This is a genomic window from Guyparkeria sp., from assembly GCF_046540515.1.
Taxonomy (GTDB): domain Bacteria; phylum Pseudomonadota; class Gammaproteobacteria; order Halothiobacillales; family Halothiobacillaceae; genus Guyparkeria.
The window spans coordinates 1-51192 of the sequence record NZ_JBKHFB010000006.1 but is presented as its reverse complement, the minus strand read 5'-3'; the positions used below and the strand labels follow the sequence as shown (position 1 = coordinate 51192).

Genomic DNA, 51192 nt, shown 5'->3' with positions numbered 1-51192 from the left:
TGGGCATCTACCGCCAGCAGGTGATCGGCCGCAACCGGGTGATCATGCGCTGGCTGGCCCACCGCGGCGGGGCGCTGGACTTCGCCCACTGGCAACAGACCCATCCGGGCCAGCCGTTTCCCATCGCCGTCACGCTGGGGGCCGACCCGGCCACGATCCTCGGCGCGGTCACCCCGGTACCCGACACGCTCTCCGAGTACGCCTTCGCGGGCCTGTTGCGCGGCGAGCGCACCCGGCTGGTCGAGTGCCTGTCGCACGATCTGCTGGTGCCGGCGAACGCGGAGATCGTCCTCGAAGGGTTCATCCACCCGGAGGACACGGCCGTCGAAGGTCCCTACGGGGATCACACCGGCTACTACAACGAGACCGAGACCTTCCCGGTGATGACCATCGAGCGCATCACCCATCGCAAGAACCCGATCTACCACAGCACGCACACCGGCCGCCCGCCGGACGAGCCAGCCATCCTCGGCGTGGCGCTCAACGAGGTGTTCGTGCCGCTTATCCAGAAGCCGTTTCCGGAGATCGTCGACTTCTACCTGCCGCCGGAGGGATGTTCCTACCGGATGGCGGTGGTATCGATGAAAAAGCAGTATCCGGGCCACGCCAAGCGCGTGATGATGGGCGTGTGGAGCTTCCTGCGCCAGTTCATGTACACCAAGTTCGTCATCGTGGTCGACGACGACGTCGACCCGCGTTCCTGGGAGGACGTGATCTGGGCGATGACCACGCGCATGGACCCGGTGCGTGACACGCATCTCGTCGAGAACACCCCGATCGACTATCTCGACTTCGCCTCGCCCGTCTCCGGGCTGGGCGGCAAGATGGGGCTGGATGCCACCTCGAAATGGCCCGGCGAGACCGACCGGGAGTGGGGCCGGCCGATCCGGCCGGATCCGCAGGCCGAGCAGGCGATGGCAGCGGTGTTCGAGGCGGTGATGGCCCGGGCCGAGGCCGCAGGGAACGATTGAACCGCCGGTCTGCCGCGATCCCGGGGTGAGGCGTCAGTCGACCCTGTCGGCCGAGAGCACACAACGATTGCGACCCTGTTCCTTGGCCTGGTAGAGCGCATCGTCGGCACGCGTGAAGACCGTTTCCATCTCCTCGCCCGGGGCGAACTCGGCCAGCCCGCAGGAGGCGGTGACCCCGATCTCCTGACCGCGGTAGCGCAGCTTGGTGCGCGCGAGCTTTTCCCGGATGCGTTCGACCACTTTCATTGCCTCCTCGCCGTTTGCCCCGGGCAGCAGCATGACGAACTCCTCGCCGCCGAAACGCGCGATCATGTCGACGTCGCGGATCAGATCCATGAAGGTCTTGCCGACGATGATCAGGGTCTTGTCTCCGGCCTGGTGGCCGAGCTGGTCGTTGATCCTTTTGAAGTGGTCCAGGTCCCAGATGGCGAGCGTCAGCGGCGAGTTGTCACGGCGCATGCGTGCGGTTTCCAGCCGCACGCGGTGATCGAAGGCCAGCCGGTTGGGTAGCCCGGTGAGATTGTCGCGGAACAGTTTCGCCTCGCTCTGCTTGAGCTGTTCCTCGAGCATGCGGGTCTGGTCTTCCAGGCGCGCGAGCTTCGCCCGTAGCTGCTCGTTGTCCGCCTCGACGTCTTCCTGCCGGCGTTCCTCGGCTTGCTGGAAGGCCTGCACCTGCTGACGGATCCGGTCAATGCGTTCGCGCACGACCTGCCGGAGACCGTCCAGGTCATCGGCCGACTCGACCTGCTTGGTGATGTGGTCGACATGCTCGCGCAGCGAATCGTCCAGCTTGAGACGGGCGTCGCGTTGCACCGCGAGGTCGTCGGTCTGGGCCTGGCTGAACTGGTCGATGTCCGCCAGCGCCTCGGTGACCTGCTCGAGAAAGCGGGCCAGCTCACCCTTCTCCTTCTCGATGGCCTGGCGCATGTCATTGATCAGCGTGGCGACCCGGTCGATCAGGATGCTGGGCAGGGTGGTGTCGTTGGGGTCATCGATGGTATTGATGAGCCGCGCCCGTCTGCCCTCGAGCGAGTCGACGAAGGCGATGCGGTCGAGCAGCAGCGGCAGTACCTCGCGCACCTGCGCGGCCGAGCCGGCATGGGTGTCGTGGCTGGGTGGCGCAGCTTTTGGTGGTGCGTCGTCGGGCTGGCTGGCCTCGAGCTCGCGGATCCGCCGGGCGAGGTCCTCGATATCGCCCTTGAGGCGGCCGACCTCGAAGCCGTGCTCGTCCTGCTTGCGCGCCTTTTCGCGAATCCGGGCGGCGTCGTCGGCCAGCTCCGGGTAGGCCTTGTCGACGGCGAACAGGACCCGCGAGAGGGTGAGCTTGAGCAACCCGCCCAGCTCCTGATCATGGTCCTCCAGTCGGCCGACTTCGCCCAGCAGCTGTTCGTAACGCTGCCGGTAGTCGTCCGGTGCCGTCGACTCGGTGGGTGCCTCGGCCATCGTGGTGATCTCTCCCTCGCTCGTTTTTCAGGGTCGTCTGCCGGCGGTGTGGCGCGTCAAGCCTAGCCGGCTTTCCGCGGCGATGGTAGCGCGATGCTCATCGCGAGGGGGACGTGATCGGAGCCGCCGATCGGGCGTGCCTCGGTGCCGCGGATATCCAGCGACTGGCTCACGGCGATGTGGTCGATCGCACGCTGTGGACGCCAGCGCGGGTAGGTCAGCGGCGACCGGATGGGCAGCTTCAGGCCGTTATCGATGCACCACTGCTGCATGCCCGGGTCGTCCGGTTCGCAGTTGAAGTCCGCCATCACCACGACATAGCCGGGTACGTCGGCCAGCTCGCCCAGCTGGTCGAACTGCATCTGGCGGGCCCGACGACTCAGGGCAAGGTGGGTGTCGATCACCCGTAACGGGTGTCCATCCCAGCGGAAGTCCGCCACCAGCGCCCCGCGCCCGGGCATGCGCCCCGGCAGCGGGCATTGATCGATCGCCAGCGGCTGGATGCGGCTGATCAGACCCAGGGCGTGCTTGCCGAACTGGCCCAGATCGCGGTTGACCCGCACGGCCCAGTGCGGCAGCTCGGCCAGCTCGGCGAGGTGCTCGGCCTGGTTGAGAAAGCGACTGCGGATCGAGCCGGCGTCCGCCTCTTGCAGGCCGATGATGTCGAAGTGCGACAAGGTCGGCCCGATCGCCTCCAGGCTGCGGGTGCGGTCGGCACTCGGCAGCAGGTGCTTCCAGCCGCCGGTGAGGTAGTCGCGGTAGCGATGGGTGGCGATGCCGACCTGGATGTTGTGAGAGAGCAGGCGCAGCGGCTGATGGCCGCGCACGTCGATGAAGTCGTCGGGCCCGCCGCTGGCCGGGCTGCAACTCAGGCAGCGTCGGCTGGCCGCCCGGCCGATCATCCGCCCACCAGGGTCTCGCCGAGCCGCCGGGTGAGCTGCTCGTTCTCGCGGTAGTCGACCGGCACGTCGATGACGCAGACCGCCTCGCTGGCCATCGCGTCCTTGAGGATCGGCAACAGCCCGTCGCCGGATTCGACCCGGTAGCCCTTCGCGCCGAAGCTCTCGGCGAGCTGGACGAAATCCGGGTTGCCGAAGTGCACGCCGGTGGACCGGCCGAAACCGCGGCGCTGCTTCATGTCGATCAGCCCGTAGCCGCCGTCGTTCCAGATCAGGACGATGATCGGGGTCTTGCAGCGTACCGCGGTCTCGAGTTCCTGGACGTTCATCAGGAACCCGGCGTCACCGGTCGCGGCGACGATGTGCCGCTCCGGGTAGAGCAGCTTGGCGGCGATCGCGCCGGGCAGCGCAATGCCCATGCTGGCAAAGCCGTTGGAGATGATGCAGCTGTTGGGCCGCTCGGAGCGGTACATGCGCGCCAGCCACATCTTGTGGGCGCCGACGTCGGAGATGACGATGTCCCGGCTGGAGAGGGCCGTGCGCAGGTCCCAGATCAGCTTCTGCGGCTTGATCGGCAGGCAGTCGTCGTCCGCGTGCCGGTTCATGTCCTCGATCAGCGCCTCGCGCAGATCGCGGAAGGCCGGGCCCTCGTGCGGCGTGGTGAGCTCGCCCAGGCGTTGCATGGCGGTGTTGATGTCGCCGACGATGCTGGTGGCGACCGGATAGTGCGCGTCGACCTCGGCCGCTTCGGTGTCGACGTGGATGATCTGCCGGTCGCGGGTGGGATGCCACAGTTGGGGGTGGTACTCGACCAGGTCATAGCCGATGCAGACGATCACGTCGGCCTGGTCGAAGCCCACGTTGACGTAGTCCTTCGACTGCAGGCCCACCGAACCCAGTGCCATCGGGTGGCGGAACGGGATCACGCCCTTGGCCATGAAGGTGTTGGCCACCGGGATGTTGAGCCGTTCGGCGAGCGCCGCCAGGGCCTCGCTCGCCCCGGCCCGCACCACACCGTGCCCGGCGAGGATGATGGGGTGTCGCGCGCCGCTCAATGCCTCGGCGGCCTGCTCGAGGCAGGACTCGCGTGGCTGACTCGCGCCGTTGGAGGTCACCGGCAGGGGCGAGGCGTAGTCCGACTCCACCGGCATGGCGGCGACGTCCTCGGGCAACTCGATGAAGCTCGCGCCGCCCTTGCCGGCCTCGGCGAACTTGGCCGCCCGACGGACGGTTTCCGGGATCGCCGCGGGCGTGATCACCCGTGAGGCGTAGCGGGTGATCGGCTCGAACATCCGCACGAGATCCAGGACCTGGTGGGACTCCTTGTGCAGCCGGTCGATCCCGGCCTGGCCGGCAATGGCGATCAGAGGGGCGTGGTCCATGTTGGCATCCGCCACGCCGGTGACGAGATTCGTCGCCCCGGGCCCGAGGGTGGAGAAGCACACGCCCGGCTTGCCGGTCAGCCGGCCGACGATATCGGCCATGAACGCCGCACCCTGCTCGTGGCGGGTGACGACCAGCTCGATCGACGACTCGTTGAGGGCATCGACGAAGTCGAGGTTCTCCTCGCCGGGGATGCCGAAGACATAACGGACACCCTCGTTCTCCAGGCAGCGCAGCAGCAGCTGGGCTCCGGTTCTCACGGGGCGATCAGTCCCGCTCGTCACGGATCTGTTCGATCAGCGAATCGACTACATCGAGCATCTCGGCGTTGCCGCCGGCCAGCCGCCCGGTAACCAGGTAACGGCCATCGACCAGCAGCGCCGGCACGCCGCGCACCTGGGCGGCCTGGGCGATCTGGTTGGTCTTCCGGATGGCGTTCTGGGTGCCGAAGCCCTCGTAGGCGTCGAGGAATGCGTCGCGGTCGACGCCCTGCTCGGCGTAGAAGTCGGCGATCGCCTCGGCGTCCGTCAGGCGGGTGCCTTCCTCGTGGATGGCGTGAAAGACCTCGGCGTGCGTGTCGTCGACGGCATCGAGCTGCTCGGCGGCGTAGAACGCGCGGGTCAGCGGCAGCCAGTGTTCGCCCAGTGCCAGTGCGCGACGCTCGAAGATCACGTCCTCGTCGAGCCCTTCAAGCCAGGGCTCGAGTTCGGCCTCGAGGTAGTGGCAGTGCGGGCAGCCGTACCAGAAGAACTCCTGGACCAGCACCTTGCCCTCCGGCGAGCTGACGTCGGTCTTCACCTCCCGGTAGCCTTCCCCGTCGGTTGCCATGGCGGGCGCGGTCAGGATCAGGGCGACGGTCGTAAGCAGTGTGGCGGCCAGGCCCTTGAGACAGGTAGTGAATCGTGTGACGGGCATCGAGCGTCTCCGTGTGTCGGTCAGGACGGTGTGTTCGGTAGCGGCGGGGCAGTGGCCGTGCCGCCACCCCGGAACGAAGTATGGGGCAGGCCCGCTGCGATTGCAGCCGACTGCCCCATTGTCTGTACGGGCCCTGTCGGGATCAGAGTTCGCCGTAGGAATGCAGCCCCGAGAGGAACATGTTCACCCCGAGGAAGGCGAAGCTGGTGATGAACAGGCCGCCGATGCTCCACCAGGCCATGACCGGACCGCGCCAGCCCTTGGTCAGGCGCATGTGCAGCCAGGCGGCGTAGTTCAGCCAGACGATCAGGGCCCAGGTCTCCTTCGGATCCCAGCTCCAGTAGCCGCCCCAGGCCTCGGCCGCCCACATGGCGCCGAGGATGGTGGCGATGGTGAAGAAGGCGAAGCCCAGCGCGATGGCCTTGTACTGGATGTCGTCCATCACGGCCAGCGACGGCAGGCGGTCGTTGGGGCCGTCGCCGCCCATCTTGTACTTGATCAGGTAGGCGATGCCGACCATCGCGGCGATGGCGAAGGTGCCGTAGCCGACGAAGTTCGCCGGCACGTGGATCTTCATCCACCAGCTGTTGAGCGCAGGGACCAGCGGCTCGATGATGTGGGCCTGACGGTCGAACTGGTACCAGAGCAGGAACGCCAACGAGACGCCGACGATCAGCATGGCGAAGCCGCCCAGGCTGCGGTTGTTGTAACGCTTTTCGTAGTAGAGATACAGCAGGGCAGTGAACACGGCGAAGACGATGAACACCTCGTAGAGGTTGCTCACCGGGATGTGGCCGTAATCGAGGTTGATCAGGTAACCCTCGCGCCAGCGGGAGAAGAAGGCGACGAAGCCCATCACCGACCCGGTCCATACCAGTGCCGAGCCGACCTTCAGGCCGTACTCGGAGCGCGCCATCGTGGCGATGAAGTAGGTCGGGATCGACAGGATGTAGAGCGCGACCATCCACATCGTCGCCGAGGTGCTGGAGAGGAAATACTTGAACAGGAAGTTGGATTCCTGGAAGTCGGCCAGTCCGCCACGGCCCACCGGCCCGTCGGCGCCGAGGATGTTGTACTGCCAGACGGCGTAGGTGGAGATGATCGCCACGATACCTACCAGCCAGCGGGTCGCCGGCCAGACCCAGCCGAGAAAGCCCAGGCCGAGCGCGGTGCCGAACAGGGTGCTGGTGGTGTAGACGTCGAGCGACTCGCTGTACTGGGCGTAGCCGATGCCGGCAATCACCAGCATCGCCACCGCCCAGAGCACGTCGATCAGGCCAATGTGCCGTGGCGACGGCAGGTTGGACGTGGGTTGATAGCCGTTGACCATCTGTTCGTTCGGGACAGACATCGTGGTTTCTCCTGCGCGGATTGTCCGGCGCCTCTAGCCCTTGCCGGGCGTCGTGGACGCGTCGTTCTGGTCGTTGGACCCGGTCTGACGCATGAGTTCATCGCTGAACTGGGCGAAGGCCTGGTCGAAGTCGATGTTCTTGCGGGCATCCGTGCCGGCGACCACCACCCGGTGGTGCGTCGGCCGGTCATCATCGGTCAAGCCGGCCGGTTTGATCAACACCCACAGTCGACGATAGTGGATGTAGAACAGCATGAAGATGCCGAGGGTCAGCATCAGCGAACCCAGGTACACCCAGAACATGCCCGGCGCCCGCGTGACCTCGAGGCCGGTCGACTGGATGTGATTGAAGCCGGTGGGCGCGACGAAGATGGGCGAGCCGTAGTTCGGAATGACGGTCACCACATCGAGAGCCTTCTCGAAGAATTCCTCGTCGCGGTCGCCGAAGTCCTCGACGCCCTGTTCCTGAAGGGTCTCCATGTAGGCGCGCATCAGGACCGACTGGACCACGCGGAAGGACGATTCACGTGCCTGCTCGGCCATCTCCGGCGGCATGTCGCGTTCGGCCAGCTGCTGCTCGACCTGTTCGCCCAGCCTGGAGAAGCCCTGCTCGACGAAGGTCTCGACCATATCGGCGATCGAGCGGGCCGCGGAACTCTGTGCCGCGCCACCCTGGTTGCCCTGCGGGGTCTGCGCGACCAGCTCGGCCGCGATCCGGGTGATCTCGTCGCGATCCTTGAGCGTCGCGTAGAACGCCATGAACGTCTCGAGCGAGTCGTTGCGGTCGGCCGGGATGAACAGGAACTGCTGCTGGGCGCCAACCTCGGGGGTCACGCCGCTGAGGAAATACTTGGTGCCGTCGAAGTCGACCGGCTGGAAGTAGTTCTCGTACTCGATGGCCTGACCGGAGCCGTCGCGCAGGCGGAACGTCACCGACGGACCGAAGTTGGTGTTCTCGGTGTTGCCGTCCGGACCTTCGGTGGGGTTGACGTTGAACAGCGAGAAATCGCGGAACTCGAGGGTGTACTTCTCGTCCTCGAACTCGAAGGTCCGCTCCTTGTTGACCGTGCCCTCCAGTTCCTGCTTGGTGCCGGCCTTGCCGAACAGCTGCCAGGCGTCGAACTCGAGCTCCGTGCCGCCGTCGCCGAAGCTCGACTGGAAGATGTTGTAGCCCTTGTACTTGAGCGGGTGGTTGACCCGGATGGTTTCCTCGATCACCTCGCCGGTTTCCTTGTCGGTGAGCTTGAGGTCCGAGTTGAAGGACTTGGGCATGCCGGTGTCGTAGTGTTCGATGTGGAAGTCCTCCACCTCGATCTTGAACGGCAGGTTCTGCACCACGTAGCCGTCCTTCAGGCCGATGAAGGCCACGTCGCCCCACTTGCCCTCGGGAATGTTCACCGAACCGCGAAAGCCGGCCAGCGCACCCGGCGGCAGGTGGGATTCCTCGGGCACCTGACTGACCGGCAGATCACGGGTCTCGACCTCGACCACGCCCAGCATGTTGAGCGTCTTGAGGTACATCTTGCTGTCGATCAGCCCGCCGACCAGGATCACCACCATGCCAAGGTGGGTGAGCACGTAACCGATGCGGTTCATGCCGCCCTTGCGTGCCGCCACCAGGATTTCGCCGTCACGTTCCTTGACTCGCGCCTTGTAGCCCAGCTGGCCGAACAGTGCCTGGGTGCGCTCGACGATGGTCGCTGCCGGCAGGTCGCTCTGGTATTGCCGGGAATGGGCGAAGGCGCGCAGCGACTTGTCCTGTGCGTTGAGGCGGAAGCTCCGGATGTCACGCATGAAGCCCGGGGCGTTGCGGATCAGGCAGGCGCTGGTCGAGGCGAGCAGGAACAGCAGGATGGCCACGAACCAGCCCACCGAGTAGACATCGTAGAGCCCCAGGGTGTTGAACACCTCGAACCAGAACGGGCCGAACTCGATCAGGTAGTCGTTGAACGGCTGGTTCTGCTGCAGCACGGTGCCGATCACCGAGGCGATCGCCAGGATCGAGAGCAGCGCGATGGCCAGGTTCATCGACGTGAGCCAGGTGTACAGGCGCGAGCCAAGGCTGCGGCGGCGTTTGCGGGCGGTTTGGGCCTGGGAGGTCATCGGCTAGCCTTCGCGGGATCGGGTCGGTGTTTGGGGCGGCGGTCGGCATCGGGATGCGTTCGCCAGCCTACTCAGACGCCGGGAGGTGCCCCGGGTTCCCCGCTGGGGAGGAATCGCGGCGCGTCCCGGCCGGGGCGCGCTCAGTCGAGGCTGGCGATGTGCGCGGCCAGCGCGTCGATCTCTTCGTCGGACAGATCGGCGGCCAGCGGGATCATAATCTCCGCTTGGCCGTGGTCGCGGTCGCCGCTACGGTAGCCCTTGAGTGACTGGGCGACGTAGTCGGCCGACAGTCCGCGCAGTGCGGGGAAGCCGGCGGGCTGGTTGCCGTGGCCTTCGCTGTGGTGGCAGGCCGCGCAGGCGGCGACCTCATCGCGTCCCTGGTGGTACAGATCGGCGCCGAGTTCCGAGCCTTCGCCGGCCGGGCTGGCCACCTTGCGCTCCTGGGCGGCGTAGTAGGCGGCGATGTCCTCGATCTGCTGGTCGCTGAGACCGGAGGCCTGACCGCTCATGATGGCGTTCTCGCGCTCGCCGTCCCGATAGGCCGTCAGTTGCGCGGCCACGTACTTGGCCGGCTGGCCTGCCAGTGACGGAAAGGCGGGATTGTTGCTGTTTCCCTTGTCGCCGTGGCAGGAGGCGCAGGATTGGGCGGCCTCGCGCCCGGCCTTGATCGAGCCATCGTCACTGGCCTGTGCGGCGCCGGCGAAAAAGGAAAGCCCCAGGAGCATGCCGGCGGTGAAACGGCCGCGCCGCGGCATCGGGTGAACTGCTGTCATCATCGCTAACGATCTCGTTGTGGTTTCGCGTTCGGCCGGCCCTGGCCGTTGAAGTGGTTTGCAAGGCGCCCCAAAAATACAGGTGCCTGGCCTAGTGTTTCACTGCGTTATTCCCAGAATGAATTTCCGGGCATCGTCAAAACGACCCGTAATCAAACCGCATAAGTCACTCGCTTGCAACCTCGCGGCGTGGCAGGATGCCAGCATCCGGATGTGGGCCCGTTTGCGCCCCTTCTCCTTCAAAGCCTGGTTGAACCGCATGACCGACGACTCCACTCGACACCAGCGCCGCCTGTTCGACGCCGCTTCCTTCATCAAGAGCGCCCCACGCCTGACCGACATCGGCGAGGACGTCGGCGCCGAGGTCGCCTTCGCCGGGCGCTCGAACGCCGGCAAGTCGACCGCCCTCAACGCCCTGGTCGGGCAGAAGGCCCTGGCGCGGACCTCGCGCACACCGGGTCGCACCCAGATGATCAACCTGTTCGGGCTCGGCGGCGAGACCGAGGGTGCCCGACGCCGACTGGTCGACCTGCCCGGCTACGGTTTTGCCAAGGTGCCCGAGCGGGTACGCCGTGCCTGGGGCGAGGCGATGGCGCAGTACTTCGCCGAACGACAGTCGCTGGTGGGCGTGGTGGTGATCATGGACATCCGCCACCCGCTCAAGGCGCTCGACCAGCAGATGATCGAGTACGCGATGGCGCGCGGGCTGCCGGTGCTGGCCCTGCTGACCAAGGCCGACAAGCTCGGCTTCGGCCAGGTCAAGCAGACGGTGGCGAAGCTGGCGCGCGAGCACCCGTTGCCCAACGGGCAGTGGATGGCCTTCTCGGGCACCAAGGGCACTCACGTGCGCGAGGTCCGTGACGTGATCAGCGCGTGGCTGGATCGCGCCCCGGACTGACGAGCGCTTCAGCGTGCCTCGATGGTGAGGTCGGCGACCAGCGGCAGGTGATCGGAGATACGCGGCACGATCGGGTCGCGGACCGCCTTGAGGGCCTGGGCGCGCAGTGGGCCGCGCATCCAGATCTGGTCGAGCGGCAGCAGCGGGCGCCCCGCCGGAAAGGTGCGTCGTGTCGGCAGTCGGGTCAGGTAGGGGTGCAGTGCGCCGAGGCTGCGGGCGCGCGGCAACCACTCGTTGAAGTCGCCGGCGAGCAACAGCGGCTCGTCGTCCGGCAGGTCGGCCAGCGCCGCGGCCAGTCGTCGCCCCTGCTCGCGTCGCTCGGCCAGGCCCAGACCGAGGTGGACCGCCCAGCAGTGCAGTTCGCCTTCCGGCAGGTCGAGTCGTGCCCGCAACGCCTGGCGTGGCTCGCGGCCGACGTGCGAAAGCTCGAGCGGATCTTCGGGGTGGATCGGCCAGCGCGACATGATCAGGTTGCCAAACCCGGTCACCTCGCCCGGGCGCTGCAGGCAGCCGCGCTCGTGCGTGGGGGCGAACAGCCAGTGCGGCAGGATCGGGGCGAGCGCTCGGAGCAGTCGGTCGTCGGCCGGCTCGGCGACCAGGTTCGCCTCCTGCAGGGCCACCACGTCGGGGGCGAGCAGACGCAGCACCCGGGCGGTGCGTTCCGGCGTGTAGCGGCCGCGGTGGTCGATGCAGCTGTGGATGTTCCAGGTCACGAATCGCAAGGGAAACTCTGCACGGTTCGATGGCATCTCTGGCTCGCGGGTTTGTTCGTAATCAAGGCGCCGGACCGAAGACGGGCTCGTTGCCCGTCGAGGGACGGCAACGCCGAGTGCGGGCAAACCCGCGAGCCCCGTCCGGGCGGGGCTCCAAGGGCCCATCTGCGGCGTTGCAGCCCTTGTAAAAGGCGACGGCCCTTCACGGCGGACTGCACCTTGCATCTGCACCCTTGGAGGTCCCGCAGAGACGTCATCGAATCGTACAGAGTTTCCCCAAGCGGCGCCCGTCGGCCGTCATGACGCCCCCGAGGCCTGATCCCGCAGGGCCAGCCAGCGTGACAGCCCCCAGCCGATTCCGATGAACGCGATGGTGATCAGCGCCAGCACGCCGATGGTGGTCGGTGACGGATCGAGCAGGGTGCGCAGCAACTGGTCTGAGAACAGGGTCAGCGCAATCGTGCCAGGCGCGAGCCCGGCAAGGGTGCCGACCAGGAAGTCGCGGACGCGGATGTGGGTGGCCCCGGCAACCAGGTTGACCACGGCAAACGGCGCCAGTGGCACCAGTCGCAGCGAGAACACGGTGAGGATGCCGCGACGGGCGAGCATGCGAGAGAGCTGGTCGAGACGTTTTCCCGCCAGTCGGCGCAGGGCCTCGGCGCCGAGGAACTGCCCGGCGAAGAACCCGGTCAGTGCGGCGAGCGCCAGCGCACCGTAGGCCAAGCCGAAGCCGACCCAGGCACCAAACAGCAATCCGGCGATCACCACCACCGGTGTGGCCGGCATGCCCAGCAGCAGTCCGGTCACCGCCAGGCCGAAAAAGACCCAGGTGCCGCCGGGCGCGTCGCGCACTCCCGCCAGCCATTCCAGGAGTTCGCGCGGGGCGATCGTCTCGCCCAGCGGCGTGAACTTGAGCAGCGCGGCGACCGCCACGAACAGCGCGATCAGCAGCGCAAACCCGGCCGCCTTGCGTCGCACGGGCCGGCGCGCCTTCTTCTCGATGAACATGTCGATCAGCTCCTCCGGTGGTCGGGCGCGCTCGGGGTCGATTACCGCGGCGTCGGGCATCTGGCGATCGAGGGCCGGGTCGAGCGTGATGGTCAGGGGCTCGAGCCAGCGCTCGTTGCCCGGACGGTTCAACGCGTCGATCGCGCCGGCCACCGAGCCCTGCGCCGCTTCTTCGGCCTTCGCGACCGCCTCGGGCGGGCAGCCGAGATGCTCGGCGAGCAGTTCCTGGCGCATGGCGGTAACGGCCGCGCGGCTTTCCTCGCACTCCCCGAGCAGCGACAGGTTCAGTTCGCTGTCGAAGCCCATCGAGCGGTTCGAGGTGTTCGCCGAGCCGAGGTTGATCTCGCGGTCGTCGCCGATGACCAGCTTGGAGTGCAGGCTGACCATCTTCGGTTCCAGGTCGGCGACTGCCGGGTAGTAGAGTCGCAGTCGGCCGTGCCGGTCGGCCTGGCGCAGGCGTTCGATCAGTCGCGCGCGCAGCACGTCCATGGTCAGACGCTCGAGCCAGCCATCCTTTTCCCTTGGGAGCAGCAGGATCACCTCTGGGCCGTCCTCGTCGGCGAGCCGCTCGATCAGGGCCTCGCCGATACGGTGGCTGGTGAAGTACTGGTTCTCGATGTAGATGCTCCGGCGAGCCGTGCGGATCAGTCGCAGCAGCCGGGTCTCGATTTCGCGTACTTCCGGCTGGTCGTGCCACGCCGGGAGCGTGCGGGCGATGCCGACCCGGGCGTCGCGCAGGGCGACGGCGACGTGCGCCTCCGGCCAGGGGGCCGGCCCGTCGATCTCCCCGGGCGGGTCGAGTCGCTCGCCGGTGGCGCGCTGCCAGCGGTCACGTGCCAGCTCGCCGAGATCGCGGCAGACCGGGCCGGTGACGGCGAAGGCGAGATCGTGGAACGGCGGATAGGGGTGGCCATCCGGGTCGCGTCGCAACGGCTCGTCCGCGGCGTGCGCGCGTCGGTCCCAGCGCCATTTGGACGGATCGAAGCCGCCGACGAGAGCGGCATGGTCGTCGATGACCAGCAGTTTCTGGTGCTGCGAGGCCCCCAGCGGGTGCTCGCCGTCGTAGCGCACCTTGAGCCGCGGGTGGCGGGACATCGGGCGCGAGAACCGCGGCAGCCATTCGCGTTCGAAGGCGTAGATCATGGCGAAGTCCCAGGGCAGCAGGTGGATCGTCAGCCCCGGGTTTTCCGCCAGTGCGGCGTGCAGGACGGCGGTCAGGTGGCAGGGGGCCCGGTCGGCATGGCAGGGGCGCTGCATCTCGACCCGGCTGTCGACGTCCCAGCACAGGATGACGGCCTGCCGACGGGCCTGCGCCAGCATCTCGGCGAACGCCGGAAACCAGTGCTCGCCGTCGACCACCAGGCCGAGCCGGTCGGCCCGGCCGGTGCGCCAGAAGCCCTCGGGCGGGGTGCCGTCGTTGCGATCGGTTGTCGTCATGCCGGCGTTGGTGCCTCCGCTGCGAATCTCGGATTAGATCGTAGCTCACCCGGCCGGGCAGGAGCGGCAGACTCCGCGCTCGTCAGGCGCCCAGAAGCGTCCACCAGGTCAGCGCCGAGATCGCGAGCCACGCCAGCGGCAATGCCAGCAGCAGGGCCCGAAGCGGCCAGCGGTCGTCCCCGGGCAGGCAGGCGGCCAGCAGCAGGCCGATCGTGGCGATGGCCGTGGGATCGGGGGTGACGGCAACGAGTTCCGCGCCCGCCAGTGGTCGGTCGGCCATCAACCAGGCGAGCGGGTGGAGCAACAGTCCCCAGACAAGCAGCCCCAGCCCCAGCCAGTGGCGCGGCCGGGCCGGCCGGGCGAACGCCAGGCCCGGTCCGGGCCAGGCCAGGAGCAGCAGTCCGACGGCCTGCACCGCGAACAGGCCGGCAAAGCCGGGCGCGGCCAGATTGATTTCCGCATACAGGCCGAAGAACCACCATGCCACCCAGCCCCAGGCGGCCGCCAGCAGCAAAGCGGCCAACCGGTGAGCCGCCTGCCGGGGCCAGATCGCGAGCGCGAGCATGGCCAGGATGAGGCCGCCGATCAGCCAGTGGCCCGGCCAGAGCGCCTCGTTGACCCGCTCGATCAGCCGGGCATAGGTGCTCGGCGAGAACATCAGCAGATCGGCCAGACGGTAGCTGAGCCAGGTGTCCATGGCGGTTTTCAGAGTTCCCGCAGGAACTCGATCATGCGTCGACGGGTGGCCTCGTCGGGTAGCGGGCCGCGCAACGCGGTCATGTTCTCGCGCATGTGTTCGACCCGGCTGGTGGCCGGGATCGCGCAGGTCACGCCCGGGTGGGCGATCAGGAACTTGAGCAGGAGGTCCGCCCAGTTGTCCAGTCCGGCCCCCTTGGCCCAGTCGGGGAAGGGCTCGCGCTTGACCCGGTCGATCAGGCGGCCGCCCTGGAAGGGGCGATTGGCGATGAAGGCGATGCCGCGCTCCCGGGCGAGCGGCAGCAGGCGTTGCTCGGCCTCGCGGTTGGCCAGGCTGTAACTCGCCTGCACGAAGTCGATCGGTCGCTCGCGCATGATCCGCTCGATCTCGGCATGCCGACGCCCGTGCGAGGTGGTGATGCCGACGAAGCGGATGCGGCCTTGCTTGCGCATCTCGAGGAGATGCTCCAGGTGGGGTTCCCAGGCAACCAGGTTGTGCACCTGCATCAGGTCCATTCGATCACGGCCCCAGCGGCGTTCGGACTGGGTGACCTGTTCGTCGGTCGCATCCCCATCCGGTGTCCAGACCTTCGAGGCGGCGAACACGGGAGGGTCGCCGCCGATCTCGGCCAGCGCATGACCGACCACCGCCTCCGACGAACCGTACATGGGTGATGAGTCGACCAGCTCGCCACCGGCCTCGAAGAAGGTGCGCAGTATCTCGGTGCGCTGTTTCCGTGCCTTCGCGTCCGAACCGACGTTGAAGGTGATCCATGTGCCCATGCCGATGGCCGGCAGTTCGCTTTCGTCAGGCAGGCGGCGGGTGACGAGGCGTTCCTTGTCCTCTTCTGCCATTGCGTGGCCGGGTGGGCCGGGCAGCCAGCTGGCGCCCAGACCCGCCGCGGCCAGCCGCAGCACTCGACGTCGGGACGGGTTGGTTTCAGGCATGGTCGAACCTTGTGAGGGTGTAGACCCAGACCATAGTGGCCGGGGTCGCGGGTGGCCAGTCGTCAGATGTGATTTCTCGATCGGCTGGTCATGCGCCACAGACCAGGGAGATTGTAGGTGCGAATCCGACGCCGCTGTGCCCTGCCCGGTCGTTCCGATCAACGCATGCTTCAGGGCCACGACATTCGGCAAGGCGTTGCTTCGCCATCCGGTCTCGGGAAAGGCCACACGGCGGGCGGTGATCGAGTCCGCCCGATTACCGGAAAGGTAATATTCAAATATTTGATAATACTAGGCTTACTTCTGATTACGCCTCTGCTTTCAACACGTTAAGCTGTCGGATATGTTGTGACCGCATTGCCATTGCGGTCTTGTCGTGAAGGACCACGAAGCGTCGGACGTCAACCGTTGCACGAGCGCCGGCTTATCAGACCAGGGACGGACAAGGGCCGATGGAAATCAAGGGACGATCACCGGAGTTGAAGGCGGCGGACCCGCTCGGACGAATCATCGGATGGTTCCGTTCGTTGCGTGCGCTGATGGTGATTGCCGCGCTGGCCGTTTCGCTGCTGGTCACCGCTGCGGTGTATCTGGCAACAGAGGCGGTCTTCACCCAGGCGGTACAACGTGCCAGCGTGCAGAACGCCCGTGTGCTGGCCGATGGCACTTTCAATGCCATGTATCAAATCATGCGCCAGGGCTGGACGCGCGATCAGCTCAACGAGTTTCTCGACTCACTCAACCAGCGTGCCGACCCCGGTGCCGTGATCAATGTCTATCGCGGGGCACGGGTCAATGAGCTGTTCGGTCGCATCGAGCAGCCCGCCCCGGACAAGACCGCCATGGCGGCATTCGATTCGAGACGAACCCACGTTGATGCCGGGACGGAAATGGTGCGTTACGACCGACCGCTGGTCGCTGACGCCGAGTGTCTCCAATGCCACGTCAACGCTCAGTCCGGCGATGTGCTCGGTGTGCTCTCCATCCGCCAGCCGATCGGGCCGATGATCGAGCAGGCGCATGACGAGTTGGTCGACCGCCTGATGCTGATCGTGCCCGCCCCGCTGTTGGCAGCCTTGCTCGTTGCCGGGCTGCTGAGCTGGCGGCTGGGGCGGTCGGTCAGGCGGCTGAACCGGTCGGTGGAACAGGTCAACCGGGTCGAGGATCTGGCTGACCTGCGTTTTGCCGGTGCCTCGACCGGCTTTACGGAGCTCGACGACGTGCTCTCGCGCGTCGATGTGCTGACCGACAAGGTCCGCCACGTGGCGATCGACCGCAACCTGCTCGAGTTCGAGATCGGCCTGCTCGAGCATTTCGTCATCACCTCGGACGTGGTGCGCGACTGGCGCCGCTACGTGCGCGACCTGCTCGAGGAGATCAATCGCCAGTTCACCGTGCACGGCGTGTTCACCGCCTTCTCGATCGCCGATCGACCGGTCGGCGTGGACGTGTTCTGGCACGGACCGGTCGACGAGGTGGTTGTCGCGCGCCTGGATCAGGAGATCGGTCGGCGGGTCGGCGAGGGTCTCGGTGGCCAGGTCCATGAGGTCACCCCCCGGCAGCACCCCGGCAAGGACGGCCTGCCGGTCAGCGATGCCGGCCGCCTCGACCTGCACACCAAGACCCTCTCGATGGACCTGCCGCCGATGCGGGGCATGGTCGGTCTGATCGTGCCCATGGGCGAGGCGCGCGTGCCGGTGAAAAAGCTGGTGATCGAGTCGATTCTCTCGACGTTGATCAACGTCGTCGGCTCGGTGCGGGCGATCGAGCGCCACACCGAGGATCTCGAGTATTTCGCCACCCGCGATCCGCTCACCCGCCTGTACAACCAGCGCATGTTCTGGTCGCTGCTCGACTACGAGATCGGTCGCGCCCGGCGTCACGAGAGCCGTTTCGGGCTGATGGTGATCGACCTTGACGACTTCAAGCGGGTCAACGATCGCTACGGTCACGGCTTCGGCGACGACTACCTCCGCCGGATTGCCGACCTGCTCAATGACGGCCTGCGCGACGGCGACATCGTCGCGCGCTACGGCGGCGACGAGTTCGTCGCGATCCTGCCCGATGCCGACGATGCTGCCGCCGAGCAGGTGGCCGACCGACTGCTTGCCCGCGCCCAGAAGACCGCGATCGCCGCACCGGACGGCGAGTCGCTGCGGTTGTCGTTGTCGGTTGGCCTGGCCGTGGGGCCGATGGACGCGGCCGATCCGGCCTCGACGCAGGCGTTGTTCTCGCTGGCCGACCAGGCGATGTACCGCGCCAAGGCCGCCGGCAAGAACCGACTGGCGGTGGCCAACCGCGATGAGGTCCGCGCCCTCGATCAGGCCGGCGGCGGGACGCCGGAGGCGTTTGCCATCCTCGACCCGGCGACGGTGTCGGTGGTCTACCAGTCGATCCGGCGTGCCGACGGCGAGGTGATGGGCGCCGAGGCCTTCGCCCGGGCCCGTGTCGGCGACCGTCTGGTGCCCGCGGCAGAGTTCGTGCGTGCCCTGGATCGCGACCAGCTGATCGATGCGGTCGATCGGCAGGTGGTCGAGCGTGTGCTGGATGACCCGGCAATCCGCTGTTTCGCCGGCCAGCTGTTCTTCAATGTGGCGCCCACCAGCCTGATGGAGGCGCGGTTCGTCGACTTCCTGCTGGATGCGGTCGAGCGCTCTGCGCTGGCGGCCGAGCAAGTGGTGATCGAAATCAGCGAGAGCCCGCTGGCCGGCGAGATCGGAGCGCTTGCCGGGCCGCTGGCGGACCTGCGTGCCGCAGGCGTGGGCCTGGCGATCGATCACGCCGGTTCCGGGCGCGAGACACTCAGTTACCTGCGCCGCTTCGATGTGGACTACGTCAAGATCGAGGCCGACTGGCTGTGCGACCGAAAGGTCAGCCGGCGCGACCGCGCCTTCATTGACGGCCTGCTGACCATCGCCGAGACCCTGGGAGTGACCGTCATCGCCCACAATGTCGAGACCGACGGGCAGGTCGAATTGATCCGCGGGTTGGCGATCGACCTGATGCAGGGCTACCGCTTCGCCCGCGAGGCCCCCGTCCTGCCGGTGGTGCGGACGGCGGCGATCAGTGGCCGGGGTGGGCGAGTGTGATGTCGCCGAGGCGTTCGCCGGCCTGTTCGCGGGCCAGGCGCAGGAAGGCGTCCAGGTAGGCGAGCCGGTGCTCGTCGCGGCGCACCGCCAGGTGCATGGTGGCGGTCAGCCCGTCACCCAGCGGCCGGGCGATGACCGTGCCACGGGTCAGCTCGTCGCTGATCGCCCACTTGGGCAGGGCGGCCACTCCGTGACCGCTGGCGACCCATTGGGCGATCATCGCGGTCAGCTCCGAGCGGCGTGACCCCGCCGGTTCGACGCCCGCCGGGTCGAGAAAGCGGCGGTAGATGTCGAGCCGCTCGCGTTCGACCGGGTAGCTGATCACCGTCTGATCAGCCAGCATGTCGGGCGTGATGCGCACCTCGGCGGCCAGGGGGTGGCCGGGGGCGAGCGTCAGTACGACCGGATAGTGGAACAGTGGCTCGAAGTGCAGTTCGGGGTCGTCGACCGGGTCGGAGCTGATCACGCCGTCGAGCTGGCCACGGCGCAGCGCGTCGATGGCATCGAAGCTGAACGACATCGACAGGTCGGTCTCGATCGAGGGCCACTGGGCGCGGTAACGCTCCAGCGTGGGGATCAGCCAGGTGAAGCAGGAATGGCACTCCAGTGCCAGGAACAATCGTCCGGTGGCCCCGCCGGCGATCTGCCGCAGGTCGCGGTCGAGCCGGTCGATCTCCGGGAGCACCGCGGTGGCCGCGGCCAGCAGGCGCCGGCCGGCCTCGGTCAGCCGCATGGGGCGCGAGCTGCGCGAGAACAGCGGTGTCTCGTAGTAGGACTCCAGCGCCCGGATCTGGTGCGACAGCGCCGACTGCGTCAGGTGCAGGCGTTCGGCTGCCGCGGCCAGCGAGCCGGTCTGCTCGATCGCGCGAATGGTCTTCAGGTGGCGCAGTTCCAGGAACATGGATTTTCTCCTGGGACTCCCTGCTCGGGATCCGATGCCGGTCTGCAAGCGTGGAGCCGGGCAGTAGAGTCCTGAAAAAATGGCCGGTCGGGTAGCCCCCGCACCGGCCATCGGCAGGCATGCGGCGCGACGGATCAGTCCGCGCGCGGCGTCTTGAGGGTGACCAGTTCCTCGGCGGAGGTGGGGTGCAGGGCGACGGTGGCGTCGAACTGGCCCTTGGTCAGGCCGGCCTTCACTGCCACGGCAAAGCCCTGCAGCATCTCGTCGGCGCCGTCGCCGACGATGTGCAGCCCGACCACGCGTTCCTCCTTGCCGACGCATACCAGCTTCATCGCCGTCTTGAAGCCGTGCGAGGAGAGCGCGTAGCGCATCGGGGTGAAGGTGGTCTCGTAGACCGTCACCAGTTTCTTGCCGAAGCGCTCGACCGCCTGCGGTTCGGTCAGGCCGACGGTGCCCAGTGCCGGGTGGGCGAAGACCACCGTCGGGATGGTCTCGTACTCGAGGTGCGCATCGTTCTGGCCGTCGAACAGACGATCGGACAGGCGTCGACCCGCGGCGATGGCCACTGGCGTGAGCGGGTACTTGCCGATGATGTCGCCAATGGCGTAGATGCCCTCGACATTCGTGTTCTGGTAGGCATCGACCGGAATCATGCCGTTCTTCTCCACCGCCACGCCGGCCTTGTCCAGCCCGATGTCGTCGGTGTTCGGCTTGCGGCCGACCGCCCAGATCACCTGGTCGAACGGGCCCAGCTTCTCGCCGTCGGCGCCATGGATGACCGTACCCTTGTCGGTCTTCTCAAGCCGGGCGACCTTGTACGGCAGGTGGGTCTCGATGCCCATCTTGTGCAGGTTCTCGGTGGCCGTCTCGCGGATCAGCGGGTCGAACGGTGCGAGCACCGTGTCGAGCATGTCGAGCAGGGTGACCTCGCTGCCCAGCGAGCGCAGCACGCCGGCCAGCTCCACGCCGATGTAGCCACCGCCGATCACGGCGGCCTTCTTCGGCAGTTCGTCGAGTTCGAAGAAGCCGTCGGAGGTGATGCCATGCTCGGCGCCCGGTACCGGCGGCACCAGCGGGCGGCCGCCGGTGGAGATCACGATGTGGTCGGCGGTATAGGTGGTGCCGTCGACTTCCACCTCGTTGCCGCCCGCCAGACGGCCGTAGCCCGCGATCACCTCGAGCTCGAGGTCCCTGGCGTAGCCGTCCCAGAACTTGGTGATGCCGGCAATGAACTCGCGGCGCTTTTTCACCAGCGTGGCGAAGTCGACCGTGCCCGGCGCCTCGGGGAAGCCCCAGTCGACGGCATCGGCTCGATCGTGGGCGAGGTTGGCGGCGTACCACATGACCTTCTTCGGCACGCAGCCGACGTTGACGCAGGTGCCGCCGAGCGCGGTGGGCTCGACCACGGCGACCCGCTTGCCGTGCTGGGACGCGCGTTCGGCGACCGCGAGACCGCCGGAGCCGCCGCCGAGGACGATCATGTCGAAATGCTTGCCACTCATGGATGCCTCCAGAAAGGGATATCGGAAAATGGGCCGGGCTTCGGCCCGGCTTGTGTCAATGCGGCTTTCGGCTGCCATGCCGTCGAGTCTTGCCCCCGCCGGGCATGGCAGTCGAAAGCCGGCCCGGTTGGTCCGGGCCGGTCGCTGTCGCAGTCAGGTGGCGATCAGTAGCCGTTCTGCTTGAGCCAGGTCTCGACTTCCTCGCTGCCGCCGACGTGCTGGCCGTCGATGTAGCACTGCGGAACGGTCTCGGTCTGGGCCACGGCACGCAGGGCGCGCAGGTGTACCTCGTCACCGACGATGACCTCGTCGAATTCCAGCCCCGCGTCGTGCAGCATGCCCTTGGCGCGGGCACAGAAGGGGCAGCCCTTGCGCGAGAACATCATGATCGAGTGCGGCTTCTTGGCGTTCGGCGCCAGCCAGTCGAGCATGGTGTCGGCGTCCGAGACCTCGTAGGGGTCGCCGGGCTTCTCCGGCTCGATGAACATCTTCTCGATGGTGCCGTCCTTGACCAGCATGGAGTAGCGCCAGGAGCGCTTGCCGAAGCCCAGGTCGTCCTTGTCGACCAGCATGCCCATGCCCTCGGTGAAGTCGCCGTTGCCGTCCGGCAGGAAGCGGATGCGATCGGCGTCCTGGTCCAGGGCCCACTCGTTCATGACGAAGGCGTCGTTGACCGAGATGCAGACGATCTCGTCGACGCCGTGCTTCTTGAATACCGGTGCCAGTTCGTTGAAGCGCGGCACGTGGCTTGAGGAGCAGGTCGGCGTGAACGCGCCCGGCAGCGAGAAGACCGCGACGGTCTTGCCCTTGAAGATCTCGTCGGTGGTCACGTTGACCCAGTCGTGGTCCTGGCGGGTGCGGAAGGTGACGTTGGGTACCTTCTGGCCTTCGCGATTCTCGAGCATGCAAAGTCTCCTTGAGTTGAGTGAGGGTGAGAAAAAGGATGAATCAAGTTGGGCCGGGGCGCCTCGCCGAGCCACCCGGCGCCCTGAAACGTGGGGGCAAAATCGCCAAATGCAATGCCAAGGGCGAGGCCGCCGCCGCGCGGCGGGCATCATGCCGTCAGGGAATGCTGTGTTGGCTTTGCCGTGAATTGCATTCAGGTTAGTCGGTAGGGGCGATCGGGAGAAATTGATTTTTCCGATCAGTTCGATAGCAGACCGCTATCGAAGCGCGCTTGCGCGCAACCAGGGCTGTCTCTGCACGAATGCCAACTCGCTGAAGCGTGCCTTGAGCCGGACAGATGCAAGGCGGCCGTGCGCCGCGGAAGGATGATTCCCTTTTCAGCGACGGAACCGAATCGGCGGGATGCCGATTCGGTCGGCACTCGCCATCCCGAGGGGCGGGGACCATGGACGGAACTCGCGACGCAGCAGATGCCCGGCTTGGGCGCGTCCTGCGGGCCTTGGCGAGTCGTTCTGGCCTCGCGCCGTTCGGCGCTTCCCGGGCCGCGACGTGCCACTGGCACGCCGCTCCGGGCTGCCCATGCTCCGCGTTGCGATGCCTTGACGTGGCCACCTGCACGTCGGCGATATCGCGCCTTGGCCACGAACGACTCGTCAGGCCAGAGTGCCATGGCCTTCGTGCAGAGGATCCTTAGCTATTGGCGGGGGTCTGCTCGAGGGACCAGAGCGACTCGAGCGGTTCGCGGCGGCGGATTTCGTGGAGGGTCTCGCCGTCTACCAGCACCTCGGCGGGGCGTGGCCGGGTGTTGTAGTTCGAGGCCATGGAAAAGCCGTAGGCGCCAGCACCCAGCACGGCGAGCAGGTCGCCCTCGGCCAGTTCCATCTCGCGCTCGTGGCCGAGGAAGTCGCCGGTCTCGCAGATCGGGCCCACGATCTCCCAGGTGCCGGGATGGCGTTCGCCGGCGGCTTGCCCGGCAGGCACGATCGCCATGTCGCTGCCGTACAGTGCCGGGCGCATCAGGTCGTTCATGGCGGCATCGACGATGGCGAAGGACTTGTGCTCGCCGGGCTTGAGGTACTCGACCCGGGTGAGCAGCGCGCCGGCCGGGCCGGCGATGAAGCGGCCCGGCTCGATCCAGATGGGCAGCTCGCGGGCGAGCGGGTCGGCGTCGACCACCGAGCGGATCGCCTCGATCCAGTCGGCTGCCGCCGGCGGGGTCTCGTCGGTGTAGCGAATGCCGAGCCCGCCGCCGAGGTCGAGGTGTTCGAGCGCGATGCCGCGCTCGGCCAGCCGGTGGGCGAGTTTCATCACCCGCTCGGCGGCATCGCGGAAGGGGCTGACGTCGGTCAGCTGCGAGCCGATGTGGCAGTCGATGCCCGTGACCTCGAGCGCCGGGTGTGCGTGCGCCCACTCGTAGAGCGGCAGCGCGGCGTCGATCGCGATGCCGAACTTGTTGTCCTTGAGCCCGGTGGAGATATAGGGGTGGGTGCGGGCATCGACATCCGGGTTGACGCGCAGCGAGATCGGGGCCTTTCGATTCATTTCAGAGGCAATGTCGGCTATTCGGCGCAACTCGGCCTCGGATTCGACGTTCAGGCAGCCGATGCCGGCCGCCAGCGCGCCGCGGATCTCGGCGGCCGACTTGCCCACCCCGGAGAACACGGTCCGGCCGGGATCGCCGCCGGCGGCCATCACGCGGGCCAGCTCGCCGTAGGAGACGATGTCGAAGCCGGCGCCCAGACGGGCGAGCACGTTGAGGACGCCGATATTGCTGTTGGCCTTGACCGCGTAGCAGATGCGGTGGGCGCGCTCGCCGAAGGCCTCGCTCAGCGCGCGGTAGGCCGACTCGATCGCCGCGCGCGAGTAGACGTAGGTCGGCGTCGTGAAGCGTTCGGCGACGTCGGCGAGGCGTACGCCCTCGACCTGCAGGTCGCCTGCGGTGGTTCGGGTGAAGTAGGGGGGCAGTTCCATACGGGGCATGACCGTCTCCGGATCAGTTCGACCGATCGGCCGGCGCATTGCCCTGCTCGGACTGGTCATCCGGCAGATAGAGGGGGCCTTTTTGCCCGCAACCGGTCAGCGGCGCGAAGAACAGCGTCGTGATCAGGAGGATGGCGAACGGACGTGGCATGGGATCTCCGGATGGTTCGGGCGGAGGGTCTCCGGGGCCGCCAGTATGCCTCAACCGCGCCAGGGATGCAGGATGGAGTTGAACGCATTCGCGGTGGAGACGAGTATGGTTGTCCGGGATTTTCGTCAAGCACCGGAGGTTTCTCGATGTTCATCGCGATGAACCGTTTTCGTATCCAGCCCGGTCGTGAACCGGATTTCGAGGCCGTGTGGCGCGACCGGGACTCGCACCTCGAGGACGTGCCCGGCTTCCGCGAGTTCCAACTGTTGCGCGGACCCGGAACAGACGATCACACGCTGTACGCTTCGCACACCGTCTGGGAGTCGCGCCGGGCCTTCGAGGACTGGACCCGTTCGGAGGCATTCCGCGCCGCGCACCGGAATGCAGGTCAGCACAAGGACATGTACCTCGGTCCTCCGGAATTCGAGGGGTTCGAGGTGGTGGGTTGATCGGGTTGCCGCGTTCGGTATCTCGCGGCGCGCCGGCTCGATAGGGGCTGCATGGAGGCCGCTACTCGCCAGGTGCCTGCAGGCAGGCGATGAAAAAGCCGTCGCAACCGTGACGGTCGGGGCGCAGCCGGATCCAGCCGTCGGCGGTCACGGCGTCGCCCGGCAGGCCGTCGATCACCGGGTCGATGGTGTGCCAGTCGGGATGGCGGCCGAGAAAGTCGGCAAGAATGGCCTCGTTTTCCGCCGGCCACAGGCTGCAGGTGGCGTAGACCAGCCGTCCGCCGGGGCGCGTGGCGCCGGCCGCCCGGTCGAGCAGCCGGCACTGGGTGCGGGCCAGTTCCTCCCAGTCGATACTCGCCCAGCGCAGTTCCGGATGGCGGCGCCAGGTGCCCGATCCGCTGCAGGGGGCATCGACCAGTACCCGGTCGAAGTCGACGAGGTCCGCCGGCAGCGGGGCGGTGGCGTCCAGTGCCCGGAGGTCGAGCCTGGTGTCACCGTGGCGGCGGGCGCGTGTCCGCAGGCGATCGAGGCGCTCGGCATGCAGGTCGCAGGCGGTGAGTGTCAACGCGCCGCGGGCCTCGTCGAGCAACCCCAGGGTCTTGCCGCCGGCCCCGGCGCACAGATCCAGCACTCGCTCGCCCGGCCGGGCCCCCAGTGCCCGAACCACCCACTGGCTGCCGGCGTCCTGGACCTCGAAGCCGCCGGCCTCGAAGGCGGGCAACCGGGTCAGTCGAGCCGGGCGTTGGAGACGAACGCCCAATGGCAGGCCGGTGATTGGCTGCGACTCGATGCCGGCCTCGGTCAGTGCGTCGATCAGCGTGTCACGATCGGCGTGTCGCGGGTTGGCGTGCAGGTCCACCGGGGCGCGGGCATCCAGTGCACGGGCGAGTGCCTCGGGCTCGTCGGGCTGCCAGGCCTGCCATTGCGCGGCGGCCGGCGGGGCGAGGTTGAAGCGGATCTCCCGGGGCAGGCGATCGAAAGGTTGCCTGCGACGGCGCGACAGGGTGGAAGGGGCGTCGGGCGTCAGCCCGGCCGCTTCGGCGAGCACCGGGTCGAGCGCCTCGGCAAGTGACAGGGCGGCTGCGACCCGCGCGACCATGTTCGGCGCGCTGTCATCGAGCAGCCAGTCGAGCACCCGGCGCTGACGCAACACGAACAGGGTCAGCTCGCGCACGCGTTCGCGATCACGGCGCCCCATCTTGCGCCGGCCGGCCAATTCGCGTTGCAGGCTGCGGTCGGCGGGCAGGCCCTCGGCGATGATGCGCTCGAGCAGCTCGGCGGCCAGCAGCATCTGGGCCGGGAAGGCGCGGCCGCGTGGCAGATCGGGGCGGGGCCAGTCGTCGGGGGGTGGGCGATGGGTCGGGGTCGGGTCGGTCATGGGGCTCGGCAGTCGGTTGCGGGCGATCGGCACACGTGCCGTTGCACTCCGGTTGGGTGAGTCGCTGGTGATCAGGGCGCTTCGTCGCCGGGTGCCGGCGGCACCCGGTAACCCTGGGGGCGCCGAGCAGTGCGAGATCATGGCGGTTCATCGCGCCCGACCGCATGGGGCCGGATTCCTGCGGACCTTCCTGGAGCGTTTGGTAGTATCTCACGATCTCGCATGCCCCCGACCGGGGGCCGATTTCATTAAAGGACCAAGTCATTCCAATGAGCACGCAAGCAAACGAGGCGACTCGGGGGGCGGCGAACGCGGCGGTCGACCTGCACTTCGAGGAGCGTGGCGGCGGCCTGCCGGTCATCATCATGCACGGGCTGTTCGGTTCGTTGTCCAACTGGCGGGGAGTCGCCCAGTCCCTGAGCGCGAACTACCGCGTCATCAATGTCGATCTGCGCAATCACGGCCGCTCGCCCCACGCGCCCGGGCTTTCCTACGAGGCGATGGCCAACGACATCCTGGCGGTGATGGACCGGCTCGGGGTCGAGCGCGCCCACCTGATCGGTCACTCGCTGGGCGGCAAGCTCGGCATGGTGCTGGCCGACCGTCATCCCGAGCGGGTCGCGCGGCTGGCAGTGGTCGATATCGCGCCGAAGTGGTACCCGCCCTGGCACAAGGACGTCTTCGCCGCGCTTGATGCCGTCGACCTCGATGCTCTCGAGTCGCGCGAGCAGGCGCGCCAGCAAATGGCGGCGCACGTGTTCGAGCCCGAGGTGCGGGCGTTCCTCGCCGCGAACCTCGAGCAGATCGATGGTCAGTGGCGCTGGCGCTTCAACCTCCCCGAACTGAAGGCCGCCTACGCGCAGACCTCGGACATGCCCGAGCTGTCGGGCTTCTACCTCGGCCCGGCACTGTTCATACGTGGCGCCCAGTCGGCCTACATCGAGGCCGGCGACGAGGAGCGCATTGCCCGTGATTTTCCGCAAAGCTGCATCGTCACCCTGGAGCGTGCCCGCCACTGGCCGCACATCGAGGACACCGCCGGGTTCCTCGACGCCGTGACCCGCTTCTTTGCCCACGGTTGCCAGGACTTCCCGACCCGCCCGATCGCCTGAGGGCATCGGCAAGCAGACGCTTGTAGGAAAATTCCTACAAGATAAATGGAAGATTCCTACGAAACTTTCGGCGATTTCGTCTATTCAGGGCGCAGCGAGAGGCGCATCATGCACCCGTGCCTGGACGCACAGGGCAGGAAGCCCACCCGGCCAGGAGGCCGAGGGATCGTACGGCGGACAGGAGGTCCGCGCAGGATGCACCGGCAGAGGATCTGCCAGACCGGGCGGTCGGGTTCGCCCGACGCGCGCACGGCGCTCTCTTAAGGAAGCGCACCGTAAACAACCGGACATCGGGACAGAGTCCAGGTTTTTTGCGGGCCGCCAGGAAGGCCGCGGCGCGTTCGGCAAGGATGCCGGGCCCGGGTAACGGATCTAGCCCAGGCGCCCAGGACGGGCGCCGCCATGGACGGCAAGGGACGATTCCGCGCCGGAGGCGCGCCCGATGCAGGATGGCATCGCCGGATAAGCACGGTGGTAGACGCCGGCAACAACAAGCAACCGCAGGAACGGTCACCGGCGAGACAAGAAACAACAGGACCGGCAACGGATACTGCCCTTGTCTTAGGGATAAGCACTCGCCACACCGGACCCAGGGATCGGGACCCAAGTCGACGCGCAGGGACAATGCGCCGGATCCATGCCGCAAGGCAGGATCGTTTCCCGGCCAGGATGGCCCTTCTCCTTCATCCTCCGGTCCTCGACAGACCAAGCTGACTCAACCGCCACCACCCTCCGAGCATTCGGATCCGGGTGCATTTCGCGTTTGTGCATTTGTGCGTTTCGGGCAACGGCTTGCAAGGGAGGCTGTCGGGGTCGTGGCAGTGGCGCTGCGTCGGTCACCATGAATGCCCCGTGCGGTTCGCCACCCGGATTCGTTCGTTCGCTCCCGCTCGATTCGGGTTACACGACCCCTGGGCATTTGATCGGGGCCGCATGTCAGCAGGCCGGAGTGGTTTTCCCGGTGGCCTGTCCCCGCGCGGCGGGGTAGACTGCGCCGGCCATGAAGCTCGACGCCTTCGACTACAACCTGTCTCCCGACCGCATTGCCGCCCGCCCGGCCGAGCCGCGCGAATCCGCGCGCCTGCTGGTGCTGCCGACCGACGGCGAGTTCGAGCACCGGACAATCAACGACCTTCCCGGCCTGATCGAGCCCGGCGACCTCCTGATCCTGAACGATACCCGCGTGATCCCGGCACGTGCGTTCGGCCGCAAGGCCTCGGGGGGCAAGGTGGAATTCCTGCTCGAGCGCCTGCTCGATGCTGATCGCGTGCTTTGCCACCTTCGAAGCAGCCGTTCGCCGAAGATCGGCACCGATCTCCACATGGAAGGGGGTGCCAGGCTCGAGGTGGTCGGCCGAGATGGTGCGTTGTTCGAATTAGCGCTGCGCGATTCCGATGCCCCGGGTGGCCTGCTTGGCTGGCTCGAGGCGCATGGTCACATGCCGCTGCCCACCTACATCGAGCGGGCGGACGACGACCAGGACCGCCACGACTACCAGACGGTCTTCGCGCGCCGCGACGGGGCGGTCGCCGCGCCCACGGCCGGGCTGCACCTGACCGAAGCGCTGCTCGATCGCCTGCGCGCCAAGGGCGTCGAGACCACCTTCGTCACCCTGCACGTTGGCGCGGGCACCTTCCAGCCGGTGCGAAGCGAGACCATCGAGGCCCACGAGATGCACCGCGAGTGGACCGAGGTGCCGGCCGCCGCCGTCGATGCCGTGGCCGCCGCGCGGCGACGCGGCAATCGCGTGATCGCGATCGGTACCACCGCGGTGCGGGCCATCGAGACAGCCGCCCGCGCCCACCCCGAGCGGGCTGCGTGCGGCGAGATCGGCCCGTTCGTCGGCGACACCCAGCTGTTCCTGTATCCCGGTCAGCCGCTGCACGTCATCGACGCGATGCTGACCAATTTCCACCTGCCGCGCTCGACCCTGCTGATGCTGGTCTCCGCGTTCGCCGGCCGCGAGCGCGTGTTGGCCGCCTATCACGAGGCGATCGAGCGCGGCTACCGCTTCTATTCCTTCGGCGATGCGATGTTCATCGAGGCCCGCGCCGGCGTCGACGCCGGGGAGACCGCATGAAGTTCGACCTGCACGACTGCACGCTCGCGAAACCCGACGCCGCACGCCTGGCCGGGCCACGCCGCGGCACGATTCGTTTCGAGCGCGGCACGATCGACACCCCCGCGTTCATGCCGGTGGGCACTTACGGCACGGTCAAGGCGGTCACGCCCGAGGAGCTGGTCGATCTGGGCGCGCAGATCGTGCTCGGCAACACCTTCCACCTGATGCTGCGCCCGGGAACCGAGATCATCCGCCTGCACGGCGATCTGCACGACTTCATGCACTGGGAGCGCCCCATTCTGACCGACTCGGGCGGCTTTCAGGTGTTCTCGCTGGCCGAGATGCGCAAGATCACGGAGGAAGGGGTGCGCTTCGCCTCGCCGGTCAACGGCGACCGGGTGATGCTCACCCCCGAGTCCTCGATGCAGGTGCAGCACGAGCTCGGTTCGGACATCCAGATGATCTTCGACGAGTGCACGCCCTACCCGGCGACGGCCGAGGTCGCCGGCGCCTCGATGCGTCTATCCCTGCGCTGGGCGGCGCGCTCCAAGGCGGCCTTCGAGGCATTGAAGCCAGAGGGCTCGGACCGGGCCCTGTTCGGCATCGTCCAGGGCGGCATGCACGCGGCCCTGCGGCGCGAGTCGGCCGCGGGGCTGGTCGAGCTGGGCTTCGATGGCTATGCCGTCGGCGGCTTGTCGGTGGGCGAGCCGCTCGCCGAGCGCAACGCGGTGCTCGAGGTCACCCTGCCCGAACTGCCCGGCGATCGTCCGCGCTACCTGATGGGCGTGGGCAAGCCCGAGGACCTGGTCGAGTCGGTCGCCCGCGGCATCGACATGTTCGATTGCGTCATGCCCACCCGCAACGCGCGCAACGGCCACCTGTTCACACGCTATGGCGACGTGCGGCTGAAGAACGCCCGCTACGCCACCGACGTGGCGCCGCTCGACGCCGACTGTGACTGCTACACCTGCCGACACTACTCGCGCGCCTACCTCAAGCACTTGCACAAGGCGCGCGAGGTGCTGGGCGCCCGGCTGTGCACGATCCACAACCTGCACTACTACCAGGTGCTGATGGCCGAGATGCGCGCGGCGATCGAGGCGGATGCCTTCGAGGCTTACCGGGCCCGGTTCTACGTCGAGCGCGCTCGCGGGGTGTGATCGGCTCGCCGCAATGCAAACGCCGGGGCTTGTGGCATACTCCGGGGCTGCCTTATCAACCACGCACCAAATCAACCGGGAGCACCAACCACGATGTTCTTTATCAGCGATGCCATGGCCCAGGCGGAAGGGGCCGGCGAGCCGAACCTGCTGGCGACCTTCCTGCCGCTGCTGCTCATCTTCGCCGTCATGTACTTCCTGCTGATCCGTCCGCAGGTCAAGCGTCAGAAGGAGCACAAGAAGCTGGTCGAGGCGATCGAGAAAGGTGACGAGGTCGCCACCTCCGGTGGCCTGCTGGGTCGGGTAATCAACGTCGGCGACACGCTGCTGGTGTTGGAGATCGCCGAGGGCACCACGGTGGTGGTGCAGCGATTCGCCGTCACCACGGTGATGCCCAAGGGCACCATCAAGGACGCGCGCGAGGCCTGATCCTCGCCACCGCAAAAGGGCTCGCCACGGCGGGCCCTCTCGTTTATCCGCCCGCCGGCCAGGGACGCGTGCCGGCGGGGTGCGCCTCCTCACCCGGGGCGCCGTTCCACGCGAAGGCCTAGAAGATGAACCGCTATCCCCTGTGGAAGAATCTGATCGTCGTCGTTGTCGTGCTGGTGGGGCTGTTCTATGCCCTGCCGAACTTCTTCGGCGAAGAGCCGGCCCTGCAGATCTCCAAGCGCGACGGCAACCTGGAGCAGTCCGCCCTGTCCGAGGCGCAGAGCGCCCTGCGTGCGGCCGGCATCGAGTACGGCCGTGCCGAGATACAGGGCGATTCCGGTCTGATCCGCTTCGGTTCCACCGATGAGCAGCTCGAGGCGGTGGACGTGGTGCGTGCCGCCCTCGGCGGTGACTACCCGGTCGCCCTCAACCTGGCCCCGGCCGCGCCGGCCTGGCTGACCGATCTTGGCGCCCTGCCGATGTATCTCGGTCTCGACCTGCGCGGCGGCGTACACTTCCTGATGCAGGTGGACATGGACGCGGCGATCAATACCGCGCTGAAGAGTCGTGTCGACGGCATGCGTGCCGACCTGCGCGGCGCCGAGCTGCGTTACGTTTCGGCCGATGTGGCCGAGGAACAGCGTATCCAGGTGCGCTTCCGCGACGCCGAGTCGCGCGATCAGGCGATCGAGCGGCTGGCCGGCGACTACGAGGATCTCGAGTTCAGTGCCGACGAGATCGACGGCGAGCCCTACCTGACCGCCGAGATGACGGAGGAAGGCGTCGAGACCGAGCGCCGCGCCGCCCTCGAGCAGAACATCACCACCCTGCGCAATCGCGTCAACGAGCTGGGCGTGGCCGAGCCGCTGATCCAGCAGCAGGGCGAGGATCGCATCGTGGTCGAGCTGCCGGGCATCCAGGACACGGTGCGCGCCAAGGAGATCCTGGGCGCCACGGCGACACTGGAGTTCCGTCTCGTTCACGGCTCGCCGAATGACTGGGCCGACGCCGACGAGTCGGGCAGCGTCCCGCCGCAGGCGCGGCTCTACGAGCGTCGGGAAGGGGGCTCCGTGCTCCTCAAGCGCCAGGTGATCGTCACGGGCGACCGGGTGACCGGGGCCTCCTCGGGCTTCGACCAGGATTCGGGCTCGCCGGCGGTGTTCGTCAACCTCGACAGCCAGGGCGCGCGGCGCATGGCCGACATCACCGGCGACAACATCGGCAAGCAGATGGGCGTGGTGTTCATCGAGAACCGCATCGACACCAAGGTCGACGAGGACGGCAAGCTGACCGAGGAAAAGAAACTGGTCGAGGAGGTGATCAACGTCGCCACCATCCGCGACCAGCTCGCCAACCGCTTCCAGATCACCGGTCTGGATTCCTCCGAGGAGGCGCGTAACCTGTCGCTGCTGCTGCGTGCCGGCGCCCTGCGCGCACCGATGGACATCGTCGAGGAGCGCACCGTCGGTCCGAGCCTGGGTGCCGAGAACATCCAGGCGGGCGTGAACGCCGCCATGCTCGGCTTCGTGTTGGTGGCGATCTTCATGATGATCTACTACCGGGTCTTCGGCGTGATCGCCGTGGTCGCGCTGGTGACCAACCTGGTGCTGATCGTCGCGGTGCTCTCCATGCTGCAGGCCACACTCACCCTGCCGGGTATCGCCGGCATCGTGCTGACGGTGGGCATGGCGGTGGATGCCAACGTGCTGATCTTCGAGCGGATCCGAGAGGAGGTCAGAAACGGCATGACACCGCACGCGGCGATGAAGGCGGGCTACGAGCGGGCCTTCGGCACCATCCTGGACGCCAACATCACCACGCTGCTGGCCGCGCTGGCCCTGTTCGCCTTCGGCACCGGGCCGATCAAGGGCTTCGCCGTGACGCTGTCGATCGGCATCCTGGCCTCGGTGTTCACCGCGGTGATGCTGTCGCGCGCGCTGGCCAACCTGGTCTACGGCCGCCAGGCGCGCCTGAAGGGACTTTCCATCTGAGCCGGTCAGCGACCGGCATTCGAATCAGACGAGTGACACCATGAACGTATTCCCGCCCGACGCGCGATTCGATTTCTTCGGCAAGCGCCATTTCGCCTACGTGCTCTCGGCGATCCTGCTGCTGGTCGCCGCCGGTTCTCTGGTGACCAAGGGCCTGAACCTGGGGCTGGATTTCACCGGTGGCGTGGTGATCGAGCTCGGCTACCCGGGCGGCGCGGACATCGACACGGTGCGCGAGACACTCGACGCCCAGGGCTTCGATAACGCCGTCGCGCAGCTGTTCGGTTCGTCGGAGTCGGTGATGATCCGCCTCCCGCCGACCGACGACAGCCACAGCTCGCTGGCCGACGACCTGCTGCTCGCCATGCAGGCCGAGACCGATGACGTGGAGATGCGCCGGGTCGAGTACGTCGGCCCGGCCGTGGGCAAGGAGCTGTTCAACGCCGGCGGGCTCGCCCTGCTGGTCGTGCTGGCGGGCATCCTCGTCTACGTCGGTTTCCGGTTCCAGGTACGCCTGGCCGGCGGCGCGATCCTGGCGCTGGCGCACGACCTCGTCGTGGTGCTGGGCATCGTGAGCCTGCTGGGCATTCGTTTCGACCTGACCGTGCTGGCCGCCTTCCTCGCGCTGGCGGGCTACTCGATCAACGACACCATCGTCGTGTTCGACCGCATCCGCGAGAACTTCCAGAAGATGCGCAAGGGCACCGAGAAGGAGGTGATGAACGCCTCGGTCAACCAGACCATGTCGCGCACGGTGATCACCTCGGGGACCACCTTCCTGACCGCCCTGGCGCTGTTCGTCTTCGGTGGCGAGGCCTTGTACGGCTTTTCGCTGACGCTGCTGCTCGGTATCGCGATCGGCACCTTCTCCTCGATCTACGTCGCCTCGGCCATCTCGCTGGACATGGGCCTCAAGCGCCAGGACCTGCTCAAGATCGACGACAAGGAGCGACTCAAGCAGGCCGAGGACAGCGCACCCTGATCTGGCCGGTGGTCGGAAAGAAGAAAGCCCGCAGTGAATGCGGGCTTTTTCGTGTCCGGTGGCGCCTCGGCGGGTTACTCGGGGCGGGAGACCGAGCGCCAGGCCTGTTCGCCCTTGCTGATCGCCTGGAGCATCGCGTGGACCAGTTTGGGGTTGGCGCAGATGACGTTGCCACTGGCGAGGTAGTCGTCACCGCCCTGGTTGTCGATCACGACCCCGCCGGCCTCGCGCACCAGCAGCACGCCGGCGGCCATGTCCCAGGGCTTGAGCCCGAATTCCCAGAAGCCGTCGAAACGGCCCGCGGCCACGTAGGCCAGATCCAGTGCCGCCGAACCGGGGCGGCGGATGCCGGCGATCGGGCCGTGCAGCGCCCGCAGGGTCGCGATGTAGCGCTCGAGGTTCTGGTCGTCACGGAACGGGATGCCGGTGCCCAGCAGCGCGCCGTCGAGGCCCTTGCGCGGGGCAACGCGGATGCGACGGTTGTCGAGGAAGGCACCCGCGCCGCGCTCGGCGGTGAACAGCTCCTGGTTGACCGGGTTGTAGATCACCCCGAGTTCCAGTCGGCCCTGCCGTTCCAGTGCGATCGAAACGGCGTAATGACCGATGCCGTGCAGGAAGTTGGTGGTGCCGTCGAGCGGATCGATGATCCAGCGGTACTCGGCGTTTTCCCGCCCGCCCGTGCCGGATTCCTCGGCAAGGATGCCGTGGTCCGGGTAGGCGCGGGTGAGCGTGTCGATGATCGCCGCCTCGGCCTGGTGGTCGACCTCGCTGACGAAGTCGTTGCGCTTTTTCGACTCGATGGTGAGATCGGTGACGCGGTCGCGGCTGCGGGAAATGACACTGCCGGCGGCGCGAGCGGCGCGCACGGCGATATTGAGCATGGGGTGCGGCATAATGGTCTGGTCGGCTCGACGAGCGAATGGTGGATGACGGGCCGTGTCAGGCGGCTTGCTTGTCGCCGGTGGCGCGTCCGGGCCGGTCGATCGGACCGCGATGCCCGGTCGGGACGCTGACAGCGCCCCGTTCCTCGGATCCGGAATTATACGCGTAAACGCCCCCGTGTCAGCCATGTCGCAACCGTCCCCTCCCGCCCACAACCCGTCCGCCGAGCCGCTGGCGCGGATCGAGATCGTGCTCTGCCAGACATCGATGGCCGAGAACATCGGCGCCGCCGCCCGGGCGATGAAGACCATGGGCCTGTCGCGGCTGGTGCTGGTCGCCCCGCGAGCCGATCGCGCCGCCATCGACGACAAGGCCCGTGCCGTGGCCACGCACGCCGCCGAACTCCTCGACACCGCGCGCATCGTCGATTCGGTGCAAGCGGCCGTCGCGGATTCGGTGAGCGTGTGGGCGACCAGCGCCCGGGTGCGCAGCCTTGCCCTGCCGCTCGTCGACGGGCGGACCGCGGCGGCCGATATCATGCGCCGGGCCGGCTCGCTGGCCGACGACCCGACCGGGCGGATCAGCATTCTCTTCGGCGCCGAGCGCACCGGGCTGACCAACGAGGAGCTGGGGGTGGCCGATCACCTGCTGGCACTGCATGCCAATCCGGACTACCCGGTGCTCAACCTCGCCCAGGCAGTGCAGCTGGTGGCCTACGAGCTGTTCCATGCCGCCCAGGCCCCCGAGCCGGCCGAGCCCGGGGGCGAGCCGCCGGCCCGGCGGGCCGAGCTTGCTACACTCTGCGCTCGCCTCGAGGCGGCGCTGGCCGAGCGCGGCTATTTCCCCGGCGCGGATGCGGTCGAGACCGACCGGCATGCCCGGCGCCTGATGCATCGCATCGGCGTGATGCTCAACCGGGCCGAGCCCCGTCGCGACGAGCTGCAGATACTCCAGGGCATGCTGACAGCCCTCGACCGGGCGCGGCGCGACGGGACGGATTGAGACACAGACAGCGGAGCGAGCCCATGGGCTGGTGGAAGACCATTCTCGATGACGTCGACAGCGTGTTCGACCGCGACCCGGCGGCGCGCGGCCGCTGGGAGATCGCGCTGACCTACCCGGGGTTGCACGCCGTCTGGTGGCATCGGGTTGCCCATGCCCTATGGCGGCGCAACTGGCGCCTGCTCGCCCGGCTGATCTCGAATGTCAGCCGCTGGCTGACCGGCATCGAGATCCACCCCGGCGCCCGTATCGGCCGGCGCTTTTTCATCGATCACGGCATGGGCGTGGTGATCGGCGAGACCGCCGAGATCGGCGATGACTGCACCCTGTATCACGGCGTCACCCTTGGCGGGACCACCTGGCGCGAGGGCAAGCGCCATCCGACGCTGGGAGCCGGGGTGGTGGTCGGTGCCGGGGCGAAGATCCTCGGGCCGGTCACGCTCGGCGAGGGCGTGCGGGTCGGGTCGAACGCCGTGGTGCTCAAGGACGCGCCGGACGGGGCGACCCTGGTGGGCATCCCGGCGCGCGTGGTCGGGCAGCGGGCCGAGCAGAGCGAGACCAAGCGGCGCGTCGCCCAGCGATTGGGCTTCGATGCCTACGGGGTGGCCCGCGACATGCCCGATCCGGTGGCGACCGTGGTCGACCGGCTGCTCGATCACGTTCAGGCGGTCGACGGTCAGCTCGACGAGATGGCCGATGCCCTGCGCTCGCTCGGGGTCGAGGTCTCGCGGCCCAGCCGACCGAGCCTCGACGGATGCCACCTTGACGAGGAGGATGGCGTGGCAGGCTGTGGGCGGGCGGAGGTCGCCGAGGAGCGCCCGGCATCGCGCGATTGATGCGACCGCTCGATGCCCATATACAGCGCCGGGTCGGCGGATTATCATGGGGCTTCTATCCCCGAGAAAACCGCTCGGGAATGAGCCGATTTGGGCGGCCCCGCCGGGGGTTGCCGGGAGGTTTGCAATGAGGTTGACGACCAAGGGCCGTTACGCCGTCACGGCCATGCTGGACCTGGCGATCCACGATCGCGGCCAGCCGACCGCGCTGGCCGATATTGCCGAGCGGCAGTCGCTGTCGCTCTCCTACCTCGAACAGCTGTTCGCCCAGCTGCGTCGCGGGCAGCTGGTCAGCAGCGTGCGCGGCCCGGGCGGCGGCTACCAGCTCGCCCGCGAGCCGTCGCGTATCAATATCGCCGAGATCATCCACGCCGTCGACGAGGTGGTCGACGTCACGCGTTGCGGCGGGCAGGGCAACTGCCAGAGCGGAGGCAAGTGCCTCGCCCACGACCTGTGGATGGGGTTGTCTGCCCAGATCCAGGGCTTTCTGGAGTCCATCTCGCTGGCCGATCTGGTGGAGCAGCCCGACGTGCTCGACGTTTCCGCCCGGCAGGACGACCAGCTGCAAGTGGCTCGGGACGAGCGCTCGCAGGCCGTCGCGGCCGGCATGCGGGGCGTCGGCCCCTGATTGGAAGACGCTCCGGACGGTCCGCCTTGCTGCCGTCCGATCGGTTTGCATGGAATGTTTCCCGGTGACTCGTTAGAATGACGCGCTTTGCTGCCGCTCGCCCCTGGCGAGCGGCAGCTGCCTGTTTCCGTTTTCTTTTTCACGTTTCACCGGGGCGTATCGATCCCGCCCGATCAGGAGAGAATTTCATGGCCGTAGAACGCACCCTTTCGATCATCAAGCCCGACGCCGTCGCCAAGAACGTGATCGGCCAGATCATCTCGCGCTTCGAGGACGCGGGTCTGTCGGTGGTCGGTGCGCGCATGCTGCAACTGAGCCGCGAGCAGGCCGAGGGCTTTTACGCGGTGCACAAGGAGCGTCCGTTCTTCGGTGAACTGGTCGACTTCATGATCTCCGGTCCGGTATTCGTCCAGGTGCTCGAGGGCGAGGACGCCATCGCCAAGAACCGTGACCTGATGGGCGCGACCAATCCGAAGGAAGCCGAGCCGGGCACCATCCGTGCCGACTTCGCCGAGTCGATCGATGCCAACGCGGTTCACGGTTCTGACAGCGCCGAGAACGCGCGCACCGAGATCGATTTCTTCTTCAAGTCCGACGAGCTCTGCAGCCGCTGAGTGCTGACGGCGACTCGGGCTCGCTAGAACGGTGGCCTGAATGACCTCGACCGACGAACGCATCAACCTGCTGGGCCTGGCGCCCAGCCGTCTGCGCGCCTGGTTCGCCGAGATGGGCGAGAAGCCCTTCCGTGCCAACCAGGTGCTCAAGTGGGTGCACCAGCGGCGGGTCGACGACTTCGACGCGATGACCGATCTGGCCAAGAGCCTGCGTGAACGGCTCAAGGAAGTCGCCTGCATTCAGACCCCCGAAATCCTGCTCGACCAGGAATCGAAGGACGGGACACGCAAGTTTCTCGTCGACACGGGCGGCGGCAACTCCGTGGAGATGGTCTACATCCCCGAGGACGACCGCGCGACCCTCTGCATTTCCTCGCAGGTGGGCTGTTCGCTCACCTGCACCTTCTGCTCGACCGGCCGGCAGGGCTTCAATCGCAACCTGTCGACCGCCGAGATCGTCGGCCAGCTCTGGCTGGCCGAGCGGTTGATCGAGCGACGCCTGCCGACCGGCAAGGCGATCAGCAACGTGGTCTTCATGGGCATGGGCGAGCCGTTGCTCAACGAGCAGGCGGTGGTCGATGCCGCCGAGCTGATGCTCGACGATCACGCCTACGGCCTGTCCAAGCGGCGCGTGACCATCTCCACTTCGGGGATCGTCCCGGCGATCGATCGCCTCGCCGAGCGCCTGCCGATCTCGCTCGCCATCTCCCTGCACGCACCCAACGACGCGCTGCGCGACGAGCTGGTGCCGATCAACGAGAAGTACCCCCTCGACGAGCTGATGGCGGCCTGCGATCGTTATGCCAAGGTGGTTCCGCATGGCGCCATCATCTACGAGTACGTGATGATCGAAGGCGTCAACGACACGCCCGAGCATGCCGATGAGCTCATCGAGCTGCTCGGTCCACGCAAGGAGGCTGTCAAGGTGAATCTGATTCCGTTCAACCCCTTCGAGGGGTCCGGCTACGCGCGTTCCTCGCGCAATCGCATCGAGCGGTTCCGTGCCCGGCTCAAGGCGGTAGGCATCAACACGGTGCCGCGCAAGACTCGCGGCGACGATATCGATGCCGCCTGTGGTCAACTCGCCGGCAAGGTGGCCGATCGTTCCCGCCGACAGGATCGGCTGGCGCAGATGGGGCTCAGCCACGGCGTGGTGGAGGTGACTCGATGAGCGCGCGTCTGCTGGCCCTTGCCATGGTGGCCCTGCTGGGTGCGTCCGGTTGCGCCAGCACCGGGGGCGATCGAGACCGGGAATCGATCGAGCGGAACGTCGGGGAAAACCGCCAGGCCGCCGAGGTCAATACCGAGCTTGCGGGCGGGTACATGCGCGAAGGCGAGCTCAAGGTCGCCATGGAAAAGGTCAAGCGCGCGATCGAGTTCGACAGCGGTTATGCCCCGGCGCACCATGTCCATGCCCTGCTGCTCCAGCGCCTGGGCGAGGACGACAAGGCCGGCGAAGCCTTTGCCCGAGCCGTGCGGCTCGACGGCGAGAACTCCGATCTGGCCAACAACTACGGCGGTTTCCTTTGCGGGCAGGGCGATTACGAGCGAGCCCAGGCAATGTTTCGCCGGGCCTACGAGGACCCCCTGTACGAGACACCGGAATATGCCCTGGTCAACTCGGGGCGCTGTTACCAGCGTGCGGGCGACCAGGCCGAGGCGCTGGCCCAGTTCCGGCGGGCCCTGGACGAGGGTGCACGTCAGCCGTCCGCTCAGCTGGGGATTGCCAAGGCGTTGCTGGAGACCGGCGAGGCAGACGAGGCCGCCGAGGCGATGCGGCGCTACGAGTCGCGCCATCGGCACACGGCCCGTTCGCTGGGGATCGCCATCGAGATCGATCGTGCGGTTGGCGATGAGCAATCACTCAAGAATCATCGCCTGATCCTGCGTGGCCGCTTCCCGGATTCGCCCGAGGCGAAGGCGCTGGAAGAGGGAGGCAATCGATGAGCGAGCAGGAGCGGCAGGAGCCGGCGGTCGAAACGACGAGCGGCGAGTCCAACGAGACGATCAGCCTCGGGCAGGAGCCCGCCGGCCCCTCGGTCGGCGAACGGATCCGCCGGGGCCGCGAGGCCGCCGGCCTGAGCGCGGCCGACCTCGCCCAGCCGCTCAACCTCGATCTCAAGGTGATCGAGCTGGTCGAGCAGGACCGGCTCGACGCCGTCCCGGGTCGGCCGTACATCCTTGCCTACCTGCGCACCTGGGCCGGCCAGCTTGGTCTCGATGCCGACGCCCTGATCGCCCAGTACAACGCCCAGCGCGAACCGGAACACGGTGGCGTGCAGGGTGGTATTCACCCGACCCTGGATGTCATGGAGCCCAAGGGCGGCGGACTGGGCCGTCGGTTGCTGGGCTGGCTCGGCATCCTGATCTTGATCGCGATCGTCGTGCTCGTCCTGTCGCGTCTTGACGCCGACCGCGTCCAGGCGTGGTGGAGCGACCTGCGCGGCGAGACGACCGAAAGCTCCCCCGAGATCGAGTCGGCACCCGCCGACGACCCGGAGATGGAGGGCAAGCGTCCGCAAATCGAGGATGCCCTGGAAGAACCCCCGGCGCCGCCGACCCGTTCGCCGGAACAGGCGGCCGAGGACAGTCGTTCGGATATGCCGGGTGAGCGGCTCGCCGCGATCGACTCGACGCTCGAGCCAGACTCCGAGGGAACAGGTGACGAAACCAGCGCGAGCGACGATCAGGCCGACCCCACAGACGATGCTGCCGAAGGTGGCGTAAATGCCGCGAACGACGAGGCCGCAGCAGACGAAGATGCGGCGGCAGCGACCGAGGAGGACTCGGGCGAGGAGAGCCGGGCATCGGCCGATGACGCGCCCGCCCTGCTGCTGCGTGCCACCCGGGCCGACAGCTGGGTCGAGGTGCGTGACGGCAATGGTGACCGGTTGATGTACGACGTCCTCGCCGAGGGTGAGGAGCGAGAGTTCGTCGATGTCGAGGGGCCGTTCTCTCTGGTCATTGGTCAGCCCGACGGGCTGGAAGTCGAACACCGGGGCGAGTCGGTCGAGCTTGGTGAGCCGAGTGGCGCCACCGGCGTGCTGCGGACCACCGTGGGGGGCTCATGAGCTTTCAGCCGGTTCCGGTAACGCGTCGCCTGTCCCGTCGGATCCAGGTCGGATCCGTGGGCGTGGGCGGCGATGCGCCGATCTCCGTGCAGTCGATGACCAACACCGACACCTGCGACGTCGAGGCTACGGTCGCCCAGATCGAGCGCCTGGCCGCCGCCGGTGCCGATCTTGTGCGAGTCTCCGTGCCAAACATGGAGGCCGCCGAGGCCTTCGGCAAGATCAAGCAACGCGTCTCCACCCCGCTGATCACCGATATCCACTTCGACTACCGCATCGCCCTGCGGGTCGCCGATCTGGGCGCCGACTGCCTGCGCATCAACCCGGGCAACATCGGTCGCGAGGACCGCGTGCGCCAGGTGATCGATTCGGCCCGCGACCACGGCATTCCGCTGCGCATCGGCGTCAACGCCGGCTCCCTGGAAAAGGACCTGCAGCAGAAGTACGGCGAGCCGACCCCGGATGCACTGGTCGAGTCGGCCCTGCGCCACATTGATATCCTCGACCGGCTCGACTACCCCGAGTTCAAGGTGTCGCTGAAGGCCTCCGACGTCTGGATGACCCTGGGCGCCTACCGCAAGCTGGCCGACCAGATCGAGCAGCCGCTGCATCTGGGGATCACCGAGGCGGGCGGGCCGCGCGCCGGGGCGGTCAAGTCGGCCGTGGGCCTGGGGATGCTGCTGGCCGAGGGCATCGGCGACACCCTGCGCGTCTCGCTGGCCGCCGACCCGGTCGAAGAGGTCAAGGTCGGCTGGGACATCCTCAAGTCGCTGAAACTGCGCAGCCGCGGCGTCAACCTGATCGCCTGCCCGTCCTGCGCCCGCCAGGAGTTCGACGTCATCAAGACCGTGAACGCCCTGGAAGAGCGCATCGAGGACATCGATCTGCCCATGGACGTGGCCGTCATCGGCTGCGTGGTCAACGGGCCGGGCGAGGCGCGCGAGGCGGCCATCGGCCTGACCGGCGGTCAGCCCAACCTGCTGTACGTCGACGGCAAGCCCTCGCGCAAGCTCACCGAGGAGGAGCTGGTCGACCAGATCGAACACACCATCCGCGAGCGCGTCGCCCGGGACAAGGCCTCTCATGAGGCCGCCCACGACTCCAGCGACGACCGATAACCTGATTCCACGATGAGCAAGACGCCCAAGAGCATCCGGGGCATGCACGACGTGCTGCCCGACGACACCCCGGCCTGGCAGCACCTCGAAACCGCCTTGCGCGAGACCGCGGCAGCGTTCGGTTACGAAGAGATCCGCATGCCGATCGTCGAGCAGACGGCGCTGTTCGCCCGATCGATCGGCGAGGTGACCGACATCGTCGAGAAGGAGATGTACACCTTCGACGACCGCAACGGTGACTCGCTCACCCTGCGCCCGGAGGGCACGGCCGGTTGCGTGCGCGCCTGCCTGCAGCACGGCATCATTCACAACCAGCAGCGTCGCCTCTGGTACACCGGGCCGATGTTCCGCCACGAGCGCCCGCAGAAGGGCCGCTATCGCCAGTTCCACCAGTTCGGGGTCGAGACCTTCGGCGTGGCCGGGCCGGAACTGGAAGTCGAGTTGATCCAGATGGCCGCCTCGCTGTGGGCGCGCCTCGGCATCGAGGACGTGCGCCTGGAGGTCAACAGTCTCGGCCAGCCCGAGGCGCGAGCCCGGCACCGCGAGGTGCTGATCGAGTACCTCGAGGGCCATGCCGACCAGCTCGACGAGGAGGCCCGCCGCCGCCTGCACGAGAATCCGTTGCGGGTGCTCGACAGCAAGAACGCCGATATCCAGCCGATCCTCGAGGCCGCGCCGAAACTGGCCGACTACCTCGACGAGGAATCGGCCGCCGATTTCCAGCGGACCTGCGAACTGCTCGACGCGCTGGGCATCGCCTACCGCGTCAACCCGCGGCTGGTGCGCGGGCTCGATTACTACAACAAGCTGGTGTTCGAGTGGGTCACCGACTCGCTCGGCGCCCAGGGCACTATCTGCGCGGGCGGGCGCTACGACGGGCTGGTCGAGCAGCTCGGCGGGCGGGCGACGCCGGCCGCCGGTTTCGCCATCGGCATCGAGCGGCTGCTGTCGCTGGCCGAGGCAACCGGCGATGCCGGCCGGGCCGACGTCTACGTGGTGGTGCCCGAACCCGGTCGCCTGGGTGCTGCCCTGCGGCTGGCCGACCGCCTGCGTCGCGCCTTGGACGGTCAGCGGGTGCAGTGTAATCTCGACGGCGGCAGCCTCAAGGCGCAGTTCAAGCGTGCCGATCGCAGTGGTGCCGCCACCGCCGTGATCGTCGAGGACGAGGCCGGCGAGCAGGTCTCGGTCAAGCCGCTGCGCGGTGAAGGCGAGCAACGGACGGTCACCGCGGCCGAGCTCGACGCGCAACTGGCCGCCAACTAACGAATTCGAAACACCTCGGGAATCCTATGGTCGCCTCAGACGAAGAACAGATTGAACGCATCCGCGACTGGTGGTCGGAGCACGGCAAGACGGTCATCGCCGGTGTGGTGCTCGGCATCGCCGGTCTGATCGGCTGGCAGGGCTGGCAGGGTTGGCAGGACAATCGCATGGCTTCGGCCGCCGCGGCCTTCGCCGAGCTCGAGCAGAAGGCGTCCGCCGGCGAGGACGACGTGGTCGAGCGCGCCCAGGCCGTCGCCACGGCCCACGATGGCACCAGCTACGCCGTGCTGGCCTGGCTGATCGGCGCCGGCTCCGCGGTCGACGACAACGATCTCGACACCGCCGTCGCCTACCTGGAGCGGGCCCGCTCCAGCGCCGACCGCGATCAGCTGGTGGCGACCGTCGACCTGCGGCTGGCACGCGTGCTCTGGGCCCAGGGCGAGCACGACGCCGCCCTGGAGCGACTGGGCGACGCCCCGGCCGGCTTCGAGGGGCTGTTCGCCGAGCTGCGCGGGGATGTGCTGGCGGACCGCGGCGACCTGGTCGCCGCCCGCGAGGCCTACGAGATCGCGGTCGAATCCGACGCGGCCAACGGCCTGTTGCAGATGAAACTCGACAGCCTGCCGGCAAGCGAAGAGGAGGCCTCCTGATGGCGATGCATTCGATGATCACCCCCGCGAATCGCTGGGCCCTGCCGCTGGTCGCGGGCCTGGCCGTGGTGCTGGTCGGCTGCTCCGCGCCGCGTGAACTGGTCAAGCCCACGCCGCTCGAGGAAATCGACAACGAACACCCGCCGAAGGTCGCCTGGGATGCCTCTTCCGGTGGTGACCAGGACAACCAGCTCACCGCCATCGCGCCGATCGACGACGAGGGCCGCGTGTTCGTGGCCGGTCCGGACGGTGACGTGCTGGCCTACGATCTGGAATCAGGCGAGCGGCTGTGGTCGGCCGAGCTCGACGCCGACCTGAGTGTCGGTGGCGGGGCCGGTGAAGGTGTGGTCGTCTTCGGCAGCGAGGATGGGCGCGTGTTCGCGCTTGACGTGGACAGTGGCGAGCGCCGCTGGGACACCTCGATCCGCAGCTCCGTGGACGCGGCACCCTCGGTCGGCTTCGGCGACGTGGCCGTGCGCGGGCGGGACGGCACGCTGCACGTGCTGGACGTCGAGAGCGGCGAGGTCCGCTGGCGGCAGTCCAAGAATCCGCCGTCCCTGACCCTGCAGGGGCAGGGACGCGTACTGATGTTCCCCGATGCCCTGGCCGCGGGCTTCGACGATGGCTCCCTGGCCGTTTTCGCCCGCGAGGACGGCCGGGAGCTGTGGAGCCAGGAGATCGCGTTGCCGACCGGGCGCACCGATGTCGATCGCATGGTCGACGTCGACGCTACCCCCGTGTTCGCCGACGGCGTCTTCTACGCCGCGACCTACCAGGGCAAGCTCGCCGCTCTGGCCGCCCAGGGTGGTCGCGAACTCTGGTCGCGCGACTTCTCCAACACCAACCCCATCGCCGCCGGCGGCCGGGCGCTCTATCTCAGTGACGCCGACGGCGTGATCTGGGCGATCGACCGGCGCAGCGGCGATGCCCTGTGGCGCCAGTCCGATCTCAAGCATCGTGGCCTGACCGGTCCGGCCTTGCTCGACGGCTACCTGGTGGTCGGGGATCGCGAGGGCTACGTGCACGTGCTCTCGACGGCGAGTGGCGCACTGGTTGGCCGTGCCGACTGGGGCGACCCGCTGGTCGACCCGATCCAGGTGGTCGACGGGCAAGGGGTCGCAGTCTCCCGTGACGGTAAGCTGCGGGTGTTCACGCTTGACTGATCCCGTTCCGGCGGCCGTTTTCCCTTGAGTCCATCGACGCGATGAAACCCGTTATTGCCCTGGTCGGCCGCCCCAACGTGGGCAAGTCGACCCTGTTCAACCAGCTGACCCGTTCTCGTGACGCGCTGGTGGCCGACTACGCCGGCCTGACCCGCGATCGCCAGTACGGCGCGGCCCACCACGAGGGTCGCGACTGGCTGGTGATCGACACCGGCGGCCTGACCGGCGAGCGCGGCGGCATCGAGGCGCTGATGCAGGACCAGGCCTGGCTGGCCATGGAAGAGGCCGATCTGGTCGCCTTCCTGGTCGACGGCCGGGCGGGCCTGACTGCGGCCGACGAACAGATCGCCGCCGAGCTGCGCCGGGCGGGCAAGCCGGTGCTGTTGGTGGTCAACAAGACCGACGGCGTCGACGAACACGAGGTTCAGGCCGAGTTCTGGGCGCTGGGCATGGGCGAGCCGGAATACATCGCCGCCTCGCACGGGCGCGGTATCGGTGGGTTGTGGGAGCGGCTCGAGACCATGCTGCCGCCGGAGCTGGCCGAGGAGCCGGAGGAGGCGCCGGAGGACCAGGGCGTCACCGTCGCCCTGGTCGGTCGGCCCAACGTGGGCAAGTCCACCCTGACCAACCGCCTGCTGGGTGAATCACGCGTGCTCGCCTTCGACGAGCCCGGTACCACCCGCGACTCGATCAAGATCCCCTTCGAGCGTGACGGCAAGCCATACACGCTGATCGACACGGCCGGGGTGCGGCGCAAGTCGCGCGTCGGCGAGGCGATCGAGAAGTTCAGCATCGTCAAGACCCTGCAGGCGATCGACGCGGCCAACGTGGTGATCCTGGTGCTGGATGCCCATACCGGCATCACCGAGCAGGACCAGCACCTGCTGGGCTTCATCAACGAGCGCGGCCGGGCGCTGGTGATCGCGGTCAACAAATGGGACGGGCTCGAGTCCGACGTGCGCGAGCGGGTAAGTACCGAGATCGAGCGCAAGCTCGGCTTTATCAACTACGCCGAGATCCACCGCATTTCCGCCCTGCACGGCACCGGCGTGGGCCACCTGTTCGAGAGCGTCGACCAGGCCTATGAGGCGGCGATGCGCTCGATCTCGACCAACGCGCTGACCCGCACCCTGACCGCGGCGGTCGAGCAGCACCAGCCGCCGCTGGTCCATGGCCGGCGCATCCGCCTGCGCTACGCCCACCAGGGCGGCAGCAACCCGCCGATCATCGTGATCCACGGCAAGCAGACCAAGCGCCTGCCGGGCCACTACCACCGCTACCTCGAGTCCTACTTCCGACGCGAACACGACCTGATGGGCACGCCCATCCGCATCGAGTTCCGCACCGACACCAACCCCTACGAGGGCAAGGTCGACCGGCGCACGCCGTTGCAGAAGGTCAAGCAGAAGAAGGCCGAGGCCCGGCGCCGCTCCAAGGGCCGCGAGCCGCGCAAGGGCTGATTTCCGCCACGTCGGCCAAGTCGTTGCGCAGGACACGCGCCTGACGCGCGTTTCGCTTGCAAGGCAAGTTCCCACAGTGAGGCGATGTCGCGCGCTTTTGGTTACCCCATTGTGGGAGCGCGCCCTGCGCGCGAAGGCCGCCCGGCGGCCGTCCCGGTTGGCGACGTGTTACATGGGTGATGAACTGTCGCTTCGAGCTTCGATCGCTCAGTCCCTGGCCCTGATCTCTCGTCCCTCGAACCCCTCGACCCACATCCGGGTCGCCCCGCAGACCCCCACCGGCATGGCGAGGAAATTCGCCACCGGCACCATGGTCATGAGCGTCATCAGGCTGCCGAACCCGAGAGTCAGTGCCGGCCGCTGGCGCAGGCGCTGGCGCTGCTCGCGGAATGACAGACCGTGGTTGCCGGCCGGGTTGTCGACGTACTCGAGACTCATCATCCACGCCGAGAAGACGAACCAGGCGAACGGTGCCAAGAGGTTCAGGCCCGGGATGAACCACAGGATCACCAGCGGGATGGCCCAGGCGGCGAGATAGAGCAGTCGGCCGACCTCGCCGGCCACGGCGCCAACCGCGCCGGCCAGCACGCCCTGGTCGTCCCCGGCGGGAGGCAGGCCGGTCAGATGGGCCTCCACCCGGGCGGCCAGCACCGCGTTGAACGGCGCGGCGATCAGGTTGGCCACCAGGGTGAAGGTGAAGAAGGTCGCCAGCAGCAGGCCGAGCACCACGATGGGCATGACCAGCCAGTAGAGGAAATCCAGCCAGTCCGGCAGCAGGCCCTCGACCCAGTCGCCCGCCATGCTGACCAGCAGCCAGCCCGCCAGGCCGAACAGCAGCGTGTTGATCAACAGCGGGATCAGGGTGAATCGCCGCAGTCCGGGTTGCCACATCAGGCGCCAGCCGGCCAGCCAGTACCCCAATCCGCCCATCTCGCGCGCCGCTCGAGCCAGGGATGTCGTCATCTGCCCGCTCCTTTCGTGTCCATGCAGAGTGTCGCCAGGCGCGCGGCGCCCACGGCCGCCTCGGTGTGGGCCGCCAGCGTTACCGGCACGCCCAGCGCCCGCTCGCGGATGCGGGCGAACACCGGGTTGTGCGCGCCGCCGCCGGAGGACAGCACTCGGCGCACGGCCGTGCCGCCCAGCGTGGCGAAACGTCGATAGCCCAGCGCCTCGATCCGCGCGATGCCGCGCAGCATCCCGGCGAGAAACAGGGCCGGGTCATCCGGGCGCGGCGTCAGGCGTGGGCCCATCGCGGGGGCGACCACCGGGAACCGTTCCCCTCGCCCGGCCAGCGGCCAGTAGCCGAGCGTGTCCGGTGCGCTCGGATCGATTGCCTCGCTCAGCCGGGCCAGCTCCTCGTTGTCGAAGAACGTGGCCAGCACGCGTCCGCCGGTATTGGATGCCCCGGAGACGGCGAAGCGTTCGCCGAAGCGGTGGCTGTAGACCCCGCTGGCCGCATCGCTGACCGGATGGTCACTGATCAGTTTCAACGCCAGCGTGGAGCCCAGGCTGGTGACGCCGTCGCCTTCCTCGGTCGCCCCGCTGGCCCAGAGGGCGGCCATCGAGTCGGTGGTGCCGGCGGCCACGACGGTGTTCGCCGGCAGGCCCCAGCGGTGCGCGAGATCGGGGGTGACGGCCGCGATCGTGGTGCCCGGGCGATGCACCTCGGGCAGCTGGGCGCCGAATCGTTCGGCCAACGCCGTCGGCCATTGCTCGGCCACCGCGTCGAAGCCCCACTTGAGCGCGTTGTTGCTGTCGCTCACGTGACGACCGGTCAAGCGCAGGACAAACCAGTCGGCCTGGCTGACCGGCCGCCCGGCCTGGCCGCGTTCCTCGGCCAGAAAGCGCCATCGGGCCAAGGCGGACAACTGGGCATCGGGGTCGACGTCGAGGGCCCGGAGGGCGGCGAGCTGATCGCCCCCCTGCGGGTCGTCGTACATCAAGGCGGGGCCCTCGGCGGCGCCGTCGGCGGTTACGGTCAGCACCGTGCCGGAGGTGCCGGCAAAGGCGATCGAGGCGATGTTGGCCAGTCGTCCCTGCCCGCCCAGCTGGCGCATCAGACCATCGAAGGCTGCCCACCAGTCGGCCGGGTCCTGTTCGTGGCCCTCGACGATGGTCGGTATCGGCCAGTCGGCCTTTTCCAGCCAGCGGCATTCGCCGGCCCCGTCCAGCGCGGCGATGCGCAGTCCCGAGGTGCCGACGTCGATACCGAGAAAGCGGCCGGTCACGGGCTCAGGGCAGCTCGACCTTCGGCGCCGGCTCCCAGCCATCCTGGCGGTGTTCGACCACCACGTTGGTCCAGATGCCGCCGCGCACGTTCCAGCGGCCGGTGACGCGCAAGAAGCGCGGGTCGATGGCCGCGGCGATGTCGTCGGCGATGCGGTTGGTCATCGCCTCGTGAAAGCCGCCCTCTTCGCGGAACGACCACATGTACATCTTCAGCGATTTCAGCTCGACGCAACGCTGGTCCGGCACGAAGTCGATCAGGATGGTGGCGAAGTCCGGCTGGCCGGTCTTGGGGCACAGGCAGGTGAACTCGGGCACCTCCATGTGGATGGTATAGTCGCGTTCCGGATGCGGGTTGGGGAAGGTTTCGAGTGTCTTGCTGGGTTGCGTCGACATGGATGACTGTCCTGCGGTTTGTGACGAGGTTCTGTTGAAACGGGGGCGGAAGTATAAGTCCCCGACCCGGGCCTTGCCGACCGTAACGGACGGTTGCGGTTTCCTTCTGCCCCGTGGGAGCTTGCCCGGCAAGCGAAACGCGCCAACGGCGCGTGTCCCCGTATCGGTCTTGCCATCCGCCCGCCCGTACCCCGGGATGTGCTGACCCAATGCGCCTGACACGCCTCTATCTTGCCGGCTTCAAGTCCTTTGCCTCCCCCACCGAGATCCGCCTGCCGGCCAATACGCTCGCCATCGTCGGGCCCAACGGCTGCGGCAAGTCCAATCTGATCGACGCCCTGCGCTGGGTGATGGGCGAATCCTCCGCCCGCCACCTGCGCGGCCAGGCCCTCGACGACCTGATCTTCGCCGGCAGCGGCGATCGCTCCGCGGCCAGTCGTGCCGTGGTCGAACTGACGCTGGACAACCGCGAGCGGCGCATCCACGGTCCCTTCGCCGCCTACAACGAACTGACCGTTCGGCGCAGCCTCGACCGCGACGGTCAGTCCCGCTACGAGATCAACAACACCCGCGTGCGCCGCCGCGACGTGGTGGACCTGTTTCTCGGCACCGGCGTGGGCGCGCGCTCCTACTCGGTGATCGAGCAGGGCCAGGTCAACCGCATCGTGGATGCCAAGCCCGACGAGCTGCGCGGCTACCTCGAGGAGGCGGCCGGCATCTCGGTCTACCGCGAGCGCCGCCGCGAGACGGCCAACCGCATCGGCCACACCGAGGAAAACCTGTCGCGGCTGAACGACATTGCCGCCGAGCTCGAGCGCCAGGAGGCGACGCTGGCCCGCCAGGCTCGCGCGGCGCGGCGTTATCGCGAGCTCGCCGCCGTGCGCCGTCGTCGCCAGGTCGAGGCCGCCGCCGTCGCCTTGATCCAGGCCCGCGACGAGCGCGTTCGGCTCGACCGAATCGTCGCGGAGACTGGCGCGACGGAATCGGCTTGCCAGTCGCGACTGGCCACGGCCGAGGCCGCCCAGGACGAGGCCGAGCGTGCCGTACAGGCGATTGGCGAGCGGCTCGGCGAGCTCTCGGCGGAGAAGTACCGGCTGGCCAACGACCTCAATGCCGTCACCACGCGCCACGCCGAGCTCGAGGCGCGGCTCGAGGGGATCGAGCGCCAGGCCCACCACGACCGGGAGACGCTGGCGCGCCGAGAGGACGAACGCCGCGAGGCCGAGGTCCGCCGCGAGCGCCTGACGGCCGAACAGCGCGACACCCGTGCCTCCCTCGACGAGCTGGCCGCCGCCCACGAGCGCGCCCGCGATGGCCGCGCGAATGCGGAGGCCGAGCTCGACGCGTTGCGTCGCGAGGCGATGACCGCCGCCGAGGCCCGCATCGGTCCGCAGCGCGAGCAGGCCCGCCTTGGCGAGCGACTGGAGGCCGTGGCGCGCGACTGTCGTCGGCTCGAGTCGGCCCCGGCAGCCGCGGAGCTGGCGCAGGCCCGCGAGGAACTGGCGGAGTTGGCGCGTGAACGCGAGCGCCGGGCGGGCGAGGTCGAGTCGGCCGAGGCGACCCTCGATGCCGGGCAACGCCGCCACGACCGGGCGGTGACGGCCGCCGAGGCCAGCGAGACCGCCTGCCGGCAACAGGAGGAGATCGGTCGTCAGGCGCGCCATGCCCTCGATGGCCTCACCGCCGAACGTCAGGCCCTCGGACGGCTGATCGCCGCACACGCCGGCAAGGCCTCGGACGATACCGACGGCCCGCGACTGGTCGACCGGCTGGTCGAGGCCGATATCCGCGAGCCCTGGGTCGGCCATGCGCTGGGCGAGGCGCTCGAGGCCGAGCTGGTCGAGGACCTCGATGCCATGGTGGCCGCGGAGATCGAGCGCTTCGCCGAGGCGGACGGCGCGGGTGGCTGGTGGCTCGAGGTCCGGGCCGGTGGCGATGCCGAGTGGCTTGCCGAGCGGGTCGGCGATTTCCCCGGCCGCCCGGTCGAGGATCTCGAGGCCGCGCTGGCCCGCCGGTCGGACCTGGCGCGCGGGGAGTTCCTGATCACCCCGGGCGGCTGGTGGGTCGGGCGGCACTGGCTGGGCCGCAGTGGCGATGGCGGGGCGGCGGCGCATCTCGCGCACCTGGCCCGGCGGCACGAACTGGATGCCGCGATCGAGCGGGCCGAGGCCGAGCTGGCCCGGGCCGAGTCGGCGCTTGCCGAGCGTCGGGCGGCCTTCGAGGTTGATCGCGAGGCGGTCGAGGCCGCCCGCC

44 protein-coding genes are annotated in these 51192 nt (G+C 68.0%); 23 read left to right on the top strand and 21 right to left on the bottom strand.

Translation table 11 applies throughout. From position 1 onward, the window contains the following. The coding region (locus ACLFRM_RS01565; protein ID WP_410753868.1) for a UbiD family decarboxylase at window positions 1-971 on the top strand (971 nt) is incomplete at its 5' end. Between the two features lie 33 nt (window positions 972-1004). On the opposite strand, the gene ACLFRM_RS01560 is transcribed toward ACLFRM_RS01565, so the two are convergent. The 7 genes from ACLFRM_RS01560 to ACLFRM_RS01530 form a co-directional block, all read right to left on the bottom strand. Continuing rightward, complete coding sequence (locus ACLFRM_RS01560; protein ID WP_410753867.1) at window positions 1005-2414, bottom strand: diguanylate cyclase; 1410 nt, start codon at window positions 2412-2414, stop codon at window positions 1005-1007. Window positions 2415-2476: 62 nt separating this feature from the next. Continuing rightward, window positions 2477-3316, bottom strand: coding sequence for an endonuclease/exonuclease/phosphatase family protein (locus ACLFRM_RS01555; RefSeq protein ID WP_410753866.1), 840 nt, complete (start codon window positions 3314-3316; stop codon window positions 2477-2479). Next, window positions 3313-4956, bottom strand: a complete 1644-nt coding sequence (locus ACLFRM_RS01550; protein WP_410753865.1) for an acetolactate synthase large subunit — start codon at window positions 4954-4956, stop codon at window positions 3313-3315. The genes ACLFRM_RS01555 and ACLFRM_RS01550 overlap by 4 nt, the downstream gene beginning before the upstream one ends. A gap of 7 nt (window positions 4957-4963) precedes the next feature. Continuing rightward, on the bottom strand, window positions 4964-5611 hold the full coding sequence (locus tag ACLFRM_RS01545; protein WP_410753864.1) for a thiol:disulfide interchange protein DsbA/DsbL: 648 nt from the start codon (window positions 5609-5611) through the stop codon (window positions 4964-4966). A 142-nt stretch (window positions 5612-5753) separates the two neighbouring features. Next, complete coding sequence (ccsB, locus tag ACLFRM_RS01540; RefSeq protein ID WP_410753863.1) at window positions 5754-6962, bottom strand: c-type cytochrome biogenesis protein CcsB; 1209 nt, start codon at window positions 6960-6962, stop codon at window positions 5754-5756. 33 nt (window positions 6963-6995) lie between these two features. Then, window positions 6996-8990 carry a cytochrome c biogenesis protein ResB gene (locus ACLFRM_RS01535; protein ID WP_410753862.1) on the bottom strand — a complete coding sequence of 665 codons (1995 nt, stop codon included), beginning with the start codon at window positions 8988-8990 and terminating at the stop codon, window positions 6996-6998. Window positions 8991-9205: 215 nt separating this feature from the next. Then, the gene (locus ACLFRM_RS01530) at window positions 9206-9841 is read right to left on the bottom strand and encodes a c-type cytochrome (RefSeq protein ID WP_410753860.1); all 636 of its coding nucleotides are present in this window, start codon (window positions 9839-9841) and stop codon (window positions 9206-9208) included. Window positions 9842-10097: 256 nt separating this feature from the next. Here ACLFRM_RS01530 and yihA point away from each other — a divergent pair, with 256 nt between their 5' ends. Beyond that, a complete protein-coding gene (yihA, locus tag ACLFRM_RS01525) occupies window positions 10098-10736 on the top strand; it encodes a ribosome biogenesis GTP-binding protein YihA/YsxC (protein WP_410753859.1) in 639 nt (212 codons plus the stop codon). A gap of 8 nt (window positions 10737-10744) precedes the next feature. Here the strand turns inward: yihA and ACLFRM_RS01520 are convergent, their stop codons facing one another. The 4 genes from ACLFRM_RS01520 to ACLFRM_RS01505 form a co-directional block, all read right to left on the bottom strand. Continuing rightward, complete coding sequence (locus tag ACLFRM_RS01520) at window positions 10745-11449, bottom strand: endonuclease/exonuclease/phosphatase family protein (protein ID WP_410753869.1); 705 nt, start codon at window positions 11447-11449, stop codon at window positions 10745-10747. A 297-nt stretch (window positions 11450-11746) separates the two neighbouring features. Continuing rightward, window positions 11747-13894 carry a VTT domain-containing protein gene (locus ACLFRM_RS01515; protein WP_410753858.1) on the bottom strand — a complete coding sequence of 716 codons (2148 nt, stop codon included), beginning with the start codon at window positions 13892-13894 and terminating at the stop codon, window positions 11747-11749. 82 nt (window positions 13895-13976) lie between these two features. Continuing rightward, a complete protein-coding gene (locus ACLFRM_RS01510) occupies window positions 13977-14591 on the bottom strand; it encodes a DUF6064 family protein (protein WP_410753857.1) in 615 nt (204 codons plus the stop codon). Window positions 14592-14599: 8 nt separating this feature from the next. After that, on the bottom strand, window positions 14600-15538 hold the full coding sequence (locus ACLFRM_RS01505; RefSeq protein WP_410753856.1) for an aldo/keto reductase: 939 nt from the start codon (window positions 15536-15538) through the stop codon (window positions 14600-14602). Between the two features lie 452 nt (window positions 15539-15990). On the opposite strand from ACLFRM_RS01505, the gene ACLFRM_RS01500 reads away from it, so the two are divergent. Continuing rightward, on the top strand, window positions 15991-18627 hold the full coding sequence (locus tag ACLFRM_RS01500; protein WP_410753854.1) for a diguanylate cyclase: 2637 nt from the start codon (window positions 15991-15993) through the stop codon (window positions 18625-18627). Here the strand turns inward: ACLFRM_RS01500 and ACLFRM_RS01495 are convergent. From ACLFRM_RS01495 to lptM, 5 genes are all read right to left on the bottom strand, one after another. Beyond that, window positions 18602-19528: a LysR family transcriptional regulator gene (locus ACLFRM_RS01495; RefSeq protein ID WP_410753853.1), complete on the bottom strand. Its 927-nt coding sequence runs from the start codon at window positions 19526-19528 to the stop codon at window positions 18602-18604. The two genes, ACLFRM_RS01500 and ACLFRM_RS01495, sit on opposite strands and share 26 nt — an antisense overlap. A 134-nt stretch (window positions 19529-19662) precedes the next feature. Further along, a complete protein-coding gene (gene gorA, locus ACLFRM_RS01490) occupies window positions 19663-21030 on the bottom strand; it encodes a glutathione-disulfide reductase (protein ID WP_410753852.1) in 1368 nt (455 codons plus the stop codon). 164 nt (window positions 21031-21194) lie between these two features. Next, window positions 21195-21935 (bottom strand): glutathione peroxidase, encoded by a 741-nt coding sequence (locus tag ACLFRM_RS01485; RefSeq protein ID WP_410753851.1) that lies wholly within the window; start codon window positions 21933-21935, stop codon window positions 21195-21197. Window positions 21936-22626: 691 nt separating this feature from the next. Continuing rightward, window positions 22627-23916 carry a diaminopimelate decarboxylase gene (gene lysA, locus ACLFRM_RS01480; protein WP_410753850.1) on the bottom strand — a complete coding sequence of 430 codons (1290 nt, stop codon included), beginning with the start codon at window positions 23914-23916 and terminating at the stop codon, window positions 22627-22629. A gap of 13 nt (window positions 23917-23929) precedes the next feature. Next, window positions 23930-24067 (bottom strand): LPS translocon maturation chaperone LptM, encoded by a 138-nt coding sequence (gene lptM / locus ACLFRM_RS01475; RefSeq protein ID WP_410753849.1) that lies wholly within the window; start codon window positions 24065-24067, stop codon window positions 23930-23932. Window positions 24068-24213: 146 nt separating this feature from the next. Between lptM and ACLFRM_RS01470 the strand changes: the two genes are divergently transcribed. After that, window positions 24214-24516, top strand: a complete 303-nt coding sequence (locus tag ACLFRM_RS01470; RefSeq protein ID WP_410753848.1) for an antibiotic biosynthesis monooxygenase family protein — start codon at window positions 24214-24216, stop codon at window positions 24514-24516. A 61-nt stretch (window positions 24517-24577) separates the two neighbouring features. Here ACLFRM_RS01470 and ACLFRM_RS01465 read toward each other — a convergent pair whose 3' ends face one another. After that, window positions 24578-25894, bottom strand: a complete 1317-nt coding sequence (locus ACLFRM_RS01465) for an RsmB/NOP family class I SAM-dependent RNA methyltransferase (RefSeq protein WP_410753847.1) — start codon at window positions 25892-25894, stop codon at window positions 24578-24580. A gap of 269 nt (window positions 25895-26163) precedes the next feature. On the opposite strand from ACLFRM_RS01465, the gene ACLFRM_RS01460 reads away from it, so the two are divergent. The 6 genes from ACLFRM_RS01460 to secF all read left to right on the top strand — a co-directional run bounded on the left by ACLFRM_RS01460 (window position 26164) and on the right by secF (window position 33630). Continuing rightward, window positions 26164-27006 carry an alpha/beta fold hydrolase gene (locus ACLFRM_RS01460; protein ID WP_410753846.1) on the top strand — a complete coding sequence of 281 codons (843 nt, stop codon included), beginning with the start codon at window positions 26164-26166 and terminating at the stop codon, window positions 27004-27006. Window positions 27007-28006: 1000 nt separating this feature from the next. Further along, window positions 28007-29086 carry a tRNA preQ1(34) S-adenosylmethionine ribosyltransferase-isomerase QueA gene (gene queA / locus ACLFRM_RS01455; protein WP_410753845.1) on the top strand — a complete coding sequence of 360 codons (1080 nt, stop codon included), beginning with the start codon at window positions 28007-28009 and terminating at the stop codon, window positions 29084-29086. Next, a complete protein-coding gene (gene tgt, locus ACLFRM_RS01450; protein WP_410753844.1) occupies window positions 29083-30228 on the top strand; it encodes a tRNA guanosine(34) transglycosylase Tgt in 1146 nt (381 codons plus the stop codon). The genes queA and tgt overlap by 4 nt, the downstream gene beginning before the upstream one ends. A gap of 93 nt (window positions 30229-30321) precedes the next feature. Continuing rightward, entirely contained in the window at window positions 30322-30657 is a 336-nt protein-coding gene (gene yajC / locus ACLFRM_RS01445) for a preprotein translocase subunit YajC (protein WP_410753843.1), read from the top strand. Window positions 30658-30782: 125 nt separating this feature from the next. After that, the gene (gene secD, locus ACLFRM_RS01440; protein WP_410753841.1) at window positions 30783-32648 is read left to right on the top strand and encodes a protein translocase subunit SecD; all 1866 of its coding nucleotides are present in this window, start codon (window positions 30783-30785) and stop codon (window positions 32646-32648) included. 40 nt (window positions 32649-32688) lie between these two features. After that, window positions 32689-33630 (top strand): protein translocase subunit SecF, encoded by a 942-nt coding sequence (gene secF, locus ACLFRM_RS01435; RefSeq protein ID WP_410753840.1) that lies wholly within the window; start codon window positions 32689-32691, stop codon window positions 33628-33630. 74 nt (window positions 33631-33704) lie between these two features. On the opposite strand, the gene ACLFRM_RS01430 is transcribed toward secF, so the two are convergent. Then, window positions 33705-34511, bottom strand: a complete 807-nt coding sequence (locus tag ACLFRM_RS01430; protein WP_410753839.1) for an inositol monophosphatase family protein — start codon at window positions 34509-34511, stop codon at window positions 33705-33707. A 187-nt stretch (window positions 34512-34698) separates the two neighbouring features. Here ACLFRM_RS01430 and ACLFRM_RS01425 point away from each other — a divergent pair, with 187 nt between their 5' ends. The 12 genes from ACLFRM_RS01425 (at window position 34699) to der (ending at window position 46317) form a co-directional block, all read left to right on the top strand. Next, the gene (locus ACLFRM_RS01425) at window positions 34699-35514 is read left to right on the top strand and encodes an RNA methyltransferase (RefSeq protein WP_410753838.1); all 816 of its coding nucleotides are present in this window, start codon (window positions 34699-34701) and stop codon (window positions 35512-35514) included. A gap of 23 nt (window positions 35515-35537) precedes the next feature. Continuing rightward, complete coding sequence (gene cysE / locus ACLFRM_RS01420) at window positions 35538-36350, top strand: serine O-acetyltransferase (protein WP_410753837.1); 813 nt, start codon at window positions 35538-35540, stop codon at window positions 36348-36350. Window positions 36351-36477: 127 nt separating this feature from the next. After that, the gene (locus ACLFRM_RS01415; RefSeq protein ID WP_410753836.1) at window positions 36478-36978 is read left to right on the top strand and encodes an Rrf2 family transcriptional regulator; all 501 of its coding nucleotides are present in this window, start codon (window positions 36478-36480) and stop codon (window positions 36976-36978) included. A gap of 188 nt (window positions 36979-37166) precedes the next feature. Continuing rightward, window positions 37167-37592, top strand: a complete 426-nt coding sequence (gene ndk / locus ACLFRM_RS01410) for a nucleoside-diphosphate kinase (RefSeq protein WP_410753835.1) — start codon at window positions 37167-37169, stop codon at window positions 37590-37592. Between the two features lie 40 nt (window positions 37593-37632). Further along, window positions 37633-38763, top strand: a complete 1131-nt coding sequence (rlmN, locus tag ACLFRM_RS01405) for a 23S rRNA (adenine(2503)-C(2))-methyltransferase RlmN (RefSeq protein WP_410753834.1) — start codon at window positions 37633-37635, stop codon at window positions 38761-38763. Beyond that, window positions 38760-39539 carry a type IV pilus biogenesis/stability protein PilW gene (gene pilW / locus ACLFRM_RS01400; protein WP_410753833.1) on the top strand — a complete coding sequence of 260 codons (780 nt, stop codon included), beginning with the start codon at window positions 38760-38762 and terminating at the stop codon, window positions 39537-39539. Before rlmN ends, pilW begins: the two co-directional genes overlap by 4 nt. Beyond that, window positions 39536-40663, top strand: a complete 1128-nt coding sequence (locus tag ACLFRM_RS01395) for a helix-turn-helix domain-containing protein (protein ID WP_410753831.1) — start codon at window positions 39536-39538, stop codon at window positions 40661-40663. The genes pilW and ACLFRM_RS01395 overlap by 4 nt, the downstream gene beginning before the upstream one ends. Next, the gene (gene ispG / locus ACLFRM_RS01390; RefSeq protein WP_410753830.1) at window positions 40660-41781 is read left to right on the top strand and encodes a flavodoxin-dependent (E)-4-hydroxy-3-methylbut-2-enyl-diphosphate synthase; all 1122 of its coding nucleotides are present in this window, start codon (window positions 40660-40662) and stop codon (window positions 41779-41781) included. The genes ACLFRM_RS01395 and ispG overlap by 4 nt, the downstream gene beginning before the upstream one ends. A gap of 12 nt (window positions 41782-41793) precedes the next feature. Further along, entirely contained in the window at window positions 41794-43044 is a 1251-nt protein-coding gene (gene hisS, locus ACLFRM_RS01385; protein WP_410753829.1) for a histidine--tRNA ligase, read from the top strand. Between the two features lie 26 nt (window positions 43045-43070). Then, entirely contained in the window at window positions 43071-43694 is a 624-nt protein-coding gene (locus ACLFRM_RS01380; protein ID WP_410753828.1) for a YfgM family protein, read from the top strand. Then, complete coding sequence (gene bamB / locus ACLFRM_RS01375; protein ID WP_410753827.1) at window positions 43694-44857, top strand: outer membrane protein assembly factor BamB; 1164 nt, start codon at window positions 43694-43696, stop codon at window positions 44855-44857. The genes ACLFRM_RS01380 and bamB overlap by 1 nt, the downstream gene beginning before the upstream one ends. Before the next feature lie 41 nt (window positions 44858-44898). Further along, entirely contained in the window at window positions 44899-46317 is a 1419-nt protein-coding gene (der, locus tag ACLFRM_RS01370; protein WP_410753826.1) for a ribosome biogenesis GTPase Der, read from the top strand. A 207-nt stretch (window positions 46318-46524) separates the two neighbouring features. Here der and cysZ read toward each other — a convergent pair whose 3' ends face one another. From cysZ to queF, 3 genes are read right to left on the bottom strand one after another with little or no spacing between them, the layout of a single operon-like run. Next, window positions 46525-47280: a sulfate transporter CysZ gene (gene cysZ, locus ACLFRM_RS01365; RefSeq protein ID WP_410753825.1), complete on the bottom strand. Its 756-nt coding sequence runs from the start codon at window positions 47278-47280 to the stop codon at window positions 46525-46527. Further along, entirely contained in the window at window positions 47277-48545 is a 1269-nt protein-coding gene (locus tag ACLFRM_RS01360) for an FGGY-family carbohydrate kinase (RefSeq protein WP_410753824.1), read from the bottom strand. The genes cysZ and ACLFRM_RS01360 overlap by 4 nt, the downstream gene beginning before the upstream one ends. 4 nt (window positions 48546-48549) lie before the next feature. Then, window positions 48550-48939, bottom strand: coding sequence for a preQ(1) synthase (gene queF / locus ACLFRM_RS01355; RefSeq protein ID WP_410753823.1), 390 nt, complete (start codon window positions 48937-48939; stop codon window positions 48550-48552). 209 nt (window positions 48940-49148) lie between these two features. On the opposite strand from queF, the gene ACLFRM_RS01350 reads away from it, so the two are divergent. Then, window positions 49149-51192 (top strand): AAA family ATPase (locus ACLFRM_RS01350; RefSeq protein WP_410753822.1); only part of this gene is annotated, 2044 nt, incomplete at its 3' end.

What these genes read in the sequence shown, in the direction of transcription:
- ACLFRM_RS01425 (WP_410753838.1), top strand. Translation starts at nt 34,699, where the DNA reads ATGTCGCAACCGTCCCCTCCCGCCCACAACCCGTCCGCCGAGCCGCTG.
- ACLFRM_RS01415 (WP_410753836.1), top strand. Translation starts at nt 36,478, where the DNA reads ATGAGGTTGACGACCAAGGGCCGTTACGCCGTCACGGCCATGCTGGAC.
- ACLFRM_RS01430 (WP_410753839.1), bottom strand. Translation starts at nt 34,511, where the DNA reads ATGCTCAATATCGCCGTGCGCGCCGCTCGCGCCGCCGGCAGTGTCATT.
- ACLFRM_RS01555 (WP_410753866.1), bottom strand. Translation starts at nt 3,316, where the DNA reads ATGATCGGCCGGGCGGCCAGCCGACGCTGCCTGAGTTGCAGCCCGGCC.
- lysA (WP_410753850.1), bottom strand. Translation starts at nt 23,916, where the DNA reads ATGCCCCGTATGGAACTGCCCCCCTACTTCACCCGAACCACCGCAGGC.
- ACLFRM_RS01495 (WP_410753853.1), bottom strand. Translation starts at nt 19,528, where the DNA reads ATGTTCCTGGAACTGCGCCACCTGAAGACCATTCGCGCGATCGAGCAG.
- ACLFRM_RS01560 (WP_410753867.1), bottom strand. Translation starts at nt 2,414, where the DNA reads ATGGCCGAGGCACCCACCGAGTCGACGGCACCGGACGACTACCGGCAG.
- ccsB (WP_410753863.1), bottom strand. Translation starts at nt 6,962, where the DNA reads ATGTCTGTCCCGAACGAACAGATGGTCAACGGCTATCAACCCACGTCC.
- ACLFRM_RS01530 (WP_410753860.1), bottom strand. Translation starts at nt 9,841, where the DNA reads ATGATGACAGCAGTTCACCCGATGCCGCGGCGCGGCCGTTTCACCGCC.
- ACLFRM_RS01500 (WP_410753854.1), top strand. Translation starts at nt 15,991, where the DNA reads ATGGAAATCAAGGGACGATCACCGGAGTTGAAGGCGGCGGACCCGCTC.
- ACLFRM_RS01510 (WP_410753857.1), bottom strand. Translation starts at nt 14,591, where the DNA reads ATGGACACCTGGCTCAGCTACCGTCTGGCCGATCTGCTGATGTTCTCG.
- yihA (WP_410753859.1), top strand. Translation starts at nt 10,098, where the DNA reads ATGACCGACGACTCCACTCGACACCAGCGCCGCCTGTTCGACGCCGCT.
- ACLFRM_RS01545 (WP_410753864.1), bottom strand. Translation starts at nt 5,611, where the DNA reads ATGCCCGTCACACGATTCACTACCTGTCTCAAGGGCCTGGCCGCCACA.
- ispG (WP_410753830.1), top strand. Translation starts at nt 40,660, where the DNA reads ATGAGCTTTCAGCCGGTTCCGGTAACGCGTCGCCTGTCCCGTCGGATC.
- queF (WP_410753823.1), bottom strand. Translation starts at nt 48,939, where the DNA reads ATGTCGACGCAACCCAGCAAGACACTCGAAACCTTCCCCAACCCGCAT.
- der (WP_410753826.1), top strand. Translation starts at nt 44,899, where the DNA reads ATGAAACCCGTTATTGCCCTGGTCGGCCGCCCCAACGTGGGCAAGTCG.
- pilW (WP_410753833.1), top strand. Translation starts at nt 38,760, where the DNA reads ATGAGCGCGCGTCTGCTGGCCCTTGCCATGGTGGCCCTGCTGGGTGCG.
- gorA (WP_410753852.1), bottom strand. Translation starts at nt 21,030, where the DNA reads ATGAGTGGCAAGCATTTCGACATGATCGTCCTCGGCGGCGGCTCCGGC.
- ACLFRM_RS01505 (WP_410753856.1), bottom strand. Translation starts at nt 15,538, where the DNA reads ATGCCTGAAACCAACCCGTCCCGACGTCGAGTGCTGCGGCTGGCCGCG.
- tgt (WP_410753844.1), top strand. Translation starts at nt 29,083, where the DNA reads ATGAAGTTCGACCTGCACGACTGCACGCTCGCGAAACCCGACGCCGCA.
- ACLFRM_RS01485 (WP_410753851.1), bottom strand. Translation starts at nt 21,935, where the DNA reads ATGCTCGAGAATCGCGAAGGCCAGAAGGTACCCAACGTCACCTTCCGC.
- ACLFRM_RS01380 (WP_410753828.1), top strand. Translation starts at nt 43,071, where the DNA reads ATGGTCGCCTCAGACGAAGAACAGATTGAACGCATCCGCGACTGGTGG.
- hisS (WP_410753829.1), top strand. Translation starts at nt 41,794, where the DNA reads ATGAGCAAGACGCCCAAGAGCATCCGGGGCATGCACGACGTGCTGCCC.
- ACLFRM_RS01535 (WP_410753862.1), bottom strand. Translation starts at nt 8,990, where the DNA reads ATGAACCTGGCCATCGCGCTGCTCTCGATCCTGGCGATCGCCTCGGTG.
- ACLFRM_RS01465 (WP_410753847.1), bottom strand. Translation starts at nt 25,894, where the DNA reads ATGACCGACCCGACCCCGACCCATCGCCCACCCCCCGACGACTGGCCC.
- ACLFRM_RS01515 (WP_410753858.1), bottom strand. Translation starts at nt 13,894, where the DNA reads ATGACGACAACCGATCGCAACGACGGCACCCCGCCCGAGGGCTTCTGG.
- ACLFRM_RS01460 (WP_410753846.1), top strand. Translation starts at nt 26,164, where the DNA reads ATGAGCACGCAAGCAAACGAGGCGACTCGGGGGGCGGCGAACGCGGCG.
- ACLFRM_RS01470 (WP_410753848.1), top strand. Translation starts at nt 24,214, where the DNA reads ATGTTCATCGCGATGAACCGTTTTCGTATCCAGCCCGGTCGTGAACCG.
- secD (WP_410753841.1), top strand. Translation starts at nt 30,783, where the DNA reads ATGAACCGCTATCCCCTGTGGAAGAATCTGATCGTCGTCGTTGTCGTG.
- queA (WP_410753845.1), top strand. Translation starts at nt 28,007, where the DNA reads ATGAAGCTCGACGCCTTCGACTACAACCTGTCTCCCGACCGCATTGCC.
- ACLFRM_RS01395 (WP_410753831.1), top strand. Translation starts at nt 39,536, where the DNA reads ATGAGCGAGCAGGAGCGGCAGGAGCCGGCGGTCGAAACGACGAGCGGC.
- cysE (WP_410753837.1), top strand. Translation starts at nt 35,538, where the DNA reads ATGGGCTGGTGGAAGACCATTCTCGATGACGTCGACAGCGTGTTCGAC.
- lptM (WP_410753849.1), bottom strand. Translation starts at nt 24,067, where the DNA reads ATGCCACGTCCGTTCGCCATCCTCCTGATCACGACGCTGTTCTTCGCG.
- secF (WP_410753840.1), top strand. Translation starts at nt 32,689, where the DNA reads ATGAACGTATTCCCGCCCGACGCGCGATTCGATTTCTTCGGCAAGCGC.
- yajC (WP_410753843.1), top strand. Translation starts at nt 30,322, where the DNA reads ATGTTCTTTATCAGCGATGCCATGGCCCAGGCGGAAGGGGCCGGCGAG.
- bamB (WP_410753827.1), top strand. Translation starts at nt 43,694, where the DNA reads ATGGCGATGCATTCGATGATCACCCCCGCGAATCGCTGGGCCCTGCCG.
- ndk (WP_410753835.1), top strand. Translation starts at nt 37,167, where the DNA reads ATGGCCGTAGAACGCACCCTTTCGATCATCAAGCCCGACGCCGTCGCC.
- rlmN (WP_410753834.1), top strand. Translation starts at nt 37,633, where the DNA reads ATGACCTCGACCGACGAACGCATCAACCTGCTGGGCCTGGCGCCCAGC.
- cysZ (WP_410753825.1), bottom strand. Translation starts at nt 47,280, where the DNA reads ATGACGACATCCCTGGCTCGAGCGGCGCGCGAGATGGGCGGATTGGGG.